Genomic DNA, 57,421 nt, shown 5'->3' with positions numbered 1-57,421 from the left:
CCCTTGGACCGCCAAATCGTCTTGAACTGACCGTTCTTCAGAATTTCGCCGATCAGCACCGGCTTGTGCGTATGCTGATTGGCCTCATCCATCATGATCTGCCCGCCCGGCGCCAGGAACTTTTGCCCGTAGACCGCCTTGCGCACCTTGTCCACCTCGATCGATCCCGCTTTTTCCACGGCTTGCTTCCACACGTAGACGCCGAAGTACGCGGCTTCGATGGGGTCGTCGGTGACCCGATTCTCCCCATCGGGCAGGTTGTTCTTCTTGCAATACGCCTTGAAGTTCGCCACGAACTTCTTGTTTTGCGGCGTGTCCACGCTTTGGTAATAATTCCAGGCCGCCAAGTGCCCGACCAGCGCGCTCGTGTCCATGCCGCGCAACTCATCCTCCGCCACGCTGAACGCCATGATCGGCGCGTCTTCGGCGCGCCACCCTTGATTGCCGAACTCTTTATAGAACGGCACGTTGCTGTCCCCGTTGATGGTGCTGATGACGGCCGCGCCCCCCCCGGCGGCGAACTTCTTGATCGTGCCGCAAATGGTTTGATAGTCCTGGTGATGAAACGGCGTGTATTCTTCCCCGATGTTGGCCGCCGGCACGCCCTTCGCCAATAACATGGCCCGCAAGATCTTGTTGGTCGTGCGCGGATAAACGTAGTCGGTCCCGAGCAGATAAAACTTCTTGTAGCCCCCGCCCTCGGGGCTCATCAAGTATTCCACCGCCGGGGCCGCCTGCTGATTGACCGCCGCGCCGGTATAGAACACGTTGCGCGAGCACTCTTCGCCTTCGTACTGGACGGGATAGAAGAGCAAGCCGTTGTTCTTTTCAAACACCGGTAACACGGACTTGCGGCTGACCGACGTCCAGCAGCCGAACACCACCGACACTTTGTCTTCCAACAGCAGCTGCTTGGCTTTTTCGGCGAAGAGGTCCCAGTTCGACGCGGGATCGACGACTTTCGCCTCCACCGGTCGGCCCATCACCCCGCCCGCCTTGTTGATCTCCTCCACGGCCATCAGCACCACATCCCGCAACGACACTTCGCTGATCGCCATGGTCCCGCTCAACGAATGCAACACGCCGATCTTGATCGGCGGGCCGCCCGCCGCATACGACAGGGCGTACTGGCCCAAATTGCCCACGAGCGCCGCCACGCCGACGCCCGCCGCCACGCGCCCGCTCTGCCCGAGAAACTCCCGCCGTGAGGACCCAGGCGCGTCGGTCGCCACGCCCGCGTCCGGAACCGCTGGTGCTGCCTGTGGGGTCTTCGTGTCCATCGTATCTCACTCCTTCGTTAGTCTGCCGTGAGTTGCCTACTGCCGGTTGAGGCTGCCGCCGCCGCCGCGCCACCCGCTCCTCCGCCGGGGAGAAACCGGGCGCGCACACAAGACTTCGAGCGGACTGCGGGTTCGCTTGACACCGAATGATCTGGCTCCGAACCAAACGCCACACCCTCCTTTCTTCGGAACGTCAAGGAGCCAGTGGAAACTATGGGAACAACCAGTGGGGGCCAAGAATAGATGTTGATGTGTAACGTGCGTCGTACAGAAATGGCACTGCTGCTACTGATTGAGTCACTGCTCCTCTTGCGCTTAATCAGCATTCAACGTCGTTCCCTCCGTGAGGCGACAGAATTGTATACAAAATCCATGACCTCGTCAAGCACACGGCTTGCTCATCAATGCACGTGATTCGTCGGCAAACCAAGAGAGGATGCCATTTCACGCCGAACGCTTCATTCCTTCCCGTCCCGCTCGCCACAGTCGTCTGACTCCCATGTGCTTGGCCGGCAGGAGGTCCCGCTCGCAGATAACTTCGCAGCCCACATCCTCTTCCATAACCCTGAGCCTTAGCACATATTTCAAACTGCGAACTCTGGAAGGATAATGGCGCCAGGAACTATCCGCTCTAGTTGGAGAACCGTAAGGGTCGCACGATTATAAATTGGCATGACTTCAAAATGAGGCAGCGACGCCACAAGAGATCGTGCCTGTTGCGGCGTCGCTGATACATGAACCAGCTATTGGTCCTTCGCTGGATTCAGGCCTTCATCGTCCTCCTCGCGCTATGCGTCTGAGCCATTCTCCCGAGCCGCCGCGACATAAGTACCTTGCGAGGCGATCGTTCTTGCCGTCACCAGCGAGGTCTGCGCGGGTAGTACGTGCTCGCCGGTCTTGTCGGTAGACAGGCAGAGCGAGCAAATGTAGCCCTTGTGAACAGCGGCCTTGGTCATGTCCGGGCGCTCGTAATCATGGTGGCAGACATGACATTTCAGGTGCTCTCCGGACGGGTTGCCGTACCTGTCGTACATCGGCAGGGCGATGCCGTCGTCGGTGCGCCGCAAGTAGTACTTACCAGAGGTGGCGATGGCGATGATCGGCGGGAGCACCAACCCCAGGACGATTGCCACCAGGGGTGAGTATGGCCGCAACGTTTCGCCGAGCCCGCCGAAGAATGCGATGACGGACAGACCGGCGGCGATCAGCATCGATCCGAAACCCACGGGATTGAAGTCGTACAGCATCCCGCGACGGAACTCAGGCGTTTTCGGCGAAAGCTGCAACAGGTATTTGTTGAAGAGGATGTCCGAGGCCACCACCACAACCCAGGCCATGCCGCAGTTGGCGTAGAACCCGAGGATGGTGTTCAGGAAGTCGAACATGTTCGCTTCCATCAGGATCAGCGCGATCAGCAGGTTCACGCCGAGGAACACCAGGCGGCCCGGATAGTGCTTGGTCACACGGGTGAACGCGTTCGTCCATGCCAGCGAGCCTGAGTATGCATTGGTCACGTTGATCTTGATCTGGCTGATCACCACGAGCACGACCGCCAGCGTCATCGCGAGCCAGCCCGGCAGGAAGTTTTGGTAGATTTCCAGGAACTGGTGAACCGGCTGATTGGCGATGCCGGCGCTGTCCGCGACATTGGTGATCAGGTACACGGCCAGGAACAGCCCGACGACCTGTTTGATCGCGCCGAAGAACACCCAGCCCGGCCCGGCCAGGATCAGCCAGGTCCACCAGTTGCGCTTATTCTCCGGGGTCATCGGCGGCATGAAGCGCAGGTAGTCGTTCTGTTCGGCAATCTGCGCAATCAGCGACAAGCAGACGCCTGCAGCCAACAATGTCGAGCCGAGGTCGAAACCAGCCTTGCCGCTCTCACCGGCGTAGGCAAAGAATTGGCCGACCGACTCCGGGTGACTGACGACCAGATAGACAAACGGCGCGACCATCAGGATGAGCCACAGGGGAGTCGTCCATACTTGAAGTGTCGAAAGCACTTTCATGCCGTAGATCACCAGCGGGAAGATGATGAGCGTCGACACTGCGTACCCCATCCATAGCGGGATGCCGAGCCCGAGTTCGAGTCCCTGGGCCATGATGGAGCCCTCAAGCGCGAAGAAGATGAAGGTGAACGTCGCGAAGATAACGTTGGTGACGACCGAGCCGTAATAGCCGAACCCGCTGCCGCGCGTGACGAGGTCGAGGTCGATGTTGTACCGCGCCGAGTAGTAGGCGACGGGAAAGCCGGTGGCAAGGATGACGATCGCAAAAATGAGGATCCCCCACAGCGCGTTCGTCGTGCCGTACGAGATGCCGACGTTGGCGCCGATGGCGAAGTCGGCGAGGTAGGCGATGCCGCCTAGTGCCGAGATGCCGACGACCCCCGTCGACCACTTGCGGTAGCTACGCGGTGCGAATCGCAGCGTGTAGTCCTCCATGGTTTCCTTGCTGGCCGTCATGGTGTCGACGTTTGCCTCGTCCATTATTGGTTCTCTGGTGACCTTCTGTGTTACCGTTTGCAAAGTGAAAACCTCCTTCTTGCTGTATGTGACAACTGTGTTCCAACCGCGAGCGCAATCGCTGATTGTGGCGACGGACGGTGCTCGCCGCTGCGAACAATGCGGTGATGTGGATCGGGTGAAAACGCCACTGTGGCTGGACCTTGAGCATCGATTCCTCGTCTTTGACAAGACGGCATTTTTGTCCGTCGTAAGATACCACCTGCCAAGGTTATGCTCTTGTCCATCTCTGATGAGTCAACAGCCGGATAGATAGCTTCTTTGGACCTGATCCTTCTGGATGCTGTGCGAATCATTCCGCTCCTGTTCTGTCGCGCACGATCTCATACAACGACGGGGCGACCTATCGGGGAAACCCTGAAAACAAACCGGAAAATCCTGAACAACAATCGGGAAATCACTGAAGAGATTCGGAGAACTCATCGAAGGTTCAGGAGATGCGGACAAAAGGAGAGCGCTTAGGAATCTGGCTGGATCATAGCGTCAGCACACAGTCTGACCCTTACGGTCGATAAAATCCGCTCGTCGGTACCGGATGGCGATCCGATTTCGAGAGGCTTGAAACTTAGTGGCTGCGCCTTCTCGATCGTCATTGAAAAACGAATGATGTTTGAGCCAAAACCACACGAGCCTAGGCAACTAGTCGATGGCCTTTTTGTTTTTATCGAAGGTTCCTGCTACACTACGCATCGCTTGGGCTCGTCCTGGCAATACAACATTCAGGGTTTTGATGCATCACCCTTCTTTTATCAAGTCGGTTCTCGGCCTCCTGACGCTCAGCTGTCTGCCTCTCATGGCTGTCGGCTGCGCCGGCCCTCGCCCTACCACGCCCATTCACGAAGCCCCTCTGGGCACAGTATTTCTTGAAAATGTCTCCGACAACTCCTTCCAGGCGGCACATCCCATCAAATTGTCCGAGACGACCGTCGCGGACATCTTGCGCGGGGTACATACAAAAGAAAAAACCGGACTCTTGCTGCTGCTTGGCAAAGCCTTGAAGTCGACGAACCTGAACGATATTCGGACATTCTCCGAGGATGATATCGCGTTCTTGACTCCACATATCACCGCCGCCCTCGCTCAAGCGACGCCCAATCAACGAGTGGGATTCCACATCTACTCCGCACCGGAAATTTCACAGTCCCCGAAGATGAATCAACATCGAGAAACCACGTCCGGCTACGTCTTCGCGGACGGCCTCTCGCTGCATTTCACATTGTCTCAGTATCGATATCGCCCGGGACAAAAATCCAACGCCGGCCAAAAGGAACCGCGCCCACTCCCTGATACGGATGGTCTACGCGACCGTGAAGTGACCTTCCTCCCGGAGTCCGCATTACGACCGGACGTGTACGACCGATCGAGTTGGCTTGGAAAGTCCGAAGACCGATCACTCGCCATTGACTATCAGTTGCTGGCGAGAGTCCTTGCGGCGCCCTCGCCTTCCACGCCCATCACACAACCTGTCCCCACGGGAGCGGCGCCGGTTCCACAACAACTCCCATCGATTCCCGTTCAAGCCGTACCAGACGGCAGGAATGAGGCCGACCTGCAGGCCTTCAAGGAAGAGCTGAAAGCGCTTCAGAAAAAAGTGGACGAACAGAGCGCGGAACTCCAGCGACTCAAGAACCCGCCACTCAGGAAAAAGTAACGCCCTCATGCGGAAGCCGGCGAAGGTCCAGGGTCCGGGTGACGGCTCGAAGACCAATCACCACACACCAGCCTATCGCCTGAACTCCCGAAGATCCGTTCGTCGGCTATTGAGCGGCAGGAAGGGGATCCAACATTTCATCGAGAGGAGCGGATGCCTGAAGATCACCGTTCACGGAGGGTTCCATGCCTGTATCGAACGTCTCGATCGATCCTTCATCAGACGAAACGCTTGCAGCGTCCATCGGAAGGAGTGCTTGCTCCGCCTCGCCGAGCTCCTTGAATTCACGAAGAGGCGGCAGCTGCGAGAGGTCGCTCAAACCGAAATGTTCAAGAAAGAATTTGGTCGTCCCGTACATGATCGGACGACCGGGAACTTCTTTGCGTCCGACGATTCGCACCAGCTTTCGCTCCAACAGCGTGCGCAAGACGCCGGATGTCTCCACTCCACGGATTTCCTCGACCTCCGACCGCACCAGCGGCTGTTTGTAAGCAATGATCGCCAATGATTCCAGCGCGGACCGGGACAGCTTCGCCGATGTCTTGGCCTTGTCCAGCCGTTTGATCCAGGGCGCATAGTCCAACTTCGTCACAAGACGGTATCCGCCCGCGACGACAGCCAGTCGCACTCCGCGCCCATCTTGATCGAGCGCTTGGCCAAAATGTCGCAGCGCCTCTTCCACATCAGTCTTGGACACATTCCCCAGCACCGCCACAATGCGCGCCACAGACAACGGTTCGGAAGAAACAAAGAGCAGCGCTTCCAGAATCGCTTGGAGCTCCCCCGTGCCTTGCACCTGAAGGTCATCGACGCTCTGATCATGCGGCGATCCATTCGCCTCTTCCATATTCACCGGACTCGCCTCCGGCATATCATGAACCGGATCCGCTGTCAGTGGCGTCATGTCCCCCTCCATTCCATATCGACATCATCAAGCTCCGCCGGATCAGGCACCAAGGAGAACATCCGGGAGACCAAAATCGGCCCGAATGTTTCCGCTTGGAATACACGAGCGACCCGCAGTCTCATCAATTCAAGTAACGCCAAGAACGTCACGACGACCACCAGCCGTTGACTCGATCTCTCGAACAGCGCAGCAAATGAGACCGAGTCTTTGCCTTCGAGCATTTCCAAAATGAGATTCATCCGCTCGCGTACCGTGAGATTGTCCGGCGCAATCTCAATGAGCCTGCCGCCCGGAGTCCGCTCAAGCACTCCCTTGAGCGCATCGACCAGATCAAACAGCGAAACATTGTCCAGCGAAAGATCCTTCTCCTCAACCGTTTCGTCAACCGAGAGAGCTTGCTCGCGCCAAAAGATCTCGCGCCACACCTTTTCCTGGTCATCAAGCTGACGGGCCGCTTCCTTGAAAGCCTTGTATTCAAGCAACCGTCGAACGAGCTCCTCCCGGGGGTCCGGTCCCTCCTCCTCGTCGTCGGCCGTCTCATCCACCGGCAGCAGCATTTTGGATTTGATCTGCAAGAGCGTCGCCGCCATGACTAAAAAATCTCCCGCCACATTGAGATTGAGCTCTCCCATCGCTTCCAGATACTCGAGGTATTGCTGGGCGATCATCGCGACGGGGATATCGTAGATATTGATCTCATTCTTCTTGATGAGATGCAGCAGCAGATCCAGCGGCCCCTCGAAATTCTCGATACGGACCTGGTACGGAAGCTCCGTTTGCTCAAAATTTTCAGCCTGAGAGTCCACGGCGTCGTTATATCAACTTATGGGGTGACGGGCAAGCCTGATTCTATATGTTGGGGATGACAGAGCGCTCTTCATTTTATTTTAACCGCATAAGCCACGAGCAAGGCAGCCACGACAAGAAGCACCAACGTGAGGATATACTGCCCATTTCTAGATTGAAGAAATCCCGCCGATTGGGCTGATTCAGGCCGCGTTGTGTGGTCTAACAGCGGCGGTTGATCGAACCGTGCCCGCGCCAGATCGTCTTGCTGCCGAAACTCGGCATGTGAAAAATCGGCTGATCCGAGAAACTGGGCGCCGGCAAAGACCGCTTCGCTCTCAAAAGCCGCAAAACCAAAGAACGTCTCGCGACTGAAGATCGCTTCACTGAAGCTGGCCCGCTCCTTGAAGCGACTCCCTGAAAATCCCGTCCCCAGGCCGAACCTCGACCGCTCAAATACCGCCGGCTGCTCGAACGTCACTTCGAGGAATTCCGCCATGCCGTCGAAGAGTGCGCTCGTACAGTCCACTGAACCTCTAAACGTAGATTGATGAAATCTGGTGCTGGGGCCGAACTTCGTCTCCCGGCACTCCACCGACATGGCGAACTGTCCCCGAACAAAATAGGCTTCTTTCTCGAATATGGCTCGCGAGAGCTCGACCGGCTTGTGGAACACCGACCGGGAGAGGTCCACCCCTTCCTTGAAATGGGACCCAGAAACGTCAACCGGCCCTTCAAACTGAAGCGAGCCGTCGGTTGCCCGATGGCGTACTGCGCCGAACACCACGGAATCTCGCAGATTCAATGCCTCACGAACAATTCGTTGCCCGTTGCCGCCGGCACGATCCTCGTGGTTACTCGTCTGCACGGCCAAGCGATCGAAGATCATATCCCCCCGCACAATCACGCCAAGGAGATCGACAGGTCGCCCCTTCGCGATCGCATCCATAACGGCTTCGCCATGCACGGCATGACGTTCCCGCTCCGCCCGCGTACAGCTGGGCGAGAGATGGATCACCAGCCCCGCTTCAGTTCCAGTGGCGGATGTCTCGACCACGCAACCGGCATCGACTTCCGGCGGACAAGTCACCATGGCACCTACTAGCGCCAGCGCCAGGCGCCAACGAGGCCGTCTGGTTTTCAGCATGGCGGTAGGTGAACGATCGGAGCGGCGATGGAACAAGGTGTCCACATTTCACGGAGGAGAGAGACAAAACATTCGGAAGATGACGAGACACCGCCGCTGGAACCGATCAGTTCCAGCGGCGGTCAATGAACACACTGAGCGACTCCAACCTCAGAGCCCTCACCCTTGCATCAGTGATGGACTTCGAACAGAAGATACGAGGGACCTGCCGGAAGCCCCGGAGGGCCGGGAGATATCAGTTATTCCGATAGTCGTCATCCAATAAATCTTCGGACTTCTCGATCAGCGCGTCTCCGTCATCATCGGCGTCGAGATCCAGCTCTTCCTGGACGTCATCTTCTTCGATCTCGTCCTCCATTCCCAGCTCATCGCTGTCCATTTCATCTTCGGCATCAAGATCGGCCTCGTCCGGCTCCATAGGCATGACGGGTTTCGCCGCCACGGGCTTGCGGGGAGCCACATCCTGCTCCTCAACGATTTTCTTGGCGGGTGCGCTCGGCGGGCTGACCTTCGGCGCAGCCTTCTTCACTGGTTTGCCGGCGGCTTTCTTGACGGGCTTTTTCTTCGAGGCCGGTTTGGAGGCCTTGACGGCCGCACGCTTCTTCACCGTCTTCTTAGCCGCTGTTTTTTTGGCCACCTTTTTCTTCGGCGACGGTGTAGCCTTTTTCGTCCGTGACGACTTTTTTGCCGCGACTTTTTTCTTCTTGTTCGCCATTCCGATCCTCCTCTTCGTTTCAGCCCGGCGCAACGGCCTCCATCTAGCATGAACCAACAACCTCTTGCAACCACCCCGATCTTGATTTCCATCAATCGTTCCATCCGACGTTTCTTAGGAGTCGACCGGAGCACGTCGTGGCCACGAAGGAGACGAGAAGAAAGGACGGCGGAGCGTTCGTAAACGATCCGGCTCCATCCCATGCTATGATACTCACCACGTACGGACACGAGCCTGGATCCTCCGCTTCATCCTCGGCTCTTTCGAACAAACCGTCTAATCAGGAGTCACACCGGCGTGAACCGCGTGCTCATCGTGACGCTGGCTCTCGGGATCGGAGCCATTACAGGTGAGCCGGTCCCGGACCTCTTCCCAGCCACACAGATTCTCATGGAGAACGGATCGCCTTATTACATTCCTGCCGTCGCCACGGTGGCGAGCGGCACACCCGTTCGCTGGGATAATCCGACACCCACCCACCATACCGTCACCCACAACGACTGCACGAAGGATGATCGGCCATGCCTGTTCGATTCAGGGACCGTGGCCCCGGGAGGACACTTTACTGTGCCGGGCTTGCCGGCCGGCCGATACCTCTATCACTGCGGTATCCATCCCATCATGCGAGGCCAGCTGGTCGTGACTGACGATCCTTCAACCCCGTCTCAGTTGTAACCCACCGATCATCTTGCAGGATGGCTGATCGCTCCTGTAGGCTGCCGGAGTTCGGCACGAAGAACTGCTCGCCATGAAATCCGCTGCCGCTGTCCATCCTCCTCGAAACCTCGCTGGAGAGGTCCTGAGCCTCCTGGCCTGGCACATGCCCGACCTCGTCGCCTATCATCATCACTCAGACGAATGGTGGTTTGCCCCGCTTGATGACAACCTGCCGCTCATCCGGCTGAACCGCACCGGCCTGGACATGCTCAAGGCCATGAACGGCCATGCGACGGTCGGTATGCTCGTTGAACAATACGGCACAAAGGTGTGCGGGCCGGACGGACAACCAGGGTCCTGGCACCTTGAACGATGGGCCACGCCCAACTATTCCCTCTGCTATTTCGGAACGGACCAGCCGGGGGGCCATCGACACAATGCCAAGTGGGATATCCTGCTCCAACAGATCCGCGAAGGCTGGTCGGGACAAGAAGGGTTCGAGGGCGAGGAGCATCTGGAAGCATTCCACCATCACGAGCTTGCCCAAAGGCAAGAAGATGACAGTCATTTCGACCTGATTGAAACCACCGTCTCACATCTCTTCCGTGAACCGAGCGAAGCACTGAGCGGCTTGACCTACGGGCGGCTCCTCATGCGGCAACTGCGTCGTCTCGGCTGGTTCAGTCCCAAACCCAAAGTCCTCCTGGAAATCGGCGGGGGACTGGGCTATCTCGCGCAGGAACTCGGCAAGGATCTGTTGCCCTTCGAAAAGCAGGGCATCACCTACCTGTCACTCGACATCACGCAACCATTCCTCACGCTCCAAGTTACTCGAGCCAAAGCCGGTGGGTGGAATGCCTCCGGCACCAGGGCCAATGCCGAATCGCTCCCGTTTGCCGATCAGTCGGTCGATCTGGCGATCGACAATGAGAACATGGCGGACATGACTCCGGTGCAACTGAGTAGAAAGGAACTGACTTGTGGGGTCGGTGAGACGGCACCGCACCAAGAAGCGCTGGATTGGATCAGACGGCTTCGTCTTCCGATCGAATCTCACTCGCCTGAATCGGTGATCTTTAACTTGGGACCGATTCGCTTCGTCGCCGAGCTGTGGCGAGTGCTGAAGCCGGGCGGTCGGGCCTTTCTCACCGAATTCGGCATTGAGCAGGGATGGCCCTCGCCCGTGAAACTGCCGGGACATACGGAATACGAGGTCCAATACAGCCACCTGCGGCAAGCGGTCCGCTGGCTCGGTTTTCAGGAGCGGTATTTGTCTCTTCCACAATTCCTAGGACTCAAGCCGGACACGAAAGTCCTCTGCACCGGCGCCGCCTACACCATCCAGCGATTCTGTCAGGCGATCAACCAATCCTTCTCCGTGCGCGCCTATACAGAGAAGGAGTTGCAACAGACCTTGGGTGACATGCTTCCCAAACTGCAAGGCCTCCACTATCACGACCTCGCCGATCCTGCTTGGTTCGGACTCCAAGATTTTAAGGTGCTGTTGCTGGAAAAACCCGGCGGTGCGCCGAAAGCCCAATTCACCGAGAACAACGGTTATCGGTGGTATTCGCAGAAGTAAGACGTGAACCCGTTAAACCAACCCGGCTATGGCTGTACGGAATGCACGAAGATCGTCGAGGCGTGTCGCAATGATGTCATACACCTGCCCGTAATCAATCTTCCAGTACACATGCACGAGCAGATTCCTGAATCGCGCCATCTGCTGTAGACGGCATGAGAGGTCTCCGGGGATGAGCCCGGCTTGCTCCAGAGCGACGAAACAACCGGCATACTCCTCCGGAACTTGATGCAACCGTTTCGCCGAGACATGAAAGCAAAGAGCCAATGCCGACTCAATGGCAACCAGCAAACGATAGCAGGCAACATCGAGAGCATCTTGGTTGGAAAGAAATTGCTCCCGGGAGAGACAGCGGAACTCTTCGAGGCGAACCAATGACGAATCGATTTCAGCGCATCGCGCACGGATGAGATCCGGATTGAGGCTCATGCCGCAAAAGCGTCCTTGGTGCCCTGCCGGAGCAACGGCGCAAGGTCGAGATAGCGCCGAGCAACGTCTTCCAGCGTCTCGGTCAGGCACTCTTCATCCCGGCAGACAAGCAGACGCCCACGTAGAACATGATACACAAACGACAGCGGCGCCTCATTCAGCAGGCGAACATCCACCGGCATCCCGACAAGAGCAGTGAGGCGATTAGAAAGATCTACGACAGTCGCTGCGCTAGTTGCGGCCTCGGGCTCACGAAGATAGAGGCCAACATCCACATCATGCACGGTATCAGAATCCAGCACCGATCCATGGAGATAGCTAAACCGGATCGAGGGTTCCTTCTCCAGTTCTTCTGCTAGACGACGAGCGAGCGCTTCACGCGTCTGCGGCTGAATCCGGTATTGTGTGCGTTTCATCGCAATAAACCGCCTCAGAAGAGGTTAGTAGGTCGGGCTGATCTTATACCCCTCTCCGGGCCAGCACAAGAAATCATCTTTGGTTCTCCAGAAAACCAGGCGGGGACGCCGAAGGCGAGCAATCACGGAGAACAAAGGCTATCGGTGGTATTCGCAGAAATAACGAGAGTGCTTCGGGCACACAAATCCATGACACTCAATTTAACATGACTTAGATTCTTCTCTTATAGAGCGTCCAGCCAGTCTTCAAATTCTGGATAGTTCTTCGAGGAAAAAATCCTGCCGGAGAATCGTCCGATTTCAACAGCTGTGGTCTTTCTTATACACAAATTGTGCATATCCTTGTCTGTTGTCAGCGCATTGACATAGGGAATAAAGGCAGAAACGTGAGCAATATCGTTCTGCCTTGACCACCCAAAGTTTTTTCTAAATTCCTTTGGATTATTTCGCTTACCCTTATAGTAAGTCCAAAGCAGTTCTGCCTCAAACGCTGTTCGAATTCGAATAGACGGGCAAGGGCCAATCGGATCTTTGTCCAGCAATTCAGACCATCTGCGCAACGTGACTTCAGTATCCATACCGCGAAGCACCTCGTCGACAACTGGAAGCAAAGCGGAATCCGTTATGTGCGGCAGCTTCAAAAAAGCCAGTTCTTCAGAACCAGGAGAATTATTCAACTGGTCGAATGACTGCATGAATTCTTTTCGCTGCTTCCAAGCCACAATTCCAGTCCTAAAGTCGGTCCGCCAAAGCTCGCAAACGTAGTCCAAGCAATCCTCAACCCCTTCGCAGTGTGGGATGTTCCTGGCCTGACGATCAATAACTTCGCGATACCTTTTGTCGTTTTCTTGAAGTTGAGAAGAGTTGGCACGGTACATCCTCAACCTCCAAGTATTGGTCATTATTATTCTTAGCCCCCTTTGAGGCTGAGGAGGATCACGGTATTTGATATCTGCGACAGGGTAGGAATCTGCGTCATCTTCACGAAGAAATCGTCGATATTGTGCGACAAATACATCCCGCCAATTTCCACTAATTCTTCCAGCAGCCAGTGTGTTCTGAAATTGCCAGAGCTCTTTCATCCTACTGGCATACTGCGCAGGGAAGGCCGATGTTTCCTGACAGTGAACATCCGAAACGACCAAAGCGATCTTATTAATCGCTTGCAAATTTTGAAGCTTCAAGAAAAGACGTTTCAGGATTGGCTTAGAAGAAATACTCTCCTCATGGAAACACATATCTGACAGAAAAGATTGTGCCCTTCCCCCGATTTCACAGACACCTCCCTAAGTGGGAGAATGAGGAAATCGGAGGACAGTATGAGCTCGAAGACACGACGGTCGTATACGGAGGCGTTCAAAGAAGAAGCGGTGCGCTTAGTCCGGGAGTCAGGACATCCCGTTGCACAGGTGGCGCGGGATCTGGGGATTGCGGACCATCTCCTCTACCGGTGGCGCGCGGAGCAACAGCAGGCTGAGGGGTGTGGACAGACCCGGCACTCTCTCCGGGCCGAACAGGCGGAACTGATCCAGCTCCGGCGTGAAAATGCTATTTTGAAGCAGGAGCGGGATTTTTTAAAACGTGCGGCGGCGTTCTTCGCGAAGGAGTCGCGATGAGATACCGCGTGATCCACGAACACGACCGTCGCTATCCGATCCGCTTAATGTGCCGTGTCCTCGCCGTCTCGGCAGCGGGCTATTACGCGTGGCGATCACGGCCTGAAAGTGCCCGGTCCATCCAGACGCGTATACTGCGCTCAGCCATTCGGGTGATCCACCAGGAGTCGCGGGAAACGTACGGCAGTCCCCGGATCTGGGACGCCTTAGTCAAACAGGGGCACCGCGTTGGCGAGCATCGCGTCGCTCGGCTCATGCGCCAAGACGGTATTCGGGCGAAGACCGTGACGAAGTGGCGCGCCACCACCCAGTCCCAGCATCAGTTCCCGGTGGCCGCGAATACTCTGGATCGGGCCTTCACGGTTGAAGCTCCTAATCGAGTGTGGGCCGGAGACCTGACCTACGTCTGGACACGGGAGGGCTGGCTCTATCTGGCGGTTCTACTCGATCTGTATTCACGCCGGGTGGTCGGCTGGGCGATGGGCCAGCGATTAACGGGTGAGTTGGCGGAGCAGGCCCTCCTGATGGCCGTGATGAACCGAATTCCCAGGGTAGGGCTCCTGCACCATTCGGACCGCGGCAGTCAGTATGCCGCGACGAGCTACCAGCACCGACTCGCTGAGTATGGCCTTATTCCCAGTATGAGCCGCAAAGGCAACTGCTGGGACAACGCGTGCGTCGAAAGTTTCTTTGGAACGCTCAAGCGGGAGCTCGGGTACCATCGGCACTATGCCACCCGAGACGAAGCCAAGAAGGAGATCTTCGAATACATCGAGGGGTTCTACAATCGGCAGCGTCGGCACTCAACCCTCGGCTATCACTCCCCAGCTGAGTATGAAGCGCGGGCAGCAGTCGCGTAACCACGTGTCCATGAAATCGAGGGAAGATCATTGATCCAGATAGACCAGTTTTGGGGTATTTAGCGACAAATTTGTATTCGCAACACTTAGAGTAGTCTTTGTAAGCATCTGCGTCTGCCGTCTAGTTTGGCCAGGGCCCTATTTTTCGTCTGCTTGCGCCGGATTGGTCAGCGCCCTTATCGTACCCCCATCGCCGACCCAGCGTTTCCATGATCGCATGATGATAGTCTCGCTGTTGAGATTCAGAAACATTAGGCCTACATGACTAACGGACATCCTTCACACAGCGAAAGCCAAGTAGATATCGCCGCCCATACGTCCTCGTGATTTCTCCTAATTGGAATGCGGATTGCAAACCAAGCCCTGACGTATATGTATTACTAATCCATGATCCCCCTCGAAGTGTCTTTTCTTCAACCCACTCCCATGCATTACCAGCCATGTCGTAAAGGCCGTAGGGGCTTCGCCCCTCAGCATAACTGCCAACCGATTTAAGCTTCTCGGCATAAACGTTACAGAAGATAAGACAAAACTGCCCATCGTAGTTGGCAAGACTCTTATTGGGCTCCGAATTCCCCCAAGGATACATCCGCCCATCTGTCCCCCGTGCTGCCTTTTCCCATTCCTGCTCGGTCGGAAGCCGTTTTCCATAGTAGCGACAATAGGCATCTGCGTCTGACCACTCTACGCCAATGACGGGCTTGTCCCCATCAAGCTCTGGCCTCACGTCTCTCCAATGTTCAGGCTTGCCACGGCCAGTCTCCTGCATAAACACAGCATAGAGCCGCGTCGTCACTTCGAAAATATCCATATAGAAATCAGACAACGTGATTCGTTGATTATCCATTCCGTAGAGAAATTCGCCATTTGGAACTAGAACCACCGGCACGTCTTTCTCTGTATATTCTGAACCATATACTTGCTTCTCACGGTTCGGCTTAACCTGAACTTGGCGAGACTTTTCCTCCTCAAACCGTTGCTTTTCAGCCAATAAGGATTGCCTTTCCTTCCGTGCCGCCTCCTCCCGCAACTGCCTTTCACGCGCCCTCTGCTGCAGCTGTTCATGAAATGCACGCTCCTCTGCACGCGCAATTTGCTCACGCTCTCCTTCACTCTGCACGGTGTACCCTTTAGCCCTGAAACAGGCCAGATAGATCTCGTTGTTTGTAGCCATTCCTCCCGCCGACATACCAGGTGCGGGACTGATGAGCATCGGCTGTTGGGCTGACCGGAGACATTCATACTTGTCTTGCTCGTATTGCTGCTGAGAAAAGCCCGGCTTGGAGAAATAATATTGACCACTCCCACAGCCAGCAAGAGTCAGCAGAGCAACTAGCAAACCATTAAAGCGCTTTTTATTTCTCGTATCCATCGTCTTACCCCATCGGGACCATTACTCCTGCCATTTCTGACTGAAAGAGTTAGACAACCGGCCGTGCCAGCAATCGTTCCTGAATCGGCACTTTAAGTAAAGTGGCTTCTCATCGCCAACTCAATCAGCACTCCTTCCCTCAACCCCAGATGGCTCACCAGACATTCTTTCTGGACCAGCGTCTCCATGATTGTCCGAATGATGATCGCCCCGGCGGCGATGACTTCTTCACGGTTCTTCTCCAAGCCTGGCAAGCCAACACGCTCGGCCTTCGTTCTGCTGAGAAGCGTCTCCTCCAGTTCTCGGATCGTTTCCAGCTTTAACCGGTAATTATGAATGCGTGACGGCTCATAGGTGGAAAGCTTCTGAGCCATGGCGGCAAGGCTGGTAATTGTGCCGGCGGTGCCGACGAACGTCGCCTGACGATAGTTACCTATGCCAGCAACAGCCGCTTTCGTTTCTCTGGCAACCCACTCACGTGCTTGTCGCACTTCCTCATCAGTCGGTGGGTCGTGATGTAAGAGCCGCTCGCAAAGACGGACGACTCCGACATCAATCGATCGAATGACACGCTTCTGACCTGACCGATCCAGAATAAACTCAGTACTGCCTCCACCGATATCCAATGCAAGGATGTCCGTCACTCCAGCAGGCAAGCCGGAGCGAATACCGAGCAACGTCCGCCGCGCTTCTTCATCGCCCGCGATGACTTCCACATCGAAGCCGGTTTCTCGTTTGACCCGTTCAACAAACTCATCTCGATTCGCAGCGTCTCGGACGGCGCTCGTCGCCACAACCGAGATCGCCTCGACGTGATAACTGTTGATGATAGTCCGCCATTCCTCTAGACAGTGGATGACCCGATCCATCGCGACTGGGCTCAGCCGTTTGGTCTGATCGACGCCTTCTCCTAAGCGGAGGATGCGTCGGTCTGAGCGAAGTTCTGTGAGGGGATGCCCAGAGGCTAGATCTGCGATCAACAAGCGACAGGTGAGGGTTCCGAGATCGATGCCGGCGAATCGTCGCGTGTGCTGACGCGACGCGGTCATTGCTCGTTCCGAATGTCTTCCATGTCGGCTTCCTGTTTCTTCCGCAACTTCTTGAGCGCCTCCACCTCTTTGACGAGACGCACGATTTCGGCGTCGTACAGCACCCACTCCGCCGTTTCGCCCCGCTCCTTCATATCGACGGCCCGCTCACCGATGTCTTTGTACAGATCGGACAACTGCTGTTCGAGCTTGCGAAGCTCTAGTCTCATGCGGAGCAGTTCCGTCTCTTCCAGAGCACGTCCTGCCGCATGGACCGTCCCCAGCCGCAGAGTAGCGATCCCGGCTCGCAGGTCATCTTTTATCCGCTGCAACAATCCCATCGCACTTTTCCCCTTTTCACCCTCAGGTTCAGTGAGTTCACATTGAGGGTGACGCCGATCTCGGGAGCCCGGCCGCCCGCAGCGGGGTCCCTACACCGGGCGGGGTGCGAGGACGGCCGGGCCGGTCGGCGGCAGGACCCACCATGTCAACTCACTGAACCCAACTCCAACTTTTTCTCCCACTTGCGCAGCATGGCCTCTCGCAATTCCCGATGGTCCGGCTCTTTCAATCCTGGGTCCGACTTCAGCAACGTAAAAGCCTCCTGCCTGGCCTGCTGCAACAGATCACCGTCTCGCACCAGATTCGCCACACGAAACTCCGGCATCCCCCATTGTCGCAATCCAAAGAACTCTCCAGGACCTCTGATCCGCAAATCGTCTTCGGCAATCACGAATCCATCGTGTGACCGGACCAGCGCCTCCAGCCGTTCCCTTGCCGTGGATACCGACTCCTCACTTCCCATCGCAACTCCTCTCGACTGCGTCCTTCCTCGTCCCAGATGCCGGGCCATCAAAAGGCAATAGGCTTGCTGACTGCCCCGCCCAACCCGGCCGCGCAACTGATGCAGTTGCGCGAGGCCGAACCGCTCGGCATGTTCGATCAAGATGACCGTGGCATTCGGCACATCGACCCCGACTTCGATCACCGTCGTCGCGACCAATACCTGGGTCGTGCCGGCCTTAAAGTCGGCCATCACCGCTTCTTTTTCCGCCGCTTTCATGCGCCCATGCAGCAGACCGACACGGAATTCCGACAATTCCCCGTTCTGCAACTGTTCGGCTCCCTGAATCGCTGCTTGAAGATCGATCTTCTCCGATTCTTCCACCAGCGGATAGACCACATACGCCTGCCGCTCGGCGCGCAATTCGTCACGCACCATGTGATAGGCACGCCGTCGTTGCGCGTCGTGAAAAAGAAATGTCCGCACCGGCTTTCGCCCCGGCGGCAAGGCATCGATCACCGAGACATCAAGATCACCATACACCGTCATCGCCAATGTGCGAGGAATGGGCGTGGCCGTCAGGACAAGGACGTCAGGCTTATAGCCCTTCTCGATCAAGGTCTTTCGCTGCAGGACACCGAACTTATGCTGCTCATCGACCACCACCAACCCCAAGTTCTTGAATCTCAGCCCCTGTTGAATGAGGGCGTGAGTTCCGATCGCGACATGAACGTCACCCGCCGCCAGCTGCGCAGCCTGTGTCTTCTTCACCGAGGCTTTCTCTCCTCCACGCACGAGGGTGGCGCGGAGCCCCAAGGCCTGCAATGTTCCCGACAGGTTGCGATAGTGCTGCTCCGCCAGAATTTCGGTCGGCGCCATCAGCGCAGCCTGATAGCCGGAACCGCAGGCCATTACCAGCGCATGCAAGGCGACCGCCGTTTTCCCGGATCCCACATCGCCTTGCACCAGACGATTCATGGGACGCGCCGAAATCATGTCCTGAAATATTTCGCGGATGACCCGATCCTGCGCCGTCGTCAAGCGAAACGGCAAGAGACGGCCGAGTTGTTCTAAGAGAGGTGTCCGCGGGTTGAACCGCAATTCCTTCGGCTCGTCGTGCACCGCTCGATGCCTGTTCGCCAAGGCCAATTGGAGCAATAGGAGTTCTTCGAACGCCAGACGCCGGTGCGCCGGCGTCTTCCCTCGTTCCAGAAGCTGAAGAGCCGTGCCGGTCTTGGGAAAATGAACATCTTGCAGCGCTTCATGGATCGGAATCAGCCGCCGCCGCGCTCGAAGCGACATGGGCAAATGGTCTGCGATCTCCCGCCCATGGTCTGCCAACAGATTCCTCACCAACATCCGCATCTGACGAGACGTCCATCCCTTGGTCTCATGATAGATCGGAACGATTCGACCGACATGCAACGTCGATTCAGTGTCTTCTCCGATGATTTCATATTGCGCGACATCCATTCGCGGGATCACCCATCCCTGGCGACCCGGGAGCACCCGCCCGCTCATCATCACGCGAGTCCCGACCGTCAGCATCTCCTCCAAATACGGCTGATTGAAGAAGACCACTTGCATTCGCCCGGACTGATCTTCGACGCCGACTTCCATGACACTCAACCGCCGATTCCTTGTTCGTTTCATCTCGCATGATCCGATCACCCCACAAATCGAGACACTCATCCCCGGAACGAGATTTCCGATCGGTGTCATGACCGATCGGTCTTCATAGCGCCACGGGACGGTCCAGAGCGCATCCTCCACCGTCGCAATCTGCAATCGTTGCAACACATTGGTGCGTTTCGGCCCGACGCCTTTGACGAACCGGATAGAAAGATTCCAGAGATCGGATCTGCCGGCGCCCGTCACATTGGAGTGACTGGAAGCCTGCGTTGGCGACTTCTTCGACCGGATGAGATTCTCTTGATCAACGGCTCGAAGCGCCTTAATGAGCACCGCCGCCGCCCGCAGTCGTCGACGCTGCTCATCAAGCGGCAACCCCGAGTGAAAATCGACGAAGAGATCCCGCAATGAAATCAGACGGGCTTCAATCGCCTTGGAGTACACTTCTTGACGAAGAACCGATAAAACTTGAGACGAGATAAATGCGCTCAGATTGGTGATGGTCCTGAGGTGGGCACAGTCGTCTCGGCTCGCAAACTCGATCGGGCGCGCGAGGCGGTCCAACCACTCCTGAAGCGGCGTGGGCGGACTCGATTCCGTGGGAGCCTGCATACGGGAGAGGATCGTAACACAGCAATCCTCAGCGCTCAATGAAGCCGCTACACGACGTCTCAGGATCCGCCGACTGTTTTCATCCGATTGCTTGGTCGTTTTTTTCTCGGGTGCTACACTCGCGTTCGAGACTTCATGTATCGCCGCAACATCAAACATATTCTGCTACCGCTTGCAGCCATCCTGGCTCTGCTGATTGTCTACAATCTATTCTTGAAGCCCGTCCTTCCACCACAGACAGTGCGGCTCACGGAAACCATCGAACCGGTCGCTCCTCCTCCCACTCCGCCACAGAGCAGGTCGCCCGAAAGGGAGGCACAATCGGTTCGCGTACTCGATCACAGCGTGCTTCCGCCGACCCCCCATGAGGGCCTATTGGAAGCCATTCGCGATGAGATCGAAAAACATAACTTGTCGTTCGCCGAAACGAAACTGAAAGCGCTCCCTCCGGCGGTCCTGTCGGATGCAACGTCCAGGCCTTTCGTCGCCGTCCTCTGGAACAATCTCGGGTTGCAGCAGGAACGACTCAATGGCACTCAGGCTTCAGCCAAATTGTTCAAGCGAGCTGCGGATCTTGACGACTCGAATCCCGTGATCCTCATGAATTTGGCCCATGCCTATTGGGAACAGCGGGACCGCGCGCTGAATGCAGAATTCCTGACGAAATTGATGAAGGTGACCCCGGGGGAACCGTTCCCCCACCTGGCCATGGCCGACTTGTTACAAGAGCAGGATGAGCTACAGGAAGCTGCGAAACACCTGGAGCAGGCGGCCGACCGAGCGCGCCAAGATCCGGGATTGCAGTCCTACCTCGCCGCCGTCACGACTAAAGTGCGCCGCACTCAGTCGGTTGAATCCCGCATGACCGCACGAAGCAGCACTCACTTCGTCGTGAAATTCGACGGTGAGGAAGACCAGAATACCTGGACTTCAGCGCTGGAGATTCTGGAAGAGGCCTATCGAGAGATCGGCCAGAAGTTCAGCCATTTCCCCTCAAAGCCGATCATCGTCGTCCTCCACGCCAAAGCTTCGTTTCAAGAAGCGACTGGGAGCCCGACCTGGGCCGATGGTCTCTATGACCCCACTCTTGGACGCATTCAGATTCCCACCCAAGGGGCGACGACGGATCGGAAGTGGTTGGCAAAAGTGCTTCGTCACGAATATATCCACGCGCTGCTTCATGATCGCTTCGGAGCAAGCAGCGGCGCGTTGCCGACCTGGCTGAACGAAGGCCTGGCCATGCAATTGGCCGGAGATGCATGGCCCGAGCTTGATCAGGCCATGAGCGGGAATATCACGGTCATCCCCTTAACGTATTTGGAAGGTTCTTGGAGCGCGCTGCCCGCCGATGCGTCAACAACGGCCTACGCAGAAGCCAATTCGGCCGCACGCTACTTGATCGAGCGATGGGGAATGGCCCGCGTCGATGAACTGTTGAACGCGTTACAAGCCAAATCATCCGTAGCCGTTGCGATTCAAAACAAACTATTTCTCTCCTACGAGCAGTTCCATCGGCAATGGCTCGAGAGCGTCGAAGGGAGCCGATCCTAACATCGCGCTGCTTCGTTGCCGGTCAATCGGCCTAAGCCACCTGATCTCTCAACCGAATATGTTCGGTCGACAGCCGATCTCCGATCGAGATCGTTCCTATCATCCTGGGCAACGTGAATCGCCTCGGCCCCGCTGACCCGGGATTGAACAGCAACGTGTCGCCGAGCCATTCGCGCTTTGGCTGATGCGTGTGGCCAAAAATACAGATGTCCGGCCTGGTACGATCGAGAAACACTCTTCCCTCTTTGGTCAGTTTTCCGGCCTCAAACACGACATGTCGGACCGCGATGCAGAAACCATTCAGCTTGATGATCGCCTCGGTCTGAAAACCGCTTTCTTCGTATCCATCCACATTGCCGGACACGGCCGTCACGGGCGCCATCTTTTCGAGGTGTTCGATGACCGATCGATTGCCGATATCGCCGGCATGAATAATCCGATCCACGCCACGAAAGTGTCGCATGATCGCCGGATCGAACAGCCCGTGCGTATCGGCAATGACACCGAGACGGATCATCCGCGCAGGGTTCATGGAGGAGTACTCGTCGGTGCGTCCTGCGAGACTCGGACTTTTGCCCACTCGAATGTAAAGGGTTCCGGGGTCTGCTGCGGCATATCGGCGAGCTCGGCTTTCAGGCGATCCGCTCGCGCGCTGCTCATCGGATGGGTGGAGAACCACTCGACCCGTCCCTCGTCTTTTTCAGCCAGCCGTTGAAAAAACGTGATCATGCCGGACGGATCGATCTTCGCGCGAGAGAGCAACGCCAGGCCGGTGAGATCCGCTTCCGTCTCTTGAGCGCGACCGAACTTCAGCGTCATCAGTTCGACACCGAGCTGCTTCATCGCCCCGCCCAATCCCGGCGGATTTCCCAACACGATCGAGACGACGGCCACAAAGCCCAGCTGCTTGATGATCCGTTCGAGTCCGTGCCGCTGCAGCACATGGTTCAGCTCGTGCGCAAGGACCCCGGCGACCTCCTCGCCACTCTCCGCCTTGTTCATTAATCCGGTAAAGACGACGACGTACCCGCCCGGCAAAGCAAACGCATTCACGACGTCGCTTTTCACGACGGTCACCTCGAAGGCATACGGATTCTCCGGAATCTGGCGGGTCAAGCGATGGGTCACCTCGTTGACCGCCGACACGGCGGGGCCTTCTTTCATAACCTCCTGGCGAGCCAGGAAATCATGATAGGCCGATTCGCCCAACTTCCGCTCCCACTCGACCGGAATGCGATCGACGGCGAGTTCCACCAGCACATCGCTTCCAAACCACAGTCCGAGCACGACGACCAAGAAGACGCTTCCGACAATAGCCCACACCATCCGATGCCGTTGCCGCACCTGACGGACTTGTTCGGCGGCTCGTTCGAGCGGCCGGCTCAGATGATCGGGAGCCGCTTGACGGAAGGCCCGAATCACAGCGGGGCTTTTGAGATAGAGTGTCCGCTGCCCTTTCGGCCCCACCCATGTGGCCACGAGCTGATCATGATCCAACCCTCCTGCGGAAACCGTCAGGTCGGAAAACAGCAAGGATTCAGATCGGCTCTCGGCTCCATCACGATCAGGGGGGAACGTGATTGTCAGTCCATGACCCTCAACATGAACCAGACACGGGGCGCCGCCGGCTGGAAATTCGTCACCGAAACAGAGCGCGTTGGGAGGGATGGTCATCGAATGATCGTCATCGGTCAATCGTCATCAGTCATTGGTGAAGAGCGGTCTTGCCCTTGAGCATGACTCTCTCAATTTTTCCAACTGACCAAGGACCATTGACTCGCCATTACTCCGATACCGGAATGAACTGTCGCACCCACGCGCCGAAACTGCCTGGGTTGCGGCTCTGAATGAACACGATACCCGGTCCGCGAAATCGGCAGACAAAGCCTTCGCCTGACGTGAAGCTGGCCACCCACCCAGAGGTAGCTTTCTCGATGTTGTATGACGTGGTGGTGGACCAGGCCACCAGATGGCTATTGTCCACGATATATTCCTGACCCGGCTTCAACTCGAGCTTGTGAATCGCTCCAAAACTGTTCAGGACGAGCATCCCCTTGCCGCTCATTTTGAGGATGAAGAACCCCTCTCCGCCCAGCAAGCCGCGGCTCATACTCTGCATCTGACTATCGATCGTAATGCCGTCCGCTCCGGCAAGGAACCCATCTTTCTGCACCATGTACTCATTGACGCCATCGAGCTCCAGTACGACAATCTCCCCGGGCACGGTCGGCGCGAGCAACACGTCGCCGGCGCCCCGACTCGCCCGCAGCGTCTGAAAGAAGAACTTTTCTCCTGTCAGAAACTTTCGCGACAGCGCTCCTAAAAACCCTCCCTCCATCTTGCTTTCAATATCGATGGTCGGCGAGCAGGCCACCATCGCGCCCGACTCGGCTTTGATATGCTCCCCCTCCGCCAGCTCGACACGCACCATCGGAAACGCACCGGGATACAAGATTTCACTTTTCATCCTTACTTCTCCTTATTCGTTTTCTCTTCACCTCTGCATGGGCGAAGCAGGTCGATGTCTCGTTGCGCGCATGCACCGAGCACCGCCCATCATCCGACTTTCAAATCGGACCTGCGTGCGCGGTGCGCGAGCAGAAGACACGACCTGCTTCGCCCATTCACCCCGCCACCCATCCGTACGCTCTTCGGCTCGGCTCCGGCCCCTCTTCCAGATAGCTCATCCTCAGCCGGCCCAAGGCATCCTTCGGAACCTCGCGTCGTTTCGCCTCGACATCGACCCCGAACACTTGGGCTGAGTTGAATCCAAACACCTGTTCCTTCGCCCGCCTCGTCAACGGCTGATACTGATGCGTCTCGATCAACTGGTCAGGGATCTGAAATCGCCGAAAGGCTTCAATCTGCCATTGCGGTGTTCCATACCAGATCGAGTCGGTTCCCCACAGGACATGATCCATGCCGAACGAACGGATAATCTGCCCCAGCAGATGCGCGCAGATCAATGGGTATGTGGTCACCAGTTGCGCGAAGGTCGAACCCAGCTCCATATAGATATTGTGAATGCCGGGTTCCTGCTCCTTTATCCGGCAGAACTCCGTGGTCCATGGGATTTCACCGGTCTTCGCAAAGACTTGCTCGATCGAAGCCACGCTCCGAAACCCGGCGTGATACACCACAAAGGTGAGATCTGGGAAGTCTTTGGCCGCCTTGATCAGATCTCTCGGATGGTTGTAGTCCGGCACGGGACCGAGGGGGAGTCCCTTATGGACACAGATCCGCTTCACGTTGAGCTTTCGCGCCTGCTCCAACATCGGATAGGCAATGTGTTCATCGTCCATTCGCCAGCCTCGGTCGAATCCCTTCGGACAGGAACCGGTGTAGCATTTCCAGGCATCGACCTTGAGGGTTTCCGCCTGCATGGCCATGAATTCCAAATCTGCAGCACCGAGCTGAGGGGTGGCCAGACCATGGGCCAACATCCGTTGCGAGCCGGCCAATCGATTGATCTCGTCACGAATGTGGGCCATTTCTCTTGGCGGAACGACGGCTTCCTGCGGATAGGGACCTGGCGGGGTGCTGATCAAGCCGACGCTGGTCTCGCTGTCGAAAAACACTTCCTTCACAAAACTCTTCCAGGACAGATCGTCGAGCGTGCCTCGATCACCCGTCAGTTTCGGATTGAGTCCCATCTCGCGAATGTACTTTCTCAACGACAGCAGAGCCTGTTTGGAAACAGCCCCCTTCCGATCGGCTTCGGCATCGGAGAGATCGTAATGCGAACTGACGTAGTGGGTCTGCACATCAAAAATAAAATACGGATTTCCCTGCTGCTCGGCGAACGCCGCTGTCTCGAACAGCTCGATGTCCCCGACATTGAAAAATCGACCGAATACGGAATTCATGGCCAGGAGCGCGGCCGCCATACCACCCGTCGTCCTTACAAACTCCCGGCGTGTGACTCCCTGCCGAGAAGCGGCATGTTCCACCAGGTCTCCCGATGCTTGCTCGACGCGAGCCTGCTCGGCCGTTTGGCCGATCGGAAAAAACTCCTCATTGGATACGATCCGCGTCGGAAGAGGCGTCGGAAACGTCATGCCCTTCTTCACGGAGAAACCCCATCCCATTGTTTCGGTGAATGTTCCATGGCGCCTCTGCATCTATCGGCGATGTAAACTTAACGTCCGAGCACTTTTGCCAGGATCCGCAGACTGTTCAAAAAGGCCTTTGTCCTCACCCGCTCACCCCAGCGCGCCGAGACGCGCCTTTCACCGAGCAAGGCCGCAGTGAGCGAAGCGTACTCAGTCCCGTACGTTGGCCTCTGAGCGACAGAAAAACCAAGCTGGAGGATTTTTTCAACAGCCTGCGCTGATTGTGTGGAATACTCGACCTGCTGTCAAGCAAGCGATGCCGGGCAGACCGAAAATCATGGGAAAAGACTTATCTGGACTTGGATGACGAGGCTGAGGATTTCGGCGGAGCGGCAGACATGTATCCGACAGGAATCTGCACCACTACATCGGACAGAGGATCGGCATCTTGATCTTTCCCGTCGTGTCCCACACTGTAGAGAACGCCTTTTTTCAAATTCATCAACATCGGCAGTCCCGTATACGGGTCATAGAAATTTTGCCCTGCCTTCGCAATTCGAGTGGCAAGATCACCATCGGCTGGGCCACGCCTGAGCCAGGCTTGCAAACTGGCAAGCCGGAGATGCGCATCCGTATCAACCACCAACCCGTTGTACAGATCCCACGCTGGCAACGGTTCGAGACCCACGATATTCTCGATCGGGTTGATGACATGATCCATCAGGCCGGACGCTGGGAAACGGATATAGTCTTTCCACTTCGGCAACGATCCATGCCGCCCTTCGCCGGCGGCTTTGTACGACGCGTCATAATATTCCGCATAGTCGTTGAGACGGCGCTGCATCGGCAAGGGAAGCGCCGATGCCACGATGGTGTACACCGGCTGTGCGTCGGCTCTCGCTGCTTTCAACTGCGTCTCGTAGGTCTTCGATGCGGAAACGAGTTCGCTTTGCATGGGCCAGCGTATCGAGAGTTCCCCCTGGTCAAGCGGGCGAAGGACTTTCGTGATGCGCCCCAGATATTTTCCGTCAAAGTCTGAGCCTACGAGTAACCCCGAGGCGACCGCAATGTCGTCATTGATTGCCTGTAGCGCCAGCATTTTCACCGGGAGAGTCTTCGCCTGGCTCAAGACGATACGCCACGCTTCCACATCCGTCTCAAGCCGATCGATGCCGAGATCGATACCCTGCAGAAACCCATCCGCCACATGGAGTTGGTGGGAAAAGCCCACCGCAGGACAGGGCAAACTCACCGTCTGGCCATACCCCCAGTCTTCAAAGGGAAGCTTTTGCCACTGACTATATCGATTGAGCGCCGGCGCGTGCAGGTTGCCCCATTCCTTGATGGCCTGCTGATGGGACTTGAACGCTCCGACAGGATCCGGACTACGAACCCACCCTCGCATGACGGTGGCGGAGGCATTCGATCCCTCCATTATCCTTGAGCCTGAGCTCCCAAAACAGGCTAACGCCGACCGGCCATCGTTGGGCTCAGGCTTCCGATCATATCCCGCCTGTATCGGATCGTGATCGACCGACACGTCAAACCCAACGAGGAACAAGTAGCCGTTTTTCTTGAAATCCGACAGGGTCCGTTGAGGAGTGGTCGTGAGACTTTGGAAGACCGGAGAAGGTGATTCTTCCATGATGATCCAGGTCAGTCCGATGGCACCGACCCCTAAGGCAATGAGGATCCCCGAAAGGATCACCAATCCTACGCACGTCACCACAATGGCGCGCGTAGTCGAAAAACATGAGCTGACAAAGCCGGCAATCGCCAAGCGGGTTCGGGCCAGCGCCGAACTGGTTTTTCGTCTGGGGTGGGACTCCGCGACATGTTCTCGAGTCTCAGTCGCCCTGACATTTTGGGACGACTCAAAGAGCACATCAACAGCGGCAGCCACGGACATAGCCCGGCTGACGTCCTGCCGTTCTAAACTCGTCGGCGGTGCCGGTGCAACCGGAGCAGCGTGAGGTTGTTCGACGAATCGAATCGACTCTCCTGCTTGGTCCGACTGCTCTTGTTCAACACCCGATTCAGGACTAGGCGTGCGCGCTTCAACACATGCCGTCCCCTGGGGTTGCGGGTCATGAGCCTGTACCGCAGCCTGCTCTCTTGCGGGTTGAAGAGATTCTATTAGTTCCTGCGGCGATTCCCATATTCTCTGTTGTATTTGCAGAGGGGCTGGAGGCGGAATCTCATCGGTTACCTTGCTCAGTGTCTCGCAGGTAGGTTGTGCCGAGGCGGCTGAAGACTCCTGAACGGGACTCTGAATAGTTGCGCTCGCACAATCATCTTCCACGCTCACGAGGAAGTCAGCGCCTTTCGACGGAACTTCTGGGGGAGATATCACAGCGTCTGCTACTGGTTCGTCCGCGACAACCGGCGACCCAAGGGCTGCCGTAGGAACTTCCAGCGGCGGTCCATCGATCGTCTGAACGCTCAGGACTCGAAACTGCGGTTCAGACTCTGCCGGAACAGAGCCCTGTTCGGTCTCGAATGCGGTGTGTTCCAACTCGGCAGCAGAAATTTTCAGATCGGGCAAAGCCGTGGTCTGTGGCGTCTGCGCGATCGAGAACGAAGCTGCTTCTTCAACGGAGGTATCCAGTGAAGACAGAGGTTGAGTCAGGCTGTCACTCACCATTGGGGGCAATTCTGCTTCAACTGGATGAGGCGAGGGATTTCCCGCCGAATTCAGACTCTCGGTCAGTGGAGGATCGACCTGCGACGGTGAAATCGAAATGACCGACTCCTGAACGTGATCCCAGGGCATCGGCGCAATGGGAAATCCTACAGAGGTGTGATCTCCGAGCGAAGTCGATTCTTCACGCTCTGGAATTTCAACCGCTTGGTCGTCTAACACTTCTTCCTGGTGACGCGCCGCCGCTGCCCCCGGAGGCGAGGCTTCCTCGACATGCGTCTCGATGGATTCCGGCGGGGAGGCAGGTGCCGAATGCTCACTTCCGAACTTCCATGCACTATTGAATACGGATTCCCAGGAGAAACCTGGTTGTTTCCATGGTTCTGGAACCTCTTGGCCTGAAACCGGCTCTGGGCTCGATGGACTATGCGCGCCCGGAGGCTCTTCCGCCAGTACCTCTATTGGTTCGTTCTCGACAGGTTGTCGCAGAGCGGACGGTCCATGCTCAGTCTCTAACGGTTCAACCGTTGACCGTTCCGTTTCCAAGAATGTAGACACTGCTATCTCTTCAATCTGGGATGATGGCATGAGGCTGATATCTTCGACAGGCTGGATCAGACTCAGCGGAGCGTCCGGAGCAATGGTCAAGTCCGTGGGCGCAACATCCGTCGATGGGCCCCCTGCATCAACGGGTGCCCTTGGTTCAGCCTCAGGCATCCATCCGTCTTGTTCCTGATTCTTGAGAGCACCACCGGATGACGCCATCGGATCTTTCGGATCTGGCGCCTGCTGTGTCTCGACACTCCCAACCACAAGGGCGGATATTGCTTTCACTTGAGATGGGGACGTACCACCGGGATCTGCCGCAGGCTGTATCGAACTCAGCAGCTCATCCTGAGCTGTGGTCGAGTCCGTGGGTGCAATATCCGTCGATGGGGTAATCGCATCAACGGAGGCCTCGGATTCGGTCCCGACCAACCCCTTGTCCGGTTCTTGCGCCGTGATAACACCATCTGCTGACACGAATGGGGACGCAAGCGAATGGGAACTTCCGAGATCAACCTGTCCGGAAAGATCATCTATTTGCAATCCTGAAAGAACACTCCCACCTTCATCGGTGCGAGATTCGCCCGATGCCGCACGTCCCACCTCACTCGTGCTGCTCACAGCCTGCGCTTGTTCTCGTACGGATGGGTCAGAAGGCGGCAATATCCCATCGAGCGTGTGAACTTGAGGTGTCGGAAAGTCCCTGACTGTTGGCGGGGTAAGCGATTCTGAGGAATCGGTTACAGCGGCCGCGTTGGGAAAATCGGGCGCCGTCACCAGAGAATCCTGGATCTCACCTGGCATCACCCCAGCCATCGGCTCAGGACCAGCCCCTCCACCCTGACCTACCTCAGGCATGTCGAGTGATGGGGCGTCGATCGATTGTCCAGAATCGACAGGCCGACGGACTAACACCTCGCCGGTTTGCGCGTCAAAGAAGGACGCCAATCGAAATGCCACCGGGCTCGCGGGCGCAAGATTCCGTATTTTGTCGTAGAGCTGGGAGGCATGCTGTGGCTGGTCAGGGTCCGGGTCTTCGATCAAGATGTCGATCGCCTTGCCGAACTCAGCCACGGCCTCGAGGATATCTCCTTTCCCCTGATAGAGTCCCCCTAGCTTCTCCAAGAACGGCACACATCGCGGCCCGGCCGCCAAGTATTCGCGGAGTAGCGATTCCGCGAGCCAATAGTCCTGGCGCTGAAACGCTTCATCGATGAGTGAGTCAAAGGCTTGTCTCGCCGGGATCAGGCTCCCGAGACGAAGGTGGAGAGTAGCGAACAGCCGCCGCGCCTCCATGTTCTGCGGATCGAGCGCGAGTAATTCCTTCAGCGCGGTAGAAGATCGCCCATATTTTCCGGCATTCATTTGGGTGATGGCTTCCTCAAGAAGAGCGCTCTTCCTGCTGTAGCCCACCACACCACGCTTGTGAGCGCGAGAGGCCTGGGTTTTATCTGATTTTAAAGGGGATTTCTTATTTACGCGCACGCTACAACCTTAGCAGATCCCGACACCGCCTGAGCCTGCGCCAGCGGCCCATTCTGCTCTTGCCGACGCTTGTGAAGTTGGGTAGTGACCCAGGAGCGAAACCTTTAAGGGGTTTGCAATCCCAATGCCTCACTCATCCAATGGTTCTTCACGCCAAGCTATTGAAAAGTCATGACTTACCTGCGGTCATTTCTTGCGGTTCATCCGTCTATCCAATTTTGGACAGACCGTTGCCTCACCAATTTGCACAATGGGAGGAGAGGCAAATCCGATAGATGAAGAGTGACCTGATCGATCCGCTTACGCATGGTGCGGCCAGGGTCGTCTCGCCCACACCCGTCACCATCTCTGTATCGGAGTATTGACATACATACTTAACGATCGGCTCAGGATCGTGCCTCCACAGCCTGGAAGGGATGGCCGGCAGCAAGCGCCCTCTTCTCTGGATATGCGCGGACTGGGCACTTTTCAAAGACATCGGCATGGTTGTGTCTTTTGACACACCTATGGTACGGTCAGGCTCACGTACACCGCATCAGCTGATGCCACGGAATCAATAGTCCATCGTGCAAGCCCGTCCAATATCTCGTCGTCCAGCGAACACAACCAGGAATTTTGGCATCTGCCTGATCTTGGCGCTTCTGTTCTTCTTAGCCTTACCTCCGCCTCTCTTTTCGCAAAGCGCGGGAGGCCACCAGACAAAAGTCGCATTGGAATTTAACGAGGTCGAGATCCCTGTCTTCGTCCGGTTTATCAGTGAGCTCACCGGAAAGAACTTTGTGCTGGATGAGACGATTAAAAAGCAGGGTGGAAAAGTATCCGTCTTTTCTCCGACCAAAGTTTCATCGGACCAGGCTTTCACCATGTTCGTCGCGGCGTTAGAAGCAGCCCGTATCGCTGTGGTTCCGAAAGGAGGGAACCTGTATCAAGTGGTCCCCATGGGTGATCTTCCTCCGGAGCGAGGGGTGTTTGTCTATAAGCTGAAACATGCCAACGCGACTGATCTCGCCGCCGTCCTTACCAATTTGGTGGCGCGATCACAAACAGTGGCGCAGATGACGCCCGGCACCAGGCCACCCGTCAGACCGCTGACGGAATTTGAGGCTCCCGTCCAAGTGTTTGCCGACAAGGCGACCAACTCCATCGTGATCAGTGCAACCAAACTCGCCTGGAGTCATCTCCAAGCCGTCATTCGCGACCTCGATATCCGGCGCAAGCAGGTCTTCGTGGAGGCGGTGATCCTGGAGGTCCAAGTGGATCGCCTTCGCCAGATCGGCACGGATCCGACGCAGGTGCTCGGCGCGGGAAAATCTGGCTTCGTACAGGGAATCGGCGGGTTCAACAGAGCGCCGGAAGACCTGGCAACCTTCGCCCAGGCGATCACTGGCGCAGCGGCCGGAGGGGCGACCGGCGGCGCAGCGCCGCTCCTGAATACGCTGAACGTGCGCGCATTCATGAACCTCCTGATGAACCTGACTGATACGAATGTCCTCTCGACACCCCAAGTGCTTGCCGCCGACAACCAGAAGGCGAAGATCGTCGTCGGTGAGAATCGACCATTCCCGACCGGCCAGGCCCAAGGCATCACAGGGGGAACGCTCGTCACCATTGAACGAAAAGACGTCGGCGTCACGTTAGAGTTGACCCCACAGGTCCTTGAAGGTGATTTGATTCGCCTGGAAATCAAACAAGAGATTACGGCGATCGCGGAAAACGTGGCTCAGACCATCGGCTCTGGCACAGCAAGCATCCCCGTCGGACCCACCACGACGAAGCGATCCATGGAAACCACGACGGTTGCGCAGGATCAACAGACACTCGTAGTGGGGGGACTAGTGCGCGACAACATCACACTCAGCGAAAGAAAAATTCCCCTATTAGGAGACATTCCATGGCTTGGATGGCTGTTTAAATCTCAGTCTCGTCAGATCGAGAAGCTCAATCTTCTCGTCTTCCTTACTCCCCACTTAGTCCGCGACGATGCAGACGTGGTGGAACTGAATGCCCGGAAGGCGAAAGATATCAATATCCTGCAACGGGATAACCGTATTGAAGAACCTACGAAACTCAAGCAAGATGTCCTGGAACGGCTCGAACTCCCGTCAACAGTCCCTCCTTCCTCTTTGACGGATAAGCTCAATAAACCCTAACTGGGCGCTTAAAAAATCCACCTGCCTCGTTCTTCCGCCTACGCCGGAACGTCTTGGCTCGCCAAGGCCGTACAGGTGACCAGCAATCTTGTGAGCATCCTGAGGTTCTTTTGGCATGAGCACCAGCTCAACAGCCTCTACTAGCCATCCACACAGTACTTTCAACCGAAGTAGGCCCTACGCCCCCCTCCGAGGAATGGCCCATGGCCGGCTACCTGGATAGACTGCACCTACGGAGGACACAATCATGGCTGACACAACCATTAACTGGCGAATCCATCCTCGGCTGCCTGTGACCTATCCTGCAATATTTGGAGGCGCTCCATTCGTTGGAGAGGGGGTGGTATCTGATTTGTCCATTGCAGGCTGTGCCGTCACCTGTGAGCGGACCGTCCTCATGGGGAGCTATATTAAGCTGAGTGTTCTTCTGCCGGATCCAACCACATCCCTATTCATCGAGCTGGGAAAGGTCCGCTGGGTCAAGGAACATACCTTCGGCGTCGAGTTCATTCGCGTCCCGATGATGACCCGTCACCGATTAGATCGAGTGGTCTCTCAAGAGCTGGCCCTAGACGTACACCTTTCCCCAATAGTCGCCTAGCTCTACTGTCACTCAGTACTGCTCATATCAATGCGAGGAGTTCGGCCTAAAGATCAGCCGATCTCATACTCTGTATGTGGAGGGGAAAACGGGTGGAGGGAAAGGTTGGAATTTACACTCAGCTGCACACCCTACCTTCCTGTAGCAGGGTGTGCACTGAAACTGTGTACGAACCTACGGCTTCATATCAAAGTGCAGCGACAAGCCCGCATGCACACTGATCGTTCTGATCGTGGACGAATAGTCATCTAGAAATAGATCGCCTGTAGAAGAAAACAGGGGTGTGTTCACCCCAAACCGATCCGTCCCCAGGCCGCTGTGTTCGGCATGAAGATACTTCGCCTCAGCAAAGGCAGCCAGGTACTTGAAGAGAAACACCTTAAACCCGCCCTTTGCCTGAAACGCGACAGTCGTATCCCGTTGGTCACTGATGGGCGCTGCAAACGAAGCCCCGAGGGTTCCACCTGGCTTAAATGCCATCTGATGCGCTCCTCCCCCGATCCCGACGTACGGAAACCATCGCCCGTTGGGATAGGCCTCGGAAATCGCCATCGGTCTTCGAATCATGAGATTGAAGCCCACGTAGATACCCTGCATCTCAGTCGTGGTGCCCTGAAACGTTCCGTCTGGGAGAGTTACCCCGTTAAAATTTTCCCGACAGCAGGCCACGTCCGGATACCAGATATAGCCCTCGATTTCACCACCGAGATCGAATCCTAACAACTTGTTCCTGGTGGGAAACCAAAGCCCCGCGTTGCCGCCGATCGATTGTTTCATCTGATAATCGACATCCCTGTCCACATCTCCGTTACGAAACGTGGCATCCTGACTAAACGGTATTGCCACGCCCGCCATAAATGACAGATAGGGCTCGAACGTCCCGGAGGACATGGTTGGAGGATCAGGCGAGGTCGCATAGGGATCGGCGACCCGTGGGTTGGACGGATCTTCCGCCCGAGTGACCTCAGCGTAGCCAATGACACAGAGAAGGCAAACGATCGCCGAAATTCTCGTTTTCATTCATTGCCCTCCAAAAGTAAAGAAACATATTCTTCGACGAATTTTGATCGCGAAATCTGAGATCCGTCAGTCTATCGGTGATGGCCAGCGAGGCGATGCGAGACGATCGCGTCTTCGTTACGCCCGAATTGATCCCCGGTTCGGCTGTTGCGGTTATTGGCATGAGAGTCCAATTATCCGCCTCCAGAGCGATCATGAGGGGATGCTCTTCTCGCGTCGTAAGGCGAACGGCGCCAACAGTAGCAACCCCGCGTTCATTTTTAAAAATAGATAAAACGGATTGGAGTTATCGGTAAATCCAATACCCCATCGAACAGGGCAGTGGCGATGGATGAATCGACTATTTCCCCAGCCTTCACTCACAGTCATTACACATCGTGCTTACATGTGGCAGGGCAACATAACAGCGAACAACTCATTGAAAGATATGATAATCGTCATACCCGCCTCACTAAGCAGAGGCGATGGACGGCCGTAGAGATAAGGCTCACGAAGTAGTGGCGGAGAAGGATGCCTACGGAAGAATGGACTTGGAAAACTACCGTCCCAACGCTTTTTTGACCGCCGCACCGATCTCAGCTGGATTCTTGACGACTTTGACTCCAGCCGCTTCCAGGGTTTTCATTTTTTCGGCTGCCGTCCCCTTGCCACCTGAAATAATCGCTCCGGCATGGCCCATGCGGCGGCCAGGAGGCGCCGTGATGCCGGCGATGAAGCTGATGACCGGTTTCTTGACGTTCTTCTTGATGAACTCGGCCGCTTTTTCCTCCGCATCGCCGCCGATCTCGCCGATCATGACAATGGCTTGGGTCTCCGTGTCCTTTTCAAACAACGGTAAGACATCCACAAATCCCGTGCCGTTCACCGGATCGCCACCGATCCCAACGCAGGTCGTTTCGCCCAACCCCAACGTCGAGAGTTGATGGACGGCTTCATACGTGAGGGTGCCGCTGCGAGAGACCACTCCCACCACGCCCTTCTTGTGAATGAAGCCCGGCATAATGCCGATCTTCGCTTCATCGACCGTGATGACACCTGGGCAATTCGGTCCGATCAGCCTCACATCCCGGCCGCGGAGCGCCCGCTTGACCTTCACCATATCGTTGACAGGAATGCCTTCGGTGATGCAAATGACCAACTTGATTCCGGCATCCGCTGCTTCAAGAATGGCATCGGCACAGAACGGCGGCGGCACAAAGATCAGTGAGGTATCAGCTTCGGTCTTCTTGACCGCATCAGCCACCGTGTTGAACACGGGAATGCCCTCGACTTCCTGCCCGGCCTTCCCTGGCGTCACCCCGGCCACGATCTTTGTCCCATAAGCTTTGCATTGCGTCGCGTGGAACGACCCTTCCTTGCCCGTAATCCCCTGCACCACCACTCGCGTATTTTTATTGACGAGAATACTCACGATAAACCTCTTATTCCTAGAATCAAGTAGCCGATGACTCGCGCGCTAGCGCAAACCTTTCAATCAGTTCTTCAACACTAATCTCTGCACCAGCTGACCTTCCATATCTGTCTGTCTCGAATGCTGCAAGGTGTTTGGTCGACTTCTCGGTCAGCGAATAGACTGCCCTATAGGGATTGCTCACAAATCCATATTTCTTCAACTTTGCCAGTACTGATCGCGTTGTGTGTTTGTAGTTCTCCTGTTGGTATTTGGGATGTGGTTCACAATCATGGTCCGACAAGGTACGGTACCGATGAATACCAGAATAAATGTCCTGCAAGTCGACTGACCTTCCACCCTTATAATTCAAAGCAAGAATGACTGTAGAGTACCAGGTCCTCATAGTAAGACCCATCCCTACTATTATCTCTCAGCGGCGTCAGGCTGCTGAGAGCGACTTTGCCGAAGGAGCGGGGACCCATCGAGACTCGACCGAAAAGGAAAGCGGAAACTGACCGAGTCCGCGAGGGAATTTCCGAAGGCTTCCGCTCGGTTGAGCCCGTATGGGTCGCTCCGAGAGGCAAGGGAGTGAGCGGCAGCCTGACATCGCCTTCCTCTCACGCTGCCTTGCCGGTCAATTTCACGATTTTTTGCGCTGCTTCCCAGAGATCATCAGCCACTTCCAGCTTCAATCCCGATCCGGCCAATAGCGTGCGGCCTTCCTCTGCGTTTGTGCCCTGCAACCGAACGACGAGGGGTACGGTGATCTTCACTTCCTTCGCCGCCTCGATGACCCCGTGCGCAATCCGTTCGCAGCGAACAATCCCACCGAAGATATTGATGAAGATGCCCTTGACGTTCGGATCTTTCAGGAGAATCCGAAAGCCGGCCGCCACCGTCTCTTTCGTTGCGCCACCCCCAACGTCTAAAAAGTTCGCCGGCTCACTGCCCGCGAGCTTGATCACGTCCATCGTCGCCATGGCAAGGCCAGCCCCGTTCACCATGCAGCCGATGTTGCCGTCGAGTTTCACATAATTCAGGTTGTTGGCCGTCGCTTCGATTTCCAATGGTTCTTCTTCATTCAGATCCCGCATCTTCTGCACGTCCTCGTGCTTGAAGAGGCCGTTGTCATCGAACGACACCTTGCCGTCCAGAGCAATCAAACCCTTTTCTTTCGTGATGATCAAGGGGTTGATCTCGACCAACGCTGCGTCCTTCTCCATAAACAAGCGATACAGATTCCCCAACATCTTCACGAAGGGGTTGATGACCGCCGGTTCGATGTTCTGCAGGCCCAGCGCGAACGCCACGTTGCGGCCGTTGTGCCCCTGAAACCCGACCGCCGGATCGATTGCTTCCTTGATGATCTTTTCCGGCGTGTGGGCCGCCACTTCTTCGATTTCCATCCCACCTTCGGTGCTGGCGATGAAGGTGGGCCAGCCGGTGTCGCGATCCACAAGGATCGACAGATAGAGTTCTTTTGCGATATTGGCGCCTTCTTCCATCAAGAGACGGTGAACCTGACGCCCCTTCGGACCGGTCTGATGCGTGACCAATGTCTTGCCGATCAACTCCTTGGCAAATCCGGCCACCGCGCCTTTGTCTTTGGTGATCTTGACCCCGCCGGCTTTGCCTCGCCCGCCGGCATGGATCTGCGCCTTCACGACGAAGACCGGTGTATTGAGTTCATGGGCCCAGGCGGTCGCATCTTCGGGAGAAATAATTTCCTTCCCTCGCGGCACCGGAACGCCGAACTGAGCAAATAATGACTTCGCTTGGAACTCATGCACGTTCATTCTTTACCTCTTCATTCCTGAGGACGGTGGCGTGGCATTTCTCACTGCGCGGGCTATTCTCACCAGCCCACCCTACGCGCGCCGGGACGCGCCTTTCACCCCTGCGAACACCGACCAACAACTCACGATCCGGATTGACCCTGGGTGTGCGGTGGCGAACATGAGGAATGCTCCGTCGCCGTCCTCACCCCACTTTCCTCGTATACGCCGGCAGAATCATCGGCGAAATCACGCCACTGACATGACCGTGCTTCTTGGCTTCGGCCCGGAACCGCTGCAAGTGTTTCAACGTGAGCTGACCTTGCTTCATCGATCCGACACGGCCCGCCGCCGTCAATCCGGATCGTTTGCCGTACACCATCAGGTCGAGCAGCGAATTCCCCATCAACCGATTGCGTCCATGCAGGCCGCCCGAGGCTTCACCGGCGACAAAGAGATTCTTCACATTCGTTTCCGAATTGGTATCGATCTTCACCCCGCCATTTTGATAGTGCAGCGTTGGATAGATCAGCACCGGATCTTTGCTGATATCGATCCCGAACCGTTCGAATTGCAACATCATCGCCGGAAAATGTTTTTCCACCGTGCCGGGTCCATGCTCGGCATCCAACAGCGGCGTGTCCAGCCAGACTCCGACGCGGCCCGACATCGTCCTGATCCCACGTCCTTCCTCACACTCGCGGATGATCGATGAGGAGACGACGTCGCGCGTGTCGAGCTCATTGACGAAGCGCTCGCCCTTGGCGTTGACCAGGTGACCGCCTTCGGAGCGGATCCCTTCCGTCACCAAGGCGCCGATCAGTTGCTCCGGATACACCGCCCCTGAGGGGTGGTATTGGAAGGTATCGATATGGGCCAGTTTCGCGCCCATGCGATAGGACAGGCACAGTCCGTCGCCGGTCGCGCCATAGTGATTGCTCGTCGGAAACCCCTGGATGTGCAGACGGCCGATGCCGCCGGTCGCCAGGATCACGCACTTCGCCGCCACGACCACATGCCGCTGATTATCCAAATCTTTGAAGATCGCGCCGGTACAGTTCCCTGTCTCGTCACTCAGCAATTCGATGGCGGCCGCAAACTCGAGCAACTGAATCTTTTGGTTGATGACCTCGTCCTTGAGCACTCGCATGATTTCAAGGCCGGTATAGTCGGAACAGGTCAAGAGACGGGGCTTGGAACTGCCGCCCCCCTTTTTCACATGCAAATTCCCGTCGGCCTGACGGTCGAACAGCACGCCCAGCTCCAGCAGCCATTTCGCAATCGACGGCCCATCCTCGACCATGGTCTTCAGAAGGGCATGGTCGTTCTCCATGTGGCCGCCCTTGAGCGTATCGATGAAATGCGTCACCGGCGAATCTTCAGGCGCGACGGAAATCTGCATCCCGCCCTGCGCCATCACGCTGTTCGAGTCCCCCAGCCGCAGCTTCGTCGCCAGGATGGTCTTGGCGCCGGCGCCGTGCGCATGCAGTGCCGCTGCACAACCGGCCCCGCCACCGCCGATCACGAGCACATCGCAGGTGTAGTGCGGCGTGAGATCGGCATGATCCTGGATGGAGCTGTCACCTTCGAGCAGCGTCGCCAACTCCACGACCGTCTGGTCGCCCTCGTTGGGACCGAACTTGATCGGCCGGTAGGCGCTGGCTCTGAAATCCGGATGATATTTGTGAATCAGTTGATCACGTTCGGCGGGAGGGAACTTAGGGATCGTCTGCTTGCGGCGGGCATCCCGAGTCTTGTGAACGATTTGTTGAAGCGTGTGGATGTCCATAGAGATAACGTCAAGGGATAATGGTTGATGGGTAACGGTTCATGGACAAGAGGTTACTGGAGCAAACCCTGTCGCTCCGGTTTCTTTTCCATTGACCATGGCCATTGGCCCATTAACCATGGGCTACTTCACCGTCGCACAGTGTTCGGCCAGTTCCTTCTCATTCATCTTCAGAATTGTGTTCCACTCGTCGTTGTACAGGCCGTCTTGAATTTCCTGAATGCGCACGTCGAGGCCGACCGGCTTTTCTGAAAAATGCGCGCCCTGCGCGCGACTGACGTACAGCGCCACGAGATTCGGCGCAATGTCGGCAATGCACACCGGCGTACACATGCCGCACATGACGCAGTCCATGAACATCTCGGAGACGCTCTTGAAGTCGCCGAAGACGGCTTTCCAGACTCCCTCACGCACATCGATCTTCTGCGGACACGCCTCCGTGCAGGCGTTGCAGTTCCGGCAGAGCGGCGCTTCCGGGTACAGATTAAAGAGGTCCTGCTTGGGATCTTTGAGCTTCTGAATCTCGTAGGTCGCCTTGCGGGCAGGGAAGGGAGGCATCATCGTGAAGGACATCCCGTCTTGAACCGCCATCTGACAAGCCAGGCAGGTCCGGACCTTTGGATCATCCTTCGTGCGATAGTAGGTCGCACAGGCGCCGCAGAACCCGCCGAGGCAGCCGACGCCGCGCACGACGTCGATTCCCGCATACCACATGGCTTTCACGACCGTGATCCCTTCCGGCACATCCACTTTCTTGCCGGCGATCTCGATCGTCACCAGCCGGGGTTTGAGGACCTCCGGCTGGTCGATGATGTTCTGCGTATCGATTTCTTGTGACGCCATCCCACTCCTTCAATTCGTGAAGCGTCTGACCCGGAACGAGATACGCTTCACGAATAACGCTTCACGTTTCACGTCCTCAAGCGATCGCGTCGATGATCGCGTTCAAGGTTGCGCTCGGACGCATGGCCTTGGCGGCCTTCGCATCGTCCGGATGATAGTACCCACCGACATCCTGCGGCTTGCCTTGCGCGGCCAGCAATTCGCCGTCGATCTTCTTTTCGTTGTCGCCCAGATCCTTCGCGATCTTCGTGAATCGCTCAGCGATCCGCTTATCCGCCGTTTGCGCGGCCAAGGCCTGCGCCCAATAGAGCGCCAGGTAGAAGTGGCTGCCACGGTTGTCGATTTCCCCGACTTTGCGCGCGGGCGACTTGTTGCTCTCCAGAAACTTCGCGTTGGCCTGATCCAGAGTATCGGCCAGAATCTTGGCGACCGGATTGTTTCCCACTTTCGCAAGATGTTCCAGCGAGGCCGCAAGCGCGAGAAACTCACCGAGCGAATCCCATCGCAAATAGCCTTCTTCCTGGAACTGCTGCACGTGTTTCGGGGCCGAGCCACCCGCGCCGGTCTCGAACAACCCGCCGCCGTTCAGCAACGGAACGATCGAGAGCATCTTGGCGCTGGTGCCGATTTCAAGAATCGGGAACAAATCCGTGAGATAGTCACGGAGCACGTTGCCGGTGACCGAGATCGTATCCTTGCCTTCCTTCATCCGCTCGATGGAGAAGCGGCAGGCGTCCGCGGGCGACATGATCTTGATCTCAAGACCGTTCGTGTCATGTTTCGGCAAATAGGCATTGACCTTCTTGATCAACTCGGCATCGTGCGCGCGATCCTTGTTCAACCAGAACACCGCCGGAGCGCCGGTGGCCCTGGCGCGTGTCACGGCCAGCTTGACCCAGTCCTGGATGGGGGTATCCTTCACCTGGCAGGCGCGCCAGATGTCCCCCGCTTCCACCTTGTGTTCATGCAACGTGTTGCCGGCCGCATCCACGATGCGGATCGTGCCGTTGCCGGGCGCCTTGAACGTTTTGTCGTGCGAACCGTATTCCTCGGCCGCCTGCGCCATCAGACCCACGTTGGGCACGGTACCCATGGTCTTCGGATCGAACGCGCCGTGCTTCTTACAAAACTCGACGACTTCGTGATAGATGGGCGCATAGCTCGAATCGGGAATGACGCATTTGGCGTCCGCCGCCTTGCCGTCGGGCCCCCACATCTTGCCGCTGTCGCGAATGACCGGCGGCATCGACGCGTCGATGATGATGTCGCTCGGCACGTGGAGATTGGTGATGCCCTTATCGCTGTTCACCATCGCCATCGGCGGCCGCTTCTTATAGACTTCTTGGATATCCGATTCGATCGCCTTGCGCTGATCCTCGGGCAACGCCTTAATCTTGGCATAGAGGTCGCCGAGACCGTTGTCCGGATCGACGCCCAGCTTCTTGAGCGTCTCGCCATGCTTCTCGAACACATCCTTGTAATACACGGTCACCGCATGACCAAAGATCTTGGGATCTGAGATCTTCATCATCGTGGCCTTCATATGGAGCGAGAACAGCACCCCCTTCTGCTGGGCATCCTGGATCTGCTCTTCAAGGAACGCGCGGAGAGCCTTGACGCTCATAAACGTCGCGTCGAGCACTTCACCGGCCTGCAACGCCACCTTTTCTTTCAAGACAGTGGTCTTGCCGTCGGCGCCCACAAATTCGATCTTCGCCGTGGTCGCTGCCGGAATCGTCATCGACTTTTCGTTGGAGCGGAAGTCGCCGCTCTTCATATGGGACACGTGGGTCTTGGAATCAGGACTCCAGGCGCCCATCTTATGCGGATGCTTTCTGGTATGGGCTTTCACGGACAACGGGGCCCGGCGGTCCGAGTTGCCTTCACGCAGCACCGGATTGACGGCGCTGCCTTTGACTTTGTCGTAGCGAGCCTTGACGTCCTTCTCTTTGTCGTCTTTCGGATTCTCAGGGTAGTCAGGAAGCTTATACCCTTGCTTCTGCAATTCCTTGATGGTCTCTTGCAACTGCGGCAACGAGGCGCTGATGTTGGGCAACTTGATGATGTTGGCTTCCGGCGTCTTGGCCAGCTCGCCGAGCTCCGCCAAGGCATCCTGTTGCTTTTGAGCCGGAGTCAGATACTCCGGAAACACGGCGATCACCCGACCTGCCAGCGAAATATCGCGCAGCTCCACGCTGACGCCAGCCGCCTTGGTGAAGGCGTTGATGATCGGCAGAAACGAATAGGTCGCCAGCATCGGCGCTTCGTCGGTCTTCGTATAGATGATTTTGTCTGCTTTCGCCATATTGACTCCTCTCGATATATGGGGTTAGTTCAGCGCGTTCAACGCCGAACCGGCCTTAAACCAAGTGATTTGTTGCACTGTCATGCTGTGATTGGCTTGAACCTTCACATCGCCGGCAGCCTTGTGAATGACCACCGTGACCGGCTTGCCGGGAGCCAGACTGTTCAAATCGAGCACGCTCAATCGATCGTTCATCTCGATCTTGTCGTAATCCTTCGGGTCGGCGAAGGTCAACGGCAGAATGCCCTGCTTCTTGAGGTTCGTTTCATGGATGCGCGCGAAGCTCTTCGTGATGACGGCTCGCACGTTCAGAAACCGCGGCGACATGGCTGCGTGCTCACGGCTGCTGCCTTCGCCGTAATTCTCATCGCCGACGACGATCGACCCGACGCCTTGCGCCTTGTACGCTCTGGCAATTTGCGCCATCGTAAGATTGGCTTCGCCGGTCAGGACGTTCGTACCCTTCCCCGGCTCCGACGAAAACGCATTGTTCGCTCCAAGGAACATGTTGTCGCTGATCTTGTCGAGATGTCCGCGGAACTTGAGCCAGGGACCGGCCGGGGAAATGTGGTCGGTCGTAGTCTTCCCCTTGGTCTTGATCAAGAGCGGTAACTTGTCGAAATCCTTGCCGTCCCACTTGGGGAACGGCTGCAACAACTGCAACCGTTCGCTGGTCGACGGAATGTCGACGGTCAAGTTCGAACCGTCTTCAGCCGGAGCGACATACCCCTCTTCGCCCTTCGCAAAGCCCTTGGCCGGCAATTCCTCGCCCACCGGTGGCTGAAACTTGAACTCCTTGCCGTCCGCGCCCTTCACCACCTGATTCACCGGATCAAAGCCCAGATCGCCGGTAATAGCATAAGCGGTCACGACTTCCGGACTGGCGAGGAAGGACAATGTTTCATTGATCCCGTCGTTGCGACCTGGGAAATTCCGGTTGAAGGAACTGACGATCGAATCAGCCTTGCCCTTCACCCCGTCCGCGCGCTTCCACTGCCCGATGCAGGGGCCGCAAGAGTTGGACAGCACGGTGCCCCCGAGCTGCTCGAACGTGTCCAAGAACCCGTCGCGCTTCATCGTGTGGTAGATGCGCTCGGAGCCTGGCGAGACCAAGAATGAAGCCTTCGCCTTCAAGCCGGCTTTCAGCGCCTGCTGCGCGATATGCGCCGACCGGCTGATGTCTTCATAGGAGGAGTTGGTGCAACTGCCGATGAGCGCCGCTTTCAATTCGACCGGATAGCCTTTCTCCTGCGCTTCCGCTTTCAATTTCGAGATCGGCCGGGCCAAGTCCGGCGTATGCGGCCCGACCACATGCGGCTCGAGCTTCGAGAGATCGACTTCCACGATCTGATCGTAGTACTTCTCCGGCGACTGATAGACTTCAGTGTCGGCCACGAGCAAGTCTTTTTGTGCGGTCGCCAAGATCGAAAGATCCGAACGATCCGTGATGTTCATGTAGGCGACCATCTTCTGGTCGAAAGGGAACACGGACGTTGTCGCGCCAAGTTCGGCGCCCATATTACAGATGGTCCCCTTGCCGGTGGCGCTGATCGTCTCGGCGCCGGGGCCGAAGTACTCGACGATCTTGTTCGTCCCGCCCTTCACGGTAAGCAGGCCGCAGAGATAGAGAATGACGTCTTTCGGCGAGGCCCAGCCGCTCAACTTACCGGTCAGCTTCACGCCGATGAGCTTCGGATGGAGCACTTCCCAGGGCAGGCCGGCCATCACTTCACCGGCATCGGCCCCGCCCACCCCGATCGCCAATCCACCCAACCCGCCGCCGTTCGGTGTATGCGAGTCGGTCCCGATGATGAGGCAGCCAGGGAATGCATAATTTTCGAGCACGACTTGATGAATGATCCCGGCTCCCGGCTTCCAAAAGCCGATGCCATATTTCTTCGCGGCGGACGCGAGGAAGTTATAGACTTCCTTGTTCTCATCCAAAGCGCGCGCCAGGTCCTTCTGCGAGCCCATCTCGGCGCGGATCAAATGGTCGCAATGGATCGTGCTCGGCACGGCCGCTTTCTTCTTATTCGCCTGCATGAACTGCAAGACCGCCATCTGCGCCGTCGCGTCCTGCATGGCGACCCGGTCCGGCCGCAAGGCCAACATGGCTTTCCCACGCTCCCAATTCTGGGTATCGAAGTTGTCGGCATGCGCGACGAGAATCTTCTCCGCCAGCGTCAGGCCACGGCCGAATTTCTTTCTGGCCTTGGCCAAGACATCCGGCATCTTGGCATAGAGGGCTTTGGCTATATCGAGCGACATCTCTCTCTCCTTACAGTCGGGCTCGGCACGAATCGGAGGCTAGGGAGTCACACCCCCCTTAACCCGTAAACGACTTGATACCGGTCCTGCGTAACGCGGGGCTTCCCGCAACCCTTCGAGCAACGGGACCTCCCGCAACTATGTCAACGGTGCGGCTGCACGGACCTATTTCAACGGCGGAACTTCCCGCCGTTTGGGCGCCGCGTAGTTCACCAGATAATCGAACAGCCGGATCAAGCGGCTGTCCTGACGTTTCTGATCGACCCAATGGCCGATCAACCCGATCGTGCGCGACAGGATGAAGAAGCCGTTCAAACTGTCGACCGGGAAGCCCAGATCGACCAACACGGCCGCCATCGTGCCGTCCACGTTCAGAATCAAATTGTCTTTCTTCGCCGCAGTCACCTGCTCTACCTGCAAGGCGAAGTCGAGACAGGGCGTCTTGATATTGAGACTTTTCACATAGCCCACAAGTTCTTTCACGCGCTTGTCCGGATTGCGCAGGCTCTTCACGCGGTGTCCGATGCCCGGCACCGGACCGACGTTCTTTTTCATGTAGGCCAGAAATTCATCCACATCCATCTTATGGTCGACCGCGTACTTAAACCAACGGCCCGCATCCGTAACCGCGCCGCCGAAACGGGGCCCGATCATGATCAAGCCGGCGGCCACCGCTTGCGACAAGCCGATACCGGCACAGGCCGCGAGAATCGTCGCATAGGCGCCGCTGACACAGGGGCCGTGGTCGGCGGACAGCATCATGATGCGCTTGATGATCTCGGCTTCCTGCTTCGAGATCAGCCGCTTGTCCCACAACAAGCCGATGACGTGGGGGATCTCATAGCCTTTATTGATGAGTTCGGAAGCCGGATAGCCGTCGTAGCACGGTTCGTCGCCGCGATCATCGCTGATGGTCGTGCGAATCAACGGCGCGACCATCACTTCGTCCGCCTTCATCGCCTCTTCGACGGACTTCGGCAGGCGCGGCAGCGCGGCCGGCTCGATCGGCTCTTTCACCTGGCCGGACTTGAGCAACTCCTGATAGGTGTCCTTGATCGCGGGTCCGAGCGCGCCGAACGTCGGCGGGACGATCGCGCCGGACTTCTTGAGCGCGTCGGATTTCGACCGAGCCGACCCCTCACCCTTCATCCCTTCCTTGGCGCCGGCATGGCCGAACTTCATTCCCTTGGGCAAACTCTCCTGACAGAATCCGGAAACGACGCCGATGAGTTTCACCCGACGCTTCTTCGCGCCATACCACTCGGCGGCCCGCTCTTCGAGATCGCCGCCCATTTCTCCGACGATGACGACCGCTTTGGTCTGCGGATCGTTCTCAAACATTTCCAGGTAGCTCACATAGTCGGTGCCGGGATAGGCATCGCCGCCGATGCCGATCGCCGTCGTAATGCCGTCGGCGAACTGCGAACAGATCCAGATGATTTCGTTGGAGAGACCGCCCGACTTGGTAATGACGCCGAACGAGCCCTCTCGATAGAGCTTCGACAGGACAAGATTGTCGAACGCGCCGCCGATCACACCCAAGCGACAGGCGCCGGCGGAGATGATGCCGATCGAGGACGGGCCGTTGAACACCTTGCCGAGCTTACGCGCATGGGCGCCGAGCAGCTTGGCGTCCTTTTCCGGCACACCCTCGGTAATCATCGAGACGACCTTGATGTGTGAATCGTCAAGGGCTTCCATTCCGCCCTTCATCGCGCGGTCCGCGCCGATATAGACAAGGCTCGTATTGATGGTCGGATGGTTCTTCGTCGCTTCGGCGATACTCTTGTAAACCGGGATCGCGATCAGCCCGCTGCCGTAAGGAATTTCGTTGGACTTGCCGGCGTCAGGCGGATAGACGAACGCCTCGACATTGAGCGGGCGCTTGATGAGGAAGCAGAACTCCGCCATGCGGCGAGCGGCGTTGACACCGGCGGCGCCTCCCTGAATCACAACGCGGGTGTCTTTATTAGCCAGAATGCTCATCGGAATCTCCCTCTTTCCTTTAGGACTGAGTGCTGAGGGCCGAGTACTGAGCGAGTCAAAGCCTCGCACTCAGTCCTCAGTCCGCGTTACTGTTTTTGCAGCGCTTTGTCGACGATGTCCGTCAGCGGGGTATTGCGATCGAAGACGTTGATATCGAAGCCCTCGTCCTTCAGCGCGCGCATCGCGTCAAGCCCTTCCTTTTCACGAGGTCCGCCGCGGCGCACCCAAATCTTGACCCCCTTCAACTTCCCGTCGCCCTTGGCCTTTCGGAAGCCATTGATGATGCCGCCGAACGTCTTCTTCACGTCGGTAAAATTGGCAATCGCTCCGCCGACGATGATGTTCTTGATGCCGGGCAACGAACAGATCTTTTCCGTCAGCACTTCCACGGCCCAATCCGGGGGATCGCCCGAATACTCGGCATAGTTCGCCAGCTTGCCGCCCCGCGCCACGACGGCGTCGGAGTAATAGACGCTCGCGCCGCCGCCGGCGGGAAGCATCGCGGTATCGCCGCCGGGAATTTCGATGAATTTGACGGACCCTTTGATCTTGCTGTCGACGGCCATGACTTCCATTTCGTCTTTGCTGTACGAACGGCCGAATTCCGCGGCGAACTGGAAATTCCAATCCGGGTGGCGAAACTTGGCGTCGCCATCGAGCAATGTCACGGCATCGAGCGCGACCAACTCGCCGTCGCTCTCGCGGGTCACGACGGGATTCACCTCGAGATACTGCGCATCTTCGTTGTCGAAGCAGCTGAACATCTTGCCGGCGAAGTCGGCCATCTTCTTCGCCAAGGCGCCGGTAAAACCTGCTTCTTTAGAAAGCTTTTCAAGCGCTTCAGGGGAGGGAGCCTGTCCCACTTCGAGGCACAACCGCTTCACGCGGTCCCAGTTCGATTCAACTTCGATTCCACCGCAGTTGGCCACGAGAATCTCGCTGCCTTCGCGGGTTGATTTCACGGCACAATAATATTCCTCTTTGTGGGCGATCATTTCAGAGACGATGACTTGCGAAACCGTAATGCTGCCGACCTGACGGCCGATCATGTCTTTGGTCGCCGCAACGGCGCCATTCAGATCGAGGCCCACCTTCACCAATCCGAGCTTGAACCGGGAACCGAGCGCTTCATGCGCTTTGGCGACCAATTTACTCTGCTTCATCCACTCGTTGGCGTGACCAAGCTTGGAGAGTTCGTCCGCTGAGGTCACAACCGCATAATGTGGGACGTGAATTCCCCACTTCTTCATCAATCCCATCCCGGGACCTTCCAACACCTTTGCCATGAGAGTTCTCCTTCGTATTCGACTCAGCCGATCAGGGAGCCGGATTGTAACGGAAATCAACGGGATGACTCAAGACACCAGAGGAACTAAAGTGAGGCGGATCAAAAGGCCTAGGGAGAGCGTGCGAATATAACTCAGTGAAATGTCGATAAGAGTCCCAGAAACCGCGGACGGACCGGGACGGCAACGGGTGATCTCTACCACGACGCACTCGGTCATGGCAATCAGTGCCTCTTACCGGTAGGGCTTTCGTGGGACCGAGATCGAACGTGATGCCGCTGAGCTCGCCCTTCCAGCCGGTCGCAATGCCGCGCGATGACCGTCGCGGCTACAATCCTTTTCCAGCCACAAGGACTGCTACGGTTCTCGCCCTCCCACCTGCACGGCTTCCGGCTCGTGGCAATAGGGCTCATCAAGAGCCATGGCGTTTTTGAGTGCGATACATGCCGCAGGCTCGGCATGGTTCCAATAGCGGACATGTGCCAGCCAGGTCTTCCCCCGGCACCTCGTGCCGTCCAAGGGAACATCGTGAATGCCGGTTCCAAAAAGGTGAGCCAGCTTCCCACCGATCATGTCTGCGGCGAAGAAAATATTTGTCCACCGAGTGCATGCGAACAAGGCCGCGTGGTGAAGCAGCTTCTTCGTTTTTTCTTTCTCACTCCACGTACCATCCGACAATTTGTACCGGTTTGAAAGACGGTCGATATCTCGCCGATCGTCCAGCTGAGGAGGGCAAGACGGCAGTTCGCGGTCCTGCTTTCGATCTGCCATATCGTATTTGCGATCCGCCAGCAGATAATCCGCATAGGCGAGTGGACTCCCGAGGGTAATGAGGTCCGTGACCTTCCAAGGCATGCCGAGCGATCGCTCTTCTTCCCCTAGCGCTTTCTGCATGACCCGGAATGATTTGAGCTCGCCCGCCGAGCCCGCGCACGCTTCGAGACGCTTCCTCATCGCCTCGTAATGCGCTTGCTTGGGTTCGGACGGCTTAGAATGTATCCAATGCATCTCCTGCCACAGGTGTGTCAGGATGTCATACGCGATCACGCTTCCAAGGCTATGTCCGACGACGATGATCCGATCATACCGTTGCATCGGTTCGTCGTGCAGCTTTCTCAAGACTTCGAGCCCCGCGTTTCGAATGGACTGCCGAACGGCGATATTCTCCGGAGCCGGCCGCAGATATCGGGCGGCATCGGCGAGATAGCCCAACGCCACCTTTCGAAACATGCCGCGCCCCCCATAGAGAACCAACCCAACCAAGCCGGCGGCAAACACAGTTTCTTGCGCGCGTCCGGTGACGGCCTGGTAAAGAGCGCCGGCCCCAGCCGCGACGACCATACCCCAGCTTCCCCACCAGATTAGACGGAGCCTGCCCGGGACCTCGGACGGCAGACGCCAAAGAAGCGTGAAAAACCAATCGCCCACATGCGCCAGGGTGGATCCCTGCATCAAGTGAGCCCAATACAATTCGTAGAAATCGGCCGGCTTTCCGGTTACCTCTTTCCCGGCGGCCATGCGCCGAAGATCCAGCACCTCAGACATACGATCCGGCTTACTGAACACATGAGGTTTCCTCTCTTCACGTTTCCCACCCTCAGGTGTTTGATCCTCCTTGTGGAGATAGAGCCCTTTGATGAGTTCCCGAAGCGTATTCATCGGTTGCTGATCGCCGATGCCATGGATGAGGACCACGGCCACACGCCCTCGCGGGAAATCCGGCGATTGGCCGACTTCTTCAGCTGTGATTCTGTCGCAACGAGCCACCGCGACTCCAACGGTTCACTGAGTCTGAGCGCGCAACACAATGACGCGACGGCGCGACGGACGATCGCCGGTCGAACTCTATCGATGTCGTCTCACCGCCAGCCCATTGCAATCAAGGTGACGCTGACGGTCCTGGGGGCTGCATGAATGCCCTTCAAGATCACACATTGCGGTCTCGCAGGCAGGGGGAGCTATCGCTCCTCATCACATTTCGCCGACAAATGTGCCTGCACCATGGCCGTGCTGAGCAGCACATGCCGTGAATCAAAAGAAAGCATGCCGATTTCTTCCCCCTTCATCCGCACGCGCGCAAGCACAATCCATGGACTCGTGGGGCACATCGGACACCCGACGACTCTCGTGTCGTTGACGCTGCGGCACAACGTATCCGATATTTGAAAGGCCTCGCCGTGTGAGTCAGGAAGGCTTTCCAAACATGTAATCTCAAAGCCATCGCGGACTCGCGAATACTCGCAGGCCGTCTCGTCACAGCCGCACCCAATCGGCGAAACACGCACTGGGTGCGATAGGCACTCCACGTACTTGATGGCGACATACAACTCTCCGGCTGAATCCACCGCCCGAGGAGTAACGGGAGCGCATGGATGATGACAAGGCGCGTCCTGCCCGGCGAGGCACCGAGCGAGATCAAACTGAACATCCTTGGGCACATAGATCTCATCGCCTTGAGGACTCAAGGCGTAGCCCGGACAAATCGTGATAGTCACAGACGCGCCCGATATCGGATTCGCCTTGACCTCCAAGCCGCACACAATGCCCCAGCCGTGCAGCAAGCGATTGTGCGCGCGCCGCTTGGCGCGATAATAGATCTGATCCTGCGTCAAGTCATCGGCCGTGATGAGCTGACGCGAATAGAAACGGGTGTGCTCGCTTTGTGTTACACAGCCATGGCCGGCCATCAGATCGTCACAGCTCATATGATGCTCCTCATTGGGTTTTCTTGGTCCAGTGTCAGTATGCATTCCGAGTGATCGTGATTCGCCGGACTCAACAATTTTTTTGGCTCGAGCAAGGCCTCACCACGCTATCAGAGCGCGATGATCTTCGACTGCATCTTTCGAACGACGGCGTCTGAAAGCTTTGCTCGTTTCAGGATATCCTGATGATTGCTGAACCAGCCCTGTTGTCGCTCGCGAATAATTGCCGTGGCTTGCGCTTTCGTCAGCCCGGCATCGGTCAACTCGCTCATGCTTGCCAAGTTAACACTGACCGGCATGGCTGAAAGATTCATGCCCTGCGTTTTTATCGCATTCATCATATGGGAGCCGAGAACAGGCGATGCGCCGGCCGCGGGATCATCAATCGGCAATCTTCCCAACTGAAGACGGAACCAGCTTTCAAAATCGCCGCCTTGGGTCAGGTTGCCGGAAGGATTTTTCCCGCCTCGTACCGGCGGGAGTCGCGCCATGTTGAGGCCGACCCGAGCGCCGATATTGTCGGCATCCAGCACGGCCTTTTCGTCGAATGCATTGTTTTCTCCCGGCGCCCAGACAAAATCACCCTTGAGACACAGACTGAATGTCGGCGGCGCGAGCTTTTTCTGAAAAGTGCCGATCTGACCCAGATACAACAAAATCGGCAAGAAGGAGTAGAAGTTCTGATGAGGAATGAAAGAAGCCGCGTAGGGATACCGCTCTCCCGTATGAGGAGTGGTCGGCGCTGGAGCCACGCCGGCGGGAACATCAACCGACAAAATATCTCCATAAATCTCAAACTCAAAGTAAACACCCAGCGGCTCGACGACGAGCGGACTTGCGGAGACCACTTTGACGAGAGGCAGTTTGAAGCGCACCGTCAATGTTTGCGGGTCAATACCCGCCAGCTTTCGGTTGAAATAAATGGTGAACGGCGGCGCGTTTTCGCCCTTGATGATCCTATCGATCAACAACGGCTGATCATCGGCGACCGTTAAAAACCTTGTGTTCGTGTCGTCTCTGAAGGGCTTCACGAAGCTCCATTCATACGAGGGCGGATTCCCCGGTAATCGCGCCAGATAGTCATACAGCGCATCGTGCGTCCATCCGATATCCAGAATCTTGGGCAGATCCGAATGAAGTCCGAGACCGTCTTTCCCATCGGCGCCGTCGCATCCCCGTGGAATTCCCAGCGCGAGAATGCGTGTGTCCTGTTCGCTCGTGTCGTCTATGGCCGCGGTCGGGTCCGCTTTGCAATCGAGCGGCGTCACAGTGACGCGATCAATGCCCGGTCCGGTATCCTCCTTTGGCCCTGCCGCTCCGCCCCCGGAGCGGCACAGCATCATCTCGAATAACGCCGGGTTGCTGTACGCCATGGGGCGCGCGCCGCAGACATCGACCGCCGTGATCTTCCCGTCGGTCAGCGTCACCTTGCTGACGATCACGACACAGGGCGTCGACTCGCCGTCGGCGCAGGCTCGCTTGGCCAAGACGGCGGAGACCTCCTCGCGCTTGGTTTCGGCATCCGGTCCCGACAAAGCAGCGCACAGCTTCTCGTCCAAAGCAGGCGGCAGCGACTGCGGCGCTCCGGACGCCACCTCCTTCACAAGGAACGCGTATTTCTCCACGATCGTCGAAGGGGCCATGCCGTTCACGGTATCGCAGTCCGTCACCAGCACCGGCGTAAAGTCCGTCGGACACTCGACATAGGCCAGGCAAAGGTAGACTTCGTGGATTCCACCGGACGGCAGCGGGGACGGCACCCACAGGCCTCGATCGTCGGTCGTTTGCCAAGGGTTGATCGTAACCGGTTCCGGCACCACGATTTCCCTTCCACACCCGTCAATGGCGACACCCGGCGAGATGCCTATCCGGTCGTCCGACCAGGTGACCGTGAGTCCGCACAATACACCCTTCCCGAGGCTCAGCCGATTGAGCATCCAGCGTTTCTGGTTCAGATAGCGCTGTTCATCAAGCAGGCTGCGCTCGTCGAGCAACTTGCCGTAGAAGTAATGATTGCGCTGCGGTGCAATGAGAGCGGAACAGGCACAGGGTTCGGTACAGTTGAACATGTTGTTCTCCCCTTAGCTGAGCGGCACAGACGCCTCCTCGGCTCGTGAGCGGCCGGAACCGTGCCGAAAGTTTGGTGGCGCTTCTCCACCCAGATACGAACCACCACCGAGCTCCGCGGCGCCCAACCGCATCGCGGGCCCAGGGCCGGCGACGACACTGTCGATACCGACTCGCGCCTGCGCACCCACGCGCATGCGTGGTTCGATCAGACAGAGCTGGAAATCGGTGTGCGCCGGCTTTTCCGTCTCAACCAGATCACGCAAGGCTTGACGCTGCGAGACAAGCGGCACCTGCGCGGCATAGACCATCGCCGTAAACAGATGCGCATAGTCGTCCGAGAGCGGCGCGCCGTACTCCTCGCCGGCCAAAGGTCGCCCTTGGCCTACGATCGAATGACCCACTTCCAACAATCCACAACCGTCATTCTGTTCCGGCGCGAAAGCGGCCGTCTCGTCCAGCACCGAATAGAGACAATCCTCCGGCACAATTTCCTGGCGCTGGCTCGCGCTCGACCAATGGAGCTCGATGAGCGCAACATCGCCTTTTTCGTAATACTCCAGCACGATCGGATACCAACGTCCTGCATCCAGCCTGATCTGACCGGCATCCGTCGCAACTGCGTGATCTGTCCAATTCTCGATGATTTTCTTGCCGCCGACCCACAACCGCACACCATCATCCGAAATGGTGCGAAAGGTGTAGGTTTCGCTGAAGCGCGACCGTACCTGCCCACTCCAACGGACCGAAAAATTATCAGCTGAAAACTGTCCCTGAGAAGGCACCGTGGTCAACGGCGACTGTCTGGCCCAATTAAAATCAATGGTCGGATCCACACGCGTGTAGCGCAGGATCTCAAACTTCGTTCCTTCGTAATAATCCCCCCGCAAGCCGGCAAGCCGGCGATCGGCATAGGTGAAACCCGGCACGATCATGCCATCGGGCGTGGCCGCGGCGAGCGCCGTATCAAGGCCCAAGCCCAACCCTTCGCCCAACCGCCACACCCGCCGCTCACGGAACGCTTCGAAGAGATGCAGAGTGACGCCCAAGGTGCGCCGCGCTATTTCACGCAAGCCGGCCGGGGTGCCGCGCTGCCGGTACAGAACCGGCGCATCAACCAACAACCGCCGTTGCTCCGGCTTCTCCATGCGAGCCAGCAACTCCAACGCGAGCCATGCCGCGAGGTTGCCCATATCGGCCTCGGCGACCGTGCGCGCATCGAACTCACGCGGCAGCGCTTCCAACGCACGATCCCAATCGCCGAGCTCGGAACGAAACAGCGCCAACCAGCGCTCCAGAAATCCGGTAGCCGCATCGTCACGTCGATAGATAGATGGCAAGTGGTCCAAATAGCTCGGCTGTCCCGTGGACGCCTGCACTTGGAGAAGCAGCGGCGTCGACTGGCCATCGTGGCTGCTCAGCGTGATGCGCAGCCAGATGAACCGGCTGCCGCCATCAATGAGCGTCCGCAGCAACACATCGAGTGACGGTGATCGTTTCCAAACCAGAGTGCCTATGGCTGTATCGCCGCTATGGCTCGCCGCAACGTCAAGCGACACCGATGTCTCGGGTGGAATCTCAGATTCAACCCACAAGCGGTCCCAGATATCGCCTTCACCTGCGTCCAACGGACCGGCGAGCAACGTGCCGGACTCCTCCACGACAGTTGAATCCGGAAAACCCTGTAATTGCAGCGTTCCGTCCGCACGCGCCGCAAGACCGGATAGCGACACTACCTCATCGTCCCAGCGGCGCTGATCGCGCAACACTCTATAGTGAGTCGGAAATTCCTTCATGGCTTACTCGACACTTACTCGACATAGAGGTTGTAAAGAATCTTGCCGCCGTTGGCTTCACCGTCAGGTCTCAACCCCACAGAAAATTCGATGACGTGCTGACCTTCAGCGAACGTGACGCCAGGCAGAAAATCCAACCTTATTGGGACAGCATCGATGGCCGGGTTGGCCAGTGGATGGTTGTCGGTACCGTCGCCCAAACCCAATTGCCATGCGGGTTTCTGGCTTCCAGGGACGCTGTCGACGATCTGATCGCGGATTGCAATCGTCTTGTTCACTCGATCGATTGCAATCTGCAGATTGTTAACAAAGGTGAGGGGATTCCCAGAGCGAGCATGGGACTTTACGCCATATTGATTGATGCTTGCACTGAACGGATGGGTATGTAGGTCACGCGTAGGCAACAAAGTGGATGGATCACCGGTGTCACCGGAGATCGTATGTCCGTGGCCCGTGTCGTCACGTACTTCCATCCCGACCCTTTCATGCATGTCCGCGATGTGAGGCACAGTCTGCCCGCCGGGGCCACTCGTTCCGACTGTCGTGACCATGCGAAGCATCATCGGCGGTGTGCCTGCATCAAACGTTGCATTGCCCGAGCCCGGAGCATTGATCGACATGGGACCGTCTGGGTACGGCAAGAACGCCGATGCGATTAGATTGGGTATGTCTCCAGGCGTCGGCGGGATCGTTCCGTTATAGGAAGAGTTGGAGACAAACCCAAATGCGCTGTGCGCATGGGTACTATTGACCGCGCTCAGCGTCGTCCCACTGTGTTTGTGTTGATCAATTGCACTGGCATGATCCGTGTTCGCGCCTTGCCCAACCCCGACGTCTGAACTGTGCGTGTGGATACCCATCTCCGTATAGCGAAGAGGTGAAAACTCGGCTCCTTTCAGAAAGAGTGTCACCGAATTAGGCTGCCTCCCACGAACATGGAAATAGACGCGTCCCACCACTTGTACATCTTTCCGCTCCTCTTCACCCTGTTTCGGTGGCGGAAAAGACTCCTTGGGTATAAACGCCACTTCTCTTTCCCCCTCCAACGCATATTGCCGCACCGTCGCCGCCGATGCGGCGCCGATGTAGCGTCTTGCGCCGGCGTCGATCTGGCGCACGCTCTTGCAGCCCTCAGCCAGCTCCACCCGCGCCAGCACAATCTGATTGCTGCCGGGATGCGGAACGAACGGCGCCCAGGAAAACTTCACCCGCGCCTGGATACGTGATGGCCCGCCCCAGTTCGTCGTCGACTTGTTCGCGCTCGTTCCCTCGGCGCGCACGGCACATCCGCCTTTCTCATAGGCGATGGTTTCTTCCGCGTACTCGATGACCAGATAATTGCCGACCACCGTGCTTTCGTCAGTGCCGGCATGGCTGTACACTTCCACCGTTGCCTCTTCGAGCAGAATGATCTCGCGGCCTTCGTGATCGAGCGCCAACCCGGGACCGACCGCGACGAACGGCGTATCTTTCTTCGGCCCTTCCATGATCGGTCGAACATCCAACCCCCGGGCGATCCCAGCCGAGTAGAGCGATTTATTGAGCCAGCGCTTGGTGCGGATGTGATAGTCCTGCTCTGCCTTGAAGTCCGCGGCCTCCAGCCGCTGGCCGTTGTGGTAATTCAGCCGCTCTAGGGGTTTCTCATTCATGGCAACCGCTCCCTTCATTCACCGTAATCTCGTGCATTCCGGACGCCACCAGACCGTGGCGGCATAGGGCGATGTTGCCGCAGCGACTCGCCGCTTGGCCGTCGACGCGCCACGCCACCTCTTCGACGTACGCCACACCCGGCACGTCATGCAGCAACGCCAGCAATTCCGCGCGATAGACGGCGCGACCGATCGGCCACCCCTGCCCATCCGGCCCGCCCGTCAATCGATGAAACCACTGATCGAGCGCGCGGCGTGCCTCACCGACCAGCGCGCGGCGGTCCACCCCGGGACGGGCCTGCAGGCGCGCGCTGACGGCGACGGTGGTGTACTGCGGGCCGACGACATGAATCTCGCCGGCGAGCAGGCGGCGCCGTTCCAGATACCGCTGGACGGTCGCAAGCAACGGAGCGGTCGGTTCAGGCCGCTCATCGGGACAAGATGGCAAGACGACCACGGTCGTGCTCCCGCTGACGGGAATGCAGCCTATGGCCGGATGATAGTCGGCAATCGCATGCGCGCGTACAATCGGCACACCGGGAGCGGCAAGCGCGAGCGATTCGAAGTCCGACAATGTGACCGCGCGGGTGGGGACGGCCAGCTCGCGCACTGCGCGCGCCTTGGCTCCTTCGAGCGTCTCGGCATCCGCCCCCCCGCAAGCCGCGAACGGCTGTTCTATCTGAACAGTCGGGTGGGGAGCCGTAGGATAAGCCAACGTTCCCGCCGCCACATTTCCGTCACTTCCGCCACCCGTCTGATATGCGACACTGACCTCCGCCTCGGCAGCGGGCACGCGCCCGATGCGGCCGTCGCCAAATAGCACGGCGCCGGCCTCCGTATCCACGACGCAGGTTCGGGTATGCGGTCCCAGGCCATCCCAAGACGGCGCAGCCTGCCAGTTGCCATCCGCTGTTCCGTTCTTCAACGTCACCGTGATCCTGACGCTGCCGGGCGCGACAGGTTTGTGGGCAAGCTCGAACCGTTGGCTCGCCAGACCTGTGCTGCAAAATGTAAGTGGCTGCACATCGACGGCGTGCCGTGCGGCGACCGTATTGATGGCGGCATGGACAATGCGCGGCGGGCAATCGTAGCCACCTCGTTCCAGTCGGCAGCGAATGAAGTATGTGCCGGCGGCGGCTGACAGAGGGACGCCGCCGGTTGCCTGTTGATCGAGCGCCGGCACTTTAAACCGCACGACCCCTGTAAGAGTGAGGGCTCGCGTCTCGTCCGCGACATCTTTCAGCGCATGCCATCGTCCTTTGCCTGCGTGGTATTCCCAGACCGTGCGCGCACTGTAATGCCGACGCCAGTCCGGCTGGTTCGGCGGCAAGCCTCGCGGGCACAAGCGTGCCGCTTCGTCATCAATGGCCGTTTGTTCAGCGACTAACCGCCCACGGGTGACATGATCCTCACATTCATTGCCCGTCCACAGACCCAGGGTGATCTCCGTATCCGCCGGCGCAAGCGGACGGTCGAAGCCGAGATAGAGCGCGTCTCCCGGCTGTGGTTGTTGG

The 57,421-nt window shown here is 57.3% G+C and carries 40 protein-coding genes (1 of these 40 only partly in view); 7 read left to right on the top strand and 33 right to left on the bottom strand.

Annotation, left to right across the window (positions count from 1 at the left end; all coding sequences use genetic code 11):
- Positions 1 to 1,280, bottom strand: a 1,280-nt coding sequence (urtA, locus tag COMA2_RS06025; protein ID WP_090895565.1) for an urea ABC transporter substrate-binding protein, incomplete at its 3' end; no start/stop codon positions are given.
- A 788-nt stretch (positions 1,281 to 2,068) separates the two neighbouring features.
- Positions 2,069 to 3,769: a purine-cytosine permease family protein gene (locus COMA2_RS06020; protein ID WP_090895563.1), complete on the bottom strand. Its 1,701-nt coding sequence runs from the start codon at positions 3,767 to 3,769 to the stop codon at positions 2,069 to 2,071.
- A gap of 766 nt (positions 3,770 to 4,535) precedes the next feature.
- On the opposite strand from COMA2_RS06020, the gene COMA2_RS06015 reads away from it, so the two are divergent.
- Positions 4,536 to 5,456, top strand: coding sequence for a hypothetical protein (locus COMA2_RS06015; RefSeq protein WP_090895562.1), 921 nt, complete (start codon positions 4,536 to 4,538; stop codon positions 5,454 to 5,456).
- Positions 5,457 to 5,562: 106 nt separating this feature from the next.
- Here COMA2_RS06015 and scpB read toward each other — a convergent pair whose 3' ends face one another.
- The 4 genes from scpB to COMA2_RS05995 all read right to left on the bottom strand — a co-directional run bounded on the left by scpB (position 5,563) and on the right by COMA2_RS05995 (position 9,011).
- A complete protein-coding gene (gene scpB, locus COMA2_RS06010; RefSeq protein ID WP_175304419.1) occupies positions 5,563 to 6,360 on the bottom strand; it encodes an SMC-Scp complex subunit ScpB in 798 nt (265 codons plus the stop codon).
- A complete protein-coding gene (locus COMA2_RS06005; RefSeq protein WP_090895558.1) occupies positions 6,357 to 7,169 on the bottom strand; it encodes a segregation and condensation protein A in 813 nt (270 codons plus the stop codon). Before COMA2_RS06005 ends, scpB begins: the two co-directional genes overlap by 4 nt.
- 71 nt (positions 7,170 to 7,240) lie before the next feature.
- A complete protein-coding gene (locus COMA2_RS06000; protein WP_139077105.1) occupies positions 7,241 to 8,242 on the bottom strand; it encodes a pentapeptide repeat-containing protein in 1,002 nt (333 codons plus the stop codon).
- A gap of 289 nt (positions 8,243 to 8,531) precedes the next feature.
- On the bottom strand, positions 8,532 to 9,011 hold the full coding sequence (locus COMA2_RS05995) for a hypothetical protein (RefSeq protein WP_090895555.1): 480 nt from the start codon (positions 9,009 to 9,011) through the stop codon (positions 8,532 to 8,534).
- A gap of 297 nt (positions 9,012 to 9,308) precedes the next feature.
- Here COMA2_RS05995 and COMA2_RS05990 point away from each other — a divergent pair, with 297 nt between their 5' ends.
- Positions 9,309 to 9,686 (top strand): cupredoxin domain-containing protein, encoded by a 378-nt coding sequence (locus COMA2_RS05990; protein ID WP_090895553.1) that lies wholly within the window; start codon positions 9,309 to 9,311, stop codon positions 9,684 to 9,686.
- Positions 9,687 to 9,759: 73 nt separating this feature from the next.
- Complete coding sequence (locus COMA2_RS05985; RefSeq protein WP_090895552.1) at positions 9,760 to 11,250, top strand: class I SAM-dependent methyltransferase; 1,491 nt, start codon at positions 9,760 to 9,762, stop codon at positions 11,248 to 11,250.
- Between the two features lie 12 nt (positions 11,251 to 11,262).
- On the opposite strand, the gene hepT is transcribed toward COMA2_RS05985, so the two are convergent.
- From hepT to COMA2_RS05970, 3 genes are all read right to left on the bottom strand, one after another.
- Complete coding sequence (gene hepT, locus COMA2_RS05980) at positions 11,263 to 11,679, bottom strand: type VII toxin-antitoxin system HepT family RNase toxin (protein ID WP_090895550.1); 417 nt, start codon at positions 11,677 to 11,679, stop codon at positions 11,263 to 11,265.
- Positions 11,676 to 12,095, bottom strand: coding sequence for a nucleotidyltransferase domain-containing protein (locus COMA2_RS05975; protein WP_090895548.1), 420 nt, complete (start codon positions 12,093 to 12,095; stop codon positions 11,676 to 11,678). The genes hepT and COMA2_RS05975 overlap by 4 nt, the downstream gene beginning before the upstream one ends.
- Positions 12,096 to 12,319: 224 nt before the next feature.
- Positions 12,320 to 13,279: a hypothetical protein gene (locus tag COMA2_RS05970; RefSeq protein ID WP_139077103.1), complete on the bottom strand. Its 960-nt coding sequence runs from the start codon at positions 13,277 to 13,279 to the stop codon at positions 12,320 to 12,322.
- 135 nt (positions 13,280 to 13,414) lie between these two features.
- Between COMA2_RS05970 and COMA2_RS05965 the strand changes: the two genes are divergently transcribed.
- A protein-coding gene (locus COMA2_RS05965) for an IS3 family transposase (RefSeq protein WP_407919004.1) occupies positions 13,415 to 14,571 on the top strand; the annotation gives its coding sequence in 2 pieces (ribosomal slippage) (positions 13,415 to 13,679 and positions 13,679 to 14,571; 1,158 coding nt in all).
- A gap of 265 nt (positions 14,572 to 14,836) precedes the next feature.
- Here the strand turns inward: COMA2_RS05965 and COMA2_RS05960 are convergent.
- The 4 genes from COMA2_RS05960 to recG all read right to left on the bottom strand — a co-directional run bounded on the left by COMA2_RS05960 (position 14,837) and on the right by recG (position 19,999).
- Positions 14,837 to 15,943 (bottom strand): formylglycine-generating enzyme family protein, encoded by a 1,107-nt coding sequence (locus tag COMA2_RS05960; protein WP_090895545.1) that lies wholly within the window; start codon positions 15,941 to 15,943, stop codon positions 14,837 to 14,839.
- A gap of 92 nt (positions 15,944 to 16,035) precedes the next feature.
- Entirely contained in the window at positions 16,036 to 16,992 is a 957-nt protein-coding gene (locus COMA2_RS05955) for a Ppx/GppA phosphatase family protein (protein WP_090895544.1), read from the bottom strand.
- The gene (locus tag COMA2_RS05950) at positions 16,989 to 17,312 is read right to left on the bottom strand and encodes a hypothetical protein (protein WP_090895542.1); all 324 of its coding nucleotides are present in this window, start codon (positions 17,310 to 17,312) and stop codon (positions 16,989 to 16,991) included. The genes COMA2_RS05955 and COMA2_RS05950 overlap by 4 nt, the downstream gene beginning before the upstream one ends.
- A gap of 146 nt (positions 17,313 to 17,458) precedes the next feature.
- Entirely contained in the window at positions 17,459 to 19,999 is a 2,541-nt protein-coding gene (recG, locus tag COMA2_RS05945) for an ATP-dependent DNA helicase RecG (RefSeq protein WP_175304418.1), read from the bottom strand.
- Between the two features lie 135 nt (positions 20,000 to 20,134).
- On the opposite strand from recG, the gene COMA2_RS05940 reads away from it, so the two are divergent.
- Positions 20,135 to 21,550 carry a peptidase MA family metallohydrolase gene (locus COMA2_RS05940; protein WP_139077101.1) on the top strand — a complete coding sequence of 472 codons (1,416 nt, stop codon included), beginning with the start codon at positions 20,135 to 20,137 and terminating at the stop codon, positions 21,548 to 21,550.
- A 31-nt stretch (positions 21,551 to 21,581) separates the two neighbouring features.
- Here the strand turns inward: COMA2_RS05940 and COMA2_RS05935 are convergent, their stop codons facing one another.
- The 5 genes from COMA2_RS05935 to COMA2_RS05915 all read right to left on the bottom strand — a co-directional run bounded on the left by COMA2_RS05935 (position 21,582) and on the right by COMA2_RS05915 (position 30,154).
- Positions 21,582 to 22,082, bottom strand: a complete 501-nt coding sequence (locus tag COMA2_RS05935; protein WP_217490642.1) for a metallophosphoesterase family protein — start codon at positions 22,080 to 22,082, stop codon at positions 21,582 to 21,584.
- A complete protein-coding gene (locus tag COMA2_RS05930) occupies positions 22,079 to 23,224 on the bottom strand; it encodes a M48 family metallopeptidase (protein WP_139077099.1) in 1,146 nt (381 codons plus the stop codon). Before COMA2_RS05930 ends, COMA2_RS05935 begins: the two co-directional genes overlap by 4 nt.
- A 109-nt stretch (positions 23,225 to 23,333) precedes the next feature.
- Positions 23,334 to 24,017, bottom strand: coding sequence for a TIGR00266 family protein (locus COMA2_RS05925; protein WP_090895535.1), 684 nt, complete (start codon positions 24,015 to 24,017; stop codon positions 23,334 to 23,336).
- Between the two features lie 157 nt (positions 24,018 to 24,174).
- Positions 24,175 to 25,608: an amidohydrolase family protein gene (locus COMA2_RS05920; RefSeq protein WP_217490641.1), complete on the bottom strand. Its 1,434-nt coding sequence runs from the start codon at positions 25,606 to 25,608 to the stop codon at positions 24,175 to 24,177.
- Between the two features lie 343 nt (positions 25,609 to 25,951).
- Positions 25,952 to 30,154, bottom strand: coding sequence for a tetratricopeptide repeat protein (locus tag COMA2_RS05915; RefSeq protein WP_090895531.1), 4,203 nt, complete (start codon positions 30,152 to 30,154; stop codon positions 25,952 to 25,954).
- Positions 30,155 to 30,906: 752 nt separating this feature from the next.
- Here COMA2_RS05915 and COMA2_RS05910 point away from each other — a divergent pair.
- Both COMA2_RS05910 and COMA2_RS05905 read left to right on the top strand, forming a co-directional pair.
- Positions 30,907 to 32,424 carry a secretin N-terminal domain-containing protein gene (locus COMA2_RS05910; RefSeq protein WP_090895530.1) on the top strand — a complete coding sequence of 506 codons (1,518 nt, stop codon included), beginning with the start codon at positions 30,907 to 30,909 and terminating at the stop codon, positions 32,422 to 32,424.
- Positions 32,425 to 32,671: 247 nt separating this feature from the next.
- A complete protein-coding gene (locus COMA2_RS05905) occupies positions 32,672 to 33,025 on the top strand; it encodes a PilZ domain-containing protein (RefSeq protein ID WP_090895529.1) in 354 nt (117 codons plus the stop codon).
- A 174-nt stretch (positions 33,026 to 33,199) separates the two neighbouring features.
- Here the strand turns inward: COMA2_RS05905 and COMA2_RS05900 are convergent, their stop codons facing one another.
- The 15 genes from COMA2_RS05900 to COMA2_RS05830 form a co-directional block, all read right to left on the bottom strand.
- Positions 33,200 to 34,045 (bottom strand): hypothetical protein, encoded by an 846-nt coding sequence (locus COMA2_RS05900; protein WP_090895527.1) that lies wholly within the window; start codon positions 34,043 to 34,045, stop codon positions 33,200 to 33,202.
- A gap of 538 nt (positions 34,046 to 34,583) precedes the next feature.
- Positions 34,584 to 35,456, bottom strand: coding sequence for a succinate--CoA ligase subunit alpha (gene sucD / locus COMA2_RS05895; RefSeq protein ID WP_090895525.1), 873 nt, complete (start codon positions 35,454 to 35,456; stop codon positions 34,584 to 34,586).
- Between the two features lie 599 nt (positions 35,457 to 36,055).
- Complete coding sequence (gene sucC / locus COMA2_RS05890; RefSeq protein ID WP_090895524.1) at positions 36,056 to 37,234, bottom strand: ADP-forming succinate--CoA ligase subunit beta; 1,179 nt, start codon at positions 37,232 to 37,234, stop codon at positions 36,056 to 36,058.
- Between the two features lie 184 nt (positions 37,235 to 37,418).
- Positions 37,419 to 39,002, bottom strand: a complete 1,584-nt coding sequence (locus tag COMA2_RS05885; protein ID WP_090895522.1) for an FAD-binding protein — start codon at positions 39,000 to 39,002, stop codon at positions 37,419 to 37,421.
- Positions 39,003 to 39,125: 123 nt separating this feature from the next.
- A complete protein-coding gene (locus tag COMA2_RS05880) occupies positions 39,126 to 39,845 on the bottom strand; it encodes a 2Fe-2S iron-sulfur cluster-binding protein (protein WP_090895521.1) in 720 nt (239 codons plus the stop codon).
- Between the two features lie 76 nt (positions 39,846 to 39,921).
- Positions 39,922 to 42,150: an NADP-dependent isocitrate dehydrogenase gene (locus COMA2_RS05875; protein ID WP_090895519.1), complete on the bottom strand. Its 2,229-nt coding sequence runs from the start codon at positions 42,148 to 42,150 to the stop codon at positions 39,922 to 39,924.
- A gap of 24 nt (positions 42,151 to 42,174) precedes the next feature.
- Complete coding sequence (locus COMA2_RS05870) at positions 42,175 to 44,418, bottom strand: aconitate hydratase (protein ID WP_090895518.1); 2,244 nt, start codon at positions 44,416 to 44,418, stop codon at positions 42,175 to 42,177.
- A gap of 165 nt (positions 44,419 to 44,583) precedes the next feature.
- Complete coding sequence (locus COMA2_RS05865; RefSeq protein WP_090895516.1) at positions 44,584 to 46,404, bottom strand: citrate/2-methylcitrate synthase; 1,821 nt, start codon at positions 46,402 to 46,404, stop codon at positions 44,584 to 44,586.
- Between the two features lie 86 nt (positions 46,405 to 46,490).
- The gene (locus COMA2_RS05860; RefSeq protein WP_090895515.1) at positions 46,491 to 47,690 is read right to left on the bottom strand and encodes an ATP citrate lyase citrate-binding domain-containing protein; all 1,200 of its coding nucleotides are present in this window, start codon (positions 47,688 to 47,690) and stop codon (positions 46,491 to 46,493) included.
- A gap of 357 nt (positions 47,691 to 48,047) precedes the next feature.
- Entirely contained in the window at positions 48,048 to 49,457 is a 1,410-nt protein-coding gene (locus COMA2_RS05855) for a hypothetical protein (protein ID WP_090895513.1), read from the bottom strand.
- A 191-nt stretch (positions 49,458 to 49,648) separates the two neighbouring features.
- Positions 49,649 to 50,395, bottom strand: coding sequence for a hypothetical protein (locus COMA2_RS05850; RefSeq protein ID WP_090895512.1), 747 nt, complete (start codon positions 50,393 to 50,395; stop codon positions 49,649 to 49,651).
- A 110-nt stretch (positions 50,396 to 50,505) separates the two neighbouring features.
- Positions 50,506 to 52,464: a ComEA family DNA-binding protein gene (locus COMA2_RS05845; RefSeq protein ID WP_090895510.1), complete on the bottom strand. Its 1,959-nt coding sequence runs from the start codon at positions 52,462 to 52,464 to the stop codon at positions 50,506 to 50,508.
- A 12-nt stretch (positions 52,465 to 52,476) separates the two neighbouring features.
- Positions 52,477 to 54,258, bottom strand: coding sequence for a PA14 domain-containing protein (locus COMA2_RS05840; protein WP_090895509.1), 1,782 nt, complete (start codon positions 54,256 to 54,258; stop codon positions 52,477 to 52,479).
- Between the two features lie 14 nt (positions 54,259 to 54,272).
- Positions 54,273 to 55,907 carry a hypothetical protein gene (locus COMA2_RS05835; RefSeq protein ID WP_090895507.1) on the bottom strand — a complete coding sequence of 545 codons (1,635 nt, stop codon included), beginning with the start codon at positions 55,905 to 55,907 and terminating at the stop codon, positions 54,273 to 54,275.
- A protein-coding gene (locus COMA2_RS05830; protein WP_090895505.1) for a putative baseplate assembly protein crosses the window boundary here: on the bottom strand, positions 55,900 to 57,421 show its 3' portion. 461 nt of this gene lie beyond the right edge of the window; 1,522 of the gene's 1,983 nt are visible here — the last part of the coding sequence; its start codon lies beyond the right edge, outside the window — the gene reads right to left on this strand; the stop codon is at positions 55,900 to 55,902. The genes COMA2_RS05835 and COMA2_RS05830 overlap by 8 nt, the downstream gene beginning before the upstream one ends.

It is taken from the genome of Candidatus Nitrospira nitrificans, from assembly GCF_001458775.1.
GTDB lineage: Bacteria > Nitrospirota > Nitrospiria > Nitrospirales > Nitrospiraceae > Nitrospira_D > Nitrospira_D nitrificans.
This window is presented reverse-complemented; position numbering and strand designations above follow the sequence as displayed.

Excerpts from the sequence above, each read along its gene's own strand:
- COMA2_RS06020 (WP_090895563.1), bottom strand. The coding sequence starts at position 3,769 with ATGGACGAGGCAAACGTCGACACCATGACGGCCAGCAAGGAAACCATG.
- COMA2_RS06015 (WP_090895562.1), top strand. The coding sequence starts at position 4,536 with ATGCATCACCCTTCTTTTATCAAGTCGGTTCTCGGCCTCCTGACGCTC.
- scpB (WP_175304419.1), bottom strand. The coding sequence starts at position 6,360 with ATGACGCCACTGACAGCGGATCCGGTTCATGATATGCCGGAGGCGAGT.
- COMA2_RS06000 (WP_139077105.1), bottom strand. The coding sequence starts at position 8,242 with ATGGTGACTTGTCCGCCGGAAGTCGATGCCGGTTGCGTGGTCGAGACA.
- COMA2_RS05995 (WP_090895555.1), bottom strand. The coding sequence starts at position 9,011 with ATGGCGAACAAGAAGAAAAAAGTCGCGGCAAAAAAGTCGTCACGGACG.
- COMA2_RS05985 (WP_090895552.1), top strand. The coding sequence starts at position 9,760 with ATGAAATCCGCTGCCGCTGTCCATCCTCCTCGAAACCTCGCTGGAGAG.
- hepT (WP_090895550.1), bottom strand. The coding sequence starts at position 11,679 with ATGAGCCTCAATCCGGATCTCATCCGTGCGCGATGCGCTGAAATCGAT.
- COMA2_RS05975 (WP_090895548.1), bottom strand. The coding sequence starts at position 12,095 with ATGAAACGCACACAATACCGGATTCAGCCGCAGACGCGTGAAGCGCTC.
- COMA2_RS05960 (WP_090895545.1), bottom strand. The coding sequence starts at position 15,943 with ATGGATACGAGAAATAAAAAGCGCTTTAATGGTTTGCTAGTTGCTCTG.
- COMA2_RS05955 (WP_090895544.1), bottom strand. The coding sequence starts at position 16,992 with ATGACCGCGTCGCGTCAGCACACGCGACGATTCGCCGGCATCGATCTC.
- COMA2_RS05950 (WP_090895542.1), bottom strand. The coding sequence starts at position 17,312 with ATGGGATTGTTGCAGCGGATAAAAGATGACCTGCGAGCCGGGATCGCT.
- recG (WP_175304418.1), bottom strand. The coding sequence starts at position 19,999 with ATGCAGGCTCCCACGGAATCGAGTCCGCCCACGCCGCTTCAGGAGTGG.
- COMA2_RS05940 (WP_139077101.1), top strand. The coding sequence starts at position 20,135 with ATGTATCGCCGCAACATCAAACATATTCTGCTACCGCTTGCAGCCATC.
- COMA2_RS05935 (WP_217490642.1), bottom strand. The coding sequence starts at position 22,082 with ATGAACCCTGCGCGGATGATCCGTCTCGGTGTCATTGCCGATACGCAC.
- COMA2_RS05930 (WP_139077099.1), bottom strand. The coding sequence starts at position 23,224 with ATGACCATCCCTCCCAACGCGCTCTGTTTCGGTGACGAATTTCCAGCC.
- COMA2_RS05925 (WP_090895535.1), bottom strand. The coding sequence starts at position 24,017 with ATGAAAAGTGAAATCTTGTATCCCGGTGCGTTTCCGATGGTGCGTGTC.
- COMA2_RS05920 (WP_217490641.1), bottom strand. The coding sequence starts at position 25,608 with ATGACGTTTCCGACGCCTCTTCCGACGCGGATCGTATCCAATGAGGAG.
- COMA2_RS05915 (WP_090895531.1), bottom strand. The coding sequence starts at position 30,154 with ATGAATGCCGGAAAATATGGGCGATCTTCTACCGCGCTGAAGGAATTA.
- COMA2_RS05905 (WP_090895529.1), top strand. The coding sequence starts at position 32,672 with ATGGCTGACACAACCATTAACTGGCGAATCCATCCTCGGCTGCCTGTG.
- COMA2_RS05900 (WP_090895527.1), bottom strand. The coding sequence starts at position 34,045 with ATGAAAACGAGAATTTCGGCGATCGTTTGCCTTCTCTGTGTCATTGGC.
- sucC (WP_090895524.1), bottom strand. The coding sequence starts at position 37,234 with ATGAACGTGCATGAGTTCCAAGCGAAGTCATTATTTGCTCAGTTCGGC.
- COMA2_RS05885 (WP_090895522.1), bottom strand. The coding sequence starts at position 39,002 with ATGGACATCCACACGCTTCAACAAATCGTTCACAAGACTCGGGATGCC.
- COMA2_RS05880 (WP_090895521.1), bottom strand. The coding sequence starts at position 39,845 with ATGGCGTCACAAGAAATCGATACGCAGAACATCATCGACCAGCCGGAG.
- COMA2_RS05875 (WP_090895519.1), bottom strand. The coding sequence starts at position 42,150 with ATGGCGAAAGCAGACAAAATCATCTATACGAAGACCGACGAAGCGCCG.
- COMA2_RS05870 (WP_090895518.1), bottom strand. The coding sequence starts at position 44,418 with ATGTCGCTCGATATAGCCAAAGCCCTCTATGCCAAGATGCCGGATGTC.
- COMA2_RS05865 (WP_090895516.1), bottom strand. The coding sequence starts at position 46,404 with ATGAGCATTCTGGCTAATAAAGACACCCGCGTTGTGATTCAGGGAGGC.
- COMA2_RS05860 (WP_090895515.1), bottom strand. The coding sequence starts at position 47,690 with ATGGCAAAGGTGTTGGAAGGTCCCGGGATGGGATTGATGAAGAAGTGG.
- COMA2_RS05850 (WP_090895512.1), bottom strand. The coding sequence starts at position 50,395 with ATGAGCTGTGACGATCTGATGGCCGGCCATGGCTGTGTAACACAAAGC.
- COMA2_RS05845 (WP_090895510.1), bottom strand. The coding sequence starts at position 52,464 with ATGTTCAACTGTACCGAACCCTGTGCCTGTTCCGCTCTCATTGCACCG.
- COMA2_RS05840 (WP_090895509.1), bottom strand. The coding sequence starts at position 54,258 with ATGAAGGAATTTCCGACTCACTATAGAGTGTTGCGCGATCAGCGCCGC.
- COMA2_RS05835 (WP_090895507.1), bottom strand. The coding sequence starts at position 55,907 with ATGAATGAGAAACCCCTAGAGCGGCTGAATTACCACAACGGCCAGCGG.